General features: G+C 45.5%; 46 protein-coding genes and 1 pseudogene (1 of these 47 only partly in view). 6 read left to right on the top strand and 41 right to left on the bottom strand.

Annotation, left to right across the window (positions count from 1 at the left end; translation table 11 throughout):
* The 8 genes from MH117_RS22940 to MH117_RS22975 form a co-directional block, all read right to left on the bottom strand.
* Positions 1–1,031 carry the 5' portion of an ABC transporter substrate-binding protein gene (locus MH117_RS22940; RefSeq protein WP_239332878.1) on the bottom strand. The gene continues 4 nt to the left of window position 1, outside the view, so 1,031 of the gene's 1,035 nt are visible here — the first part of the coding sequence; its start codon is at positions 1,029–1,031; its stop codon lies off the left edge, out of view.
* A gap of 390 nt (positions 1,032–1,421) precedes the next feature.
* Positions 1,422–2,858, bottom strand: coding sequence for an NAD-dependent malic enzyme (locus tag MH117_RS22945; protein ID WP_239332880.1), 1,437 nt, complete (start codon positions 2,856–2,858; stop codon positions 1,422–1,424).
* 132 nt (positions 2,859–2,990) lie between these two features.
* Positions 2,991–3,443, bottom strand: coding sequence for a M20/M25/M40 family metallo-hydrolase (locus MH117_RS22950; protein WP_239332882.1), 453 nt, complete (start codon positions 3,441–3,443; stop codon positions 2,991–2,993).
* A 319-nt stretch (positions 3,444–3,762) separates the two neighbouring features.
* The gene (locus MH117_RS22955; RefSeq protein ID WP_239332884.1) at positions 3,763–5,301 is read right to left on the bottom strand and encodes a copper amine oxidase N-terminal domain-containing protein; all 1,539 of its coding nucleotides are present in this window, start codon (positions 5,299–5,301) and stop codon (positions 3,763–3,765) included.
* Between the two features lie 198 nt (positions 5,302–5,499).
* Positions 5,500–6,399 carry a DUF4380 domain-containing protein gene (locus MH117_RS22960; protein ID WP_239332886.1) on the bottom strand — a complete coding sequence of 300 codons (900 nt, stop codon included), beginning with the start codon at positions 6,397–6,399 and terminating at the stop codon, positions 5,500–5,502.
* Positions 6,400–6,492: 93 nt separating this feature from the next.
* A complete protein-coding gene (locus MH117_RS22965) occupies positions 6,493–8,112 on the bottom strand; it encodes a UDP-glucose--hexose-1-phosphate uridylyltransferase (RefSeq protein WP_239332888.1) in 1,620 nt (539 codons plus the stop codon).
* 49 nt (positions 8,113–8,161) lie between these two features.
* Positions 8,162–9,151 (bottom strand): UDP-glucose 4-epimerase GalE, encoded by a 990-nt coding sequence (gene galE / locus MH117_RS22970; protein ID WP_239332890.1) that lies wholly within the window; start codon positions 9,149–9,151, stop codon positions 8,162–8,164.
* A gap of 34 nt (positions 9,152–9,185) precedes the next feature.
* Positions 9,186–10,388: a galactokinase gene (locus MH117_RS22975; RefSeq protein ID WP_239332892.1), complete on the bottom strand. Its 1,203-nt coding sequence runs from the start codon at positions 10,386–10,388 to the stop codon at positions 9,186–9,188.
* 302 nt (positions 10,389–10,690) lie between these two features.
* Between MH117_RS22975 and MH117_RS22980 the strand changes: the two genes are divergently transcribed.
* Positions 10,691–11,665 carry an AraC family transcriptional regulator gene (locus tag MH117_RS22980; protein ID WP_239332894.1) on the top strand — a complete coding sequence of 325 codons (975 nt, stop codon included), beginning with the start codon at positions 10,691–10,693 and terminating at the stop codon, positions 11,663–11,665.
* A gap of 64 nt (positions 11,666–11,729) precedes the next feature.
* Here MH117_RS22980 and MH117_RS22985 read toward each other — a convergent pair whose 3' ends face one another.
* The 11 genes from MH117_RS22985 to MH117_RS23035 all read right to left on the bottom strand — a co-directional run bounded on the left by MH117_RS22985 (position 11,730) and on the right by MH117_RS23035 (position 25,087).
* Positions 11,730–12,968 (bottom strand): amidohydrolase family protein, encoded by a 1,239-nt coding sequence (locus tag MH117_RS22985; RefSeq protein WP_239332896.1) that lies wholly within the window; start codon positions 12,966–12,968, stop codon positions 11,730–11,732.
* A 243-nt stretch (positions 12,969–13,211) separates the two neighbouring features.
* Positions 13,212–14,693 (bottom strand): FGGY-family carbohydrate kinase, encoded by a 1,482-nt coding sequence (locus MH117_RS22990; protein ID WP_239332898.1) that lies wholly within the window; start codon positions 14,691–14,693, stop codon positions 13,212–13,214.
* A gap of 138 nt (positions 14,694–14,831) precedes the next feature.
* Complete coding sequence (locus MH117_RS22995) at positions 14,832–15,620, bottom strand: NAD-dependent protein deacylase (protein WP_239332900.1); 789 nt, start codon at positions 15,618–15,620, stop codon at positions 14,832–14,834.
* Positions 15,621–15,798: 178 nt separating this feature from the next.
* Positions 15,799–15,978: a hypothetical protein gene (locus MH117_RS23000; RefSeq protein WP_239332902.1), complete on the bottom strand. Its 180-nt coding sequence runs from the start codon at positions 15,976–15,978 to the stop codon at positions 15,799–15,801.
* A gap of 1,328 nt (positions 15,979–17,306) precedes the next feature.
* Positions 17,307–19,613 carry a thiamine pyrophosphate-dependent enzyme gene (locus MH117_RS23005; RefSeq protein WP_239332904.1) on the bottom strand — a complete coding sequence of 769 codons (2,307 nt, stop codon included), beginning with the start codon at positions 19,611–19,613 and terminating at the stop codon, positions 17,307–17,309.
* Positions 19,614–19,814: 201 nt separating this feature from the next.
* Positions 19,815–20,816, bottom strand: coding sequence for a 2-oxoacid:acceptor oxidoreductase family protein (locus MH117_RS23010; protein WP_239332905.1), 1,002 nt, complete (start codon positions 20,814–20,816; stop codon positions 19,815–19,817).
* 628 nt (positions 20,817–21,444) lie between these two features.
* Complete coding sequence (locus MH117_RS23015) at positions 21,445–21,645, bottom strand: hypothetical protein (protein WP_239332907.1); 201 nt, start codon at positions 21,643–21,645, stop codon at positions 21,445–21,447.
* Between the two features lie 293 nt (positions 21,646–21,938).
* Positions 21,939–22,160: a hypothetical protein gene (locus tag MH117_RS23020; RefSeq protein WP_239332909.1), complete on the bottom strand. Its 222-nt coding sequence runs from the start codon at positions 22,158–22,160 to the stop codon at positions 21,939–21,941.
* 173 nt (positions 22,161–22,333) lie between these two features.
* Positions 22,334–23,029, bottom strand: a complete 696-nt coding sequence (locus MH117_RS23025) for a bifunctional 2-keto-4-hydroxyglutarate aldolase/2-keto-3-deoxy-6-phosphogluconate aldolase (RefSeq protein ID WP_239332911.1) — start codon at positions 23,027–23,029, stop codon at positions 22,334–22,336.
* A gap of 208 nt (positions 23,030–23,237) precedes the next feature.
* The gene (locus MH117_RS23030; protein WP_239332913.1) at positions 23,238–24,209 is read right to left on the bottom strand and encodes a sugar kinase; all 972 of its coding nucleotides are present in this window, start codon (positions 24,207–24,209) and stop codon (positions 23,238–23,240) included.
* 131 nt (positions 24,210–24,340) lie between these two features.
* Positions 24,341–25,087, bottom strand: a complete 747-nt coding sequence (locus tag MH117_RS23035) for a YwiC-like family protein (protein WP_239332915.1) — start codon at positions 25,085–25,087, stop codon at positions 24,341–24,343.
* Positions 25,088–25,348: 261 nt separating this feature from the next.
* Here MH117_RS23035 and MH117_RS23040 point away from each other — a divergent pair, with 261 nt between their 5' ends.
* Positions 25,349–26,440, top strand: coding sequence for an acyltransferase family protein (locus tag MH117_RS23040; RefSeq protein WP_239332917.1), 1,092 nt, complete (start codon positions 25,349–25,351; stop codon positions 26,438–26,440).
* A 378-nt stretch (positions 26,441–26,818) separates the two neighbouring features.
* On the top strand, positions 26,819–28,504 hold the full coding sequence (gene ilvD / locus MH117_RS23045; RefSeq protein ID WP_239332919.1) for a dihydroxy-acid dehydratase: 1,686 nt from the start codon (positions 26,819–26,821) through the stop codon (positions 28,502–28,504).
* A 317-nt stretch (positions 28,505–28,821) separates the two neighbouring features.
* Here ilvD and MH117_RS23050 read toward each other — a convergent pair whose 3' ends face one another.
* The 6 genes from MH117_RS23050 to MH117_RS23075 form a co-directional block, all read right to left on the bottom strand.
* Positions 28,822–29,796 (bottom strand): ABC transporter ATP-binding protein, encoded by a 975-nt coding sequence (locus MH117_RS23050; protein WP_239332921.1) that lies wholly within the window; start codon positions 29,794–29,796, stop codon positions 28,822–28,824.
* On the bottom strand, positions 29,796–30,776 hold the full coding sequence (locus MH117_RS23055; RefSeq protein WP_239332923.1) for an ABC transporter ATP-binding protein: 981 nt from the start codon (positions 30,774–30,776) through the stop codon (positions 29,796–29,798). Before MH117_RS23055 ends, MH117_RS23050 begins: the two co-directional genes overlap by 1 nt.
* A 9-nt stretch (positions 30,777–30,785) precedes the next feature.
* Positions 30,786–31,667 carry an oligopeptide ABC transporter permease gene (opp4C, locus tag MH117_RS23060; protein ID WP_239333095.1) on the bottom strand — a complete coding sequence of 294 codons (882 nt, stop codon included), beginning with the start codon at positions 31,665–31,667 and terminating at the stop codon, positions 30,786–30,788.
* Positions 31,668–31,721: 54 nt separating this feature from the next.
* The gene (locus tag MH117_RS23065) at positions 31,722–32,678 is read right to left on the bottom strand and encodes an ABC transporter permease (protein ID WP_239332925.1); all 957 of its coding nucleotides are present in this window, start codon (positions 32,676–32,678) and stop codon (positions 31,722–31,724) included.
* 82 nt (positions 32,679–32,760) lie between these two features.
* The gene (locus MH117_RS23070) at positions 32,761–34,503 is read right to left on the bottom strand and encodes an ABC transporter substrate-binding protein (RefSeq protein WP_239332927.1); all 1,743 of its coding nucleotides are present in this window, start codon (positions 34,501–34,503) and stop codon (positions 32,761–32,763) included.
* Positions 34,504–35,003: 500 nt separating this feature from the next.
* Entirely contained in the window at positions 35,004–36,368 is a 1,365-nt protein-coding gene (locus MH117_RS23075; protein ID WP_239332929.1) for a polysaccharide deacetylase family protein, read from the bottom strand.
* A gap of 155 nt (positions 36,369–36,523) precedes the next feature.
* Here MH117_RS23075 and ytvI point away from each other — a divergent pair, with 155 nt between their 5' ends.
* On the top strand, positions 36,524–37,648 hold the full coding sequence (gene ytvI, locus MH117_RS23080; RefSeq protein WP_239332931.1) for a sporulation integral membrane protein YtvI: 1,125 nt from the start codon (positions 36,524–36,526) through the stop codon (positions 37,646–37,648).
* 71 nt (positions 37,649–37,719) lie between these two features.
* On the opposite strand, the gene MH117_RS23085 is transcribed toward ytvI, so the two are convergent.
* The 11 genes from MH117_RS23085 to MH117_RS23135 all read right to left on the bottom strand — a co-directional run bounded on the left by MH117_RS23085 (position 37,720) and on the right by MH117_RS23135 (position 50,950).
* Positions 37,720–39,531: a peptidoglycan D,D-transpeptidase FtsI family protein gene (locus MH117_RS23085; protein ID WP_239332933.1), complete on the bottom strand. Its 1,812-nt coding sequence runs from the start codon at positions 39,529–39,531 to the stop codon at positions 37,720–37,722.
* Between the two features lie 214 nt (positions 39,532–39,745).
* Positions 39,746–41,866 (bottom strand): methyl-accepting chemotaxis protein, encoded by a 2,121-nt coding sequence (locus MH117_RS23090; RefSeq protein WP_239332935.1) that lies wholly within the window; start codon positions 41,864–41,866, stop codon positions 39,746–39,748.
* Between the two features lie 245 nt (positions 41,867–42,111).
* On the bottom strand, positions 42,112–43,455 hold the full coding sequence (locus MH117_RS23095) for a peptidase U32 family protein (RefSeq protein WP_239332937.1): 1,344 nt from the start codon (positions 43,453–43,455) through the stop codon (positions 42,112–42,114).
* An 18-nt stretch (positions 43,456–43,473) separates the two neighbouring features.
* Positions 43,474–44,409 carry a peptidase U32 family protein gene (locus MH117_RS23100; RefSeq protein ID WP_239333097.1) on the bottom strand — a complete coding sequence of 312 codons (936 nt, stop codon included), beginning with the start codon at positions 44,407–44,409 and terminating at the stop codon, positions 43,474–43,476.
* Between the two features lie 13 nt (positions 44,410–44,422).
* Positions 44,423–45,472, bottom strand: a complete 1,050-nt coding sequence (gene mltG / locus MH117_RS23105; protein WP_239332939.1) for an endolytic transglycosylase MltG — start codon at positions 45,470–45,472, stop codon at positions 44,423–44,425.
* Positions 45,473–45,552: 80 nt separating this feature from the next.
* Positions 45,553–45,855 (bottom strand): DUF1292 domain-containing protein, encoded by a 303-nt coding sequence (locus MH117_RS23110; RefSeq protein WP_239332941.1) that lies wholly within the window; start codon positions 45,853–45,855, stop codon positions 45,553–45,555.
* Positions 45,856–45,857: 2 nt separating this feature from the next.
* Positions 45,858–46,151: a DUF1292 domain-containing protein gene (locus tag MH117_RS23115; RefSeq protein ID WP_028544811.1), complete on the bottom strand. Its 294-nt coding sequence runs from the start codon at positions 46,149–46,151 to the stop codon at positions 45,858–45,860.
* Positions 46,152–46,163: 12 nt separating this feature from the next.
* The gene (gene ruvX, locus MH117_RS23120) at positions 46,164–46,580 is read right to left on the bottom strand and encodes a Holliday junction resolvase RuvX (RefSeq protein ID WP_239332943.1); all 417 of its coding nucleotides are present in this window, start codon (positions 46,578–46,580) and stop codon (positions 46,164–46,166) included.
* Between the two features lie 63 nt (positions 46,581–46,643).
* Positions 46,644–46,904 (bottom strand): IreB family regulatory phosphoprotein, encoded by a 261-nt coding sequence (locus MH117_RS23125; RefSeq protein WP_239332945.1) that lies wholly within the window; start codon positions 46,902–46,904, stop codon positions 46,644–46,646.
* 183 nt (positions 46,905–47,087) lie between these two features.
* A complete protein-coding gene (gene alaS, locus MH117_RS23130; RefSeq protein WP_239332947.1) occupies positions 47,088–49,718 on the bottom strand; it encodes an alanine--tRNA ligase in 2,631 nt (876 codons plus the stop codon).
* A 533-nt stretch (positions 49,719–50,251) separates the two neighbouring features.
* Positions 50,252–50,950 (bottom strand): class I SAM-dependent methyltransferase, encoded by a 699-nt coding sequence (locus MH117_RS23135; protein ID WP_239332949.1) that lies wholly within the window; start codon positions 50,948–50,950, stop codon positions 50,252–50,254.
* A gap of 406 nt (positions 50,951–51,356) precedes the next feature.
* Between MH117_RS23135 and MH117_RS26890 the strand changes: the two are divergent.
* A pseudogene (locus MH117_RS26890) lies at positions 51,357–51,563 on the top strand (transposase); the annotation flags it as partial.
* 84 nt (positions 51,564–51,647) lie between these two features.
* The gene (locus tag MH117_RS23140; RefSeq protein ID WP_239332951.1) at positions 51,648–52,283 is read left to right on the top strand and encodes a hypothetical protein; all 636 of its coding nucleotides are present in this window, start codon (positions 51,648–51,650) and stop codon (positions 52,281–52,283) included.
* 869 nt (positions 52,284–53,152) lie between these two features.
* Here the strand turns inward: MH117_RS23140 and MH117_RS23145 are convergent.
* The 5 genes from MH117_RS23145 to MH117_RS23165 form a co-directional block, all read right to left on the bottom strand.
* Entirely contained in the window at positions 53,153–54,223 is a 1,071-nt protein-coding gene (locus MH117_RS23145; protein WP_239333099.1) for an AI-2E family transporter, read from the bottom strand.
* Positions 54,224–54,275: 52 nt separating this feature from the next.
* On the bottom strand, positions 54,276–54,758 hold the full coding sequence (gene nrdG, locus MH117_RS23150) for an anaerobic ribonucleoside-triphosphate reductase activating protein (RefSeq protein WP_239332953.1): 483 nt from the start codon (positions 54,756–54,758) through the stop codon (positions 54,276–54,278).
* A complete protein-coding gene (locus MH117_RS23155; protein ID WP_239333101.1) occupies positions 54,755–56,605 on the bottom strand; it encodes an anaerobic ribonucleoside triphosphate reductase in 1,851 nt (616 codons plus the stop codon). Before MH117_RS23155 ends, nrdG begins: the two co-directional genes overlap by 4 nt.
* A 276-nt stretch (positions 56,606–56,881) precedes the next feature.
* Positions 56,882–57,097, bottom strand: a complete 216-nt coding sequence (locus MH117_RS23160; protein ID WP_239333103.1) for a hypothetical protein — start codon at positions 57,095–57,097, stop codon at positions 56,882–56,884.
* A 52-nt stretch (positions 57,098–57,149) separates the two neighbouring features.
* The gene (locus tag MH117_RS23165) at positions 57,150–57,662 is read right to left on the bottom strand and encodes a PRC-barrel domain-containing protein (RefSeq protein ID WP_239332963.1); all 513 of its coding nucleotides are present in this window, start codon (positions 57,660–57,662) and stop codon (positions 57,150–57,152) included.
* Positions 57,663–57,671: the final 9 nt, after the last annotated feature.

Raw genomic sequence — 57,671 nt, forward strand, 5'->3', positions numbered from 1 at the left:
TCGAATAAGTTCTCTTGTTTCACTTCCGCTTTCATCGCAGCGGTTACATCAAAGCCTTGAGATGCAGCAGCCTTCAAATTAAGCGCCAAGTCTAGCGTTTCAGGATATTTCACTGCCAAATCTGCTGGTTTCTTGCCTTCTTTCAAAATTTCAATAGCCATCTTGCCTGTTGAATAGCCCAGGTCAAAATATTCAAAACCGTAACTGGCAACACCGCCGTTCTTCACGGAATCCTTATCTGCTACAAAAGTCGGAATCTTAATGTCCGATGCCACACTTATAACCGTAGCTAACGCACTTACAACTGTATTGTCTGATGGCACATAAATCGCTTGTACTTTACCTGCCAGAGATTCAGTTGCCTGTTTGACCTCAGAACTATTCGCAACCGGGGCTTTTACAACCTCTACTCCGAGCTTGCTGAGTGCATCCACGGCTTGCTTCACATTGATATGCGTGTTTTGTTCTCCTTCGTTCGCAATGATTCCTACCGCTTTTATGTCTTTCACATTACTTGCTATAAATTCCATTAACTTAGAAATTGCATCAGGGTGCAGATCAGCTGTACCTGTAACATTCGCACCTGGTTTCTCGATACTTTGAACCAGACCTGCTCCTATCGGATCTGTTACTGCCGTAAACAGAATAGGCTTATTTTTAATGTTCTGGGCTGCGGCTTGAGCTGTGGGCGTAGCAATAGCCAAGACCAAATCCTTCTTGTCGCTTGCAAATTTCTGCGTGATTGTCGCCGCGTTGCTTAGATCTCCTTGTGCGTTCTGAAAGTCAATTTCAAGCGTCTCACCCTCTACATAACCAGCATCCTTAAGCGCTTGCACAAACCCTCTGCGTGCTTCATCAAGGGAAAGATGCTCTACAATTTGAGTAATTCCAATCTTAATCTTCTTGCTGCTCATTCCCTCTGTATTGCCCGTGCTTACAGGACCAGAATCCGTTCCCTCTGCACCGCATGCGCTTACAACTATCAAAGCAGCTAATAAAAAGATAAGTACAACTTGACGACTGAATTTCATACATCCAAATCCCCTTTCTCAGTTTAAAAACAAATATACTAACTTATGTTTTGAAACCTCTGTGGAATCATCGTGCTGTTTCATCTCTGCCAGTTGCTGAAAGCACATTTAAATGAACATTAAATTAACGCAATAACTTTTTAATGCATAAAAGCAATATATCAGCAGTGTGCTATAGCGATAATGCACTACCTCAGTTAAGTACGTCAATAATAACTGTTGATATTTTTGTTATAATATGGGAGTTTGTGTGTAAAATAAATTGTCGACAACTCTTTACTTTGTTACTCTATCGCATTAAACTGTTGCTATAGTAAAAAACCGAGCATGGGTCGGATAAACACAACACTATGCTCGGCAGTATAATCAACAATATGAATTAGTCACATATTACTTATTAGATTGCGATTTATCGCGGTAATCACGTCTGCGAGCGACACCAGCTTCAAACGCGGCATCCACTACGGCGTCTCTGACACGTGGGACAACCTTATCGTTAAATACCGATGGAATAATGTACACTTCGCTCAGTTCATCATCAGATACGACTTCTGCGATTGCTTTGGCTGCAGCAAGTTTCATACTTTCGGTCACATGGGAAGCACGGCAATCCAACAGGCCACGGAACAAGCCAGGGAAGCACAACACATTGTTAATCTGATTCGGATAATCCGAGCGTCCTGTCGCAATAATACGCGCAATGCCCTCTATCTCATCCGGATCAATTTCTGGTGTTGGGTTAGCCATTGCAAATACGATAGCATCATGTGCCATTGATTCAACGTCTGCTTTCTTAAGCACACCTGGGCCAGATACACCGATAAAGATATCGGCACCGCGGATAACTTCCGATAACGAGCCCGTTTCTTCATTCGGGTTCGTCTTGGCAGCATAAGTGTTCCAAGACTCATTCTCGTATGTGGTCGAACGTACCAGTGCCCCTTGGCGATCGACACCAATGACGTTTGCTGCACCTGCTGACTGCAGCATTTCTGTACATGCCATACCAGCGGCACCAATTCCACAGAGTACGATCTTGCAGTCTTCCAGCTTTTTCTCCACGATCCGCAGAGCGTTAAGGATACCGGCCAACAGTACAACAGACGTACCGTGCTGATCATCATGGAAGACAGGGATGTCGAGCTTTTCCGTTAATCTACGCTCAATGTCGAAGCAGCGTGGAGCAGATATATCCTCTAAGTTAATACCCCCGAATCCTGGCGCAATAGCAAGAATCGTCTGCACAATCTCATCCGGATCCTGCGTGTCGAGACAGATCGGGAACGCATCAACGCCTGCAAACTGCTTGAACAGCATCGCTTTGCCTTCCATAACAGGCATTGCCGCTCGTGGTCCAATATTGCCAAGTCCCAGTACGGCCGTGCCATCCGAAATAACAGCAACAGTATCACGCTTGATCGTCAACGTAAAGGCACGATTAGGGTCCTCATGAATCGCCATACATACACGTGCCACACCTGGCGTATACACACGTGACAAATCGTCACGGTTCCGAATCGGAACTTTAGGCTGCATCTCGATCTTGCCGCCCAAATGAAGCAAGAAAGTCTGGTCTGAGATATTTACAATACGTACACCTTCCAGCGGCTTCAGACGCTGAACGATTCGGTCTCCGACACTCCCATCGTACACATTTACCGTAATGTCCCTTACGGTTGTTGTGGCTGCGCTTCGAATGACGTCGATTGCGACGATATCTCCGCCGCCCTCGCCAATTGCCGCTGCCACCTGGGCAAAGGTACACTTGCTCTTGTCAATTTCCATTCGGATAATAATGTTAGTGCTTGAGCCTAACGATTTGGCCATTGGTGCTACACTCCTTTAAGCGGTTGTTTAGATGTCCGTACTGTTTTGCGTGTGTAACTTAGCGTGTTCCTGCTGCCGCCCTATGCAAGCCACATCTTACGCAGTCTAAGTTCTTCGGACTCGTAAACATCGTTATAAGCGTTCCATGATACCCGCGAGCAGCACTGCTCGTCTTTGCATTTCTTCCACACGAACATGTTCGTGTACAGCATGGGCACCGTCTCCTCGTGCGCCAAGCCCGTCCAGTGTTGGCGTGCCGCAAGCCGCTATGAAATTGCCGTCGCTGACTCCACCTGTGCCTGTCTCTTCAAGATGCAAGTCAAGCTCCTCATGCGCCACAAGCTGAGCCAAGTGATATAAGCTTCCGATAGCATCGGTTCTCTCCATCGGCGGACGATTCATATACCCTTTCATATGCAGGCGAATTTCGGGATGGAACGGTGTTACCTCTTTCATCTTCGTCATCATCCGTCCAAAATCCTCCATTGTTCGCACAGGAATATCAATTTCCACTTCCATTAGTTCGGGAACAACGTTAACTCCAATACCACCACTAATATTCCAACGATCACATACAGACCACATTCATCATCCGATCACCCATTCAGTCTTACAATCTGATGTGCAATTTCCTCAATTGCGGATATACCCGCTTTCAGATTAACACCTGCATGGACCGCTCATCTTTCGACGCATTTTAAGATATCGGTAAATGACACGCAAGAAACCCAGCCTCTAAGTAAAACTGCTTAGGGACTGGGTTTCATATGAATCAAGCACATATTCGTTAGTTTAAAAGTTATTCACGCCTATAAGTCCAGTACAACGTAATTCTGATCCTTTGTCCTTAAAGATGGCTTAATTTCATCTGTGGACTCAAGGTCACTAAACTTCAATAACCCGTCTATTCTCGGGTCACTGTCGCATAGTTCATGTATTCGCCCTTCTCGTACCCTACTTTTGCGCCAAGCAGAAGCGCGATATCGCGCAGCGGCACGTACACGGTGGAATCCTTCATGACAGGCGCGGCATCCAGCTTCTTAGCCACATTGCTGCCATCAACCGTCACTTGCTTGCTGTTTAGCTTTATTATAATCACTTTACCTGTGAGGTCCTCTACGATGCGAGCCTGCGACGCTTTGTTGTCCCACTTAACATCCGCATCCAAATGTTCAGCCACATAACGAAGCGGAACCATAGTAACCCCATTCTTAACGAAAGGAGCAGGGCCATCAATCAACCAATCGTCATACTTGCCTTGCGAAATCGGAAGGGTAACATACTTCCGTGAAATGCCTGCGTCCTTCAACAACTGATGAACCGCGGAATCCGGACTAAAATGGCGCAACCATTGACCTGGCGTCAACGTCTGTTCCAGTACGTTGACAGCATTTGTCGCATTGATTTTGTCGATTGTTATCGACTGATTATGGTTTTTGACTTCTGTAGATGCTTTAAACGTAATTCCTGAGAGAGGAACATCTTCAGATTTAGGCAGTGCCACGTTTAATTCGATATTGGTCTTGTTCAGGTTTAATGCTGCATCAGCATAAAGATCCAACTTCAGCTTCGTCTTATTGCCAAGGACGACCGCCATGTCAGCATCTTCTTTAACCACTTGAGTCCAAGCCTTATCCAGCTCATCAAGCGACTTCTCTCCATTTTCCTTCAACCATTTAAATGCTATGAGCGCAAATACTTCCCCATCTTTTACCATGTTCGTTGATTTATCGCTTACGCCGTATGCTTCCATCGACTGTCCAACCAACGGCCCATACAATTTGCCTACTTCAGTTAACCAAGCTTTGGTTCCTTGCTCATCTGCCAGTATTGACTTCAAGAAACTGCGTACCCAGCCAATCGTTTCGTCAGCTCCAAATTCCATATGTATTTGGCTCAAGGATTGGGATTGGCCAAAAATTTGCTCCGTAACTGGAGTAACCGTTGTTACTTTAGGGTTAGGGGCATGCTTAGTGAAGAATTTTACCATCGATTTGCGGAACTGCTTTAGTTGTTCCACATCCAATTGCGGGATGTCCAGTTCTTCCATTTCTTTTGTTGTTGCCGGGATAACAAGCGGCGTCTTGCCACCTTCTACATGGACCACTACCTGCTTGTCATCTACCGCAAGTTGAAACGGCACACTCTTGCCTGTAATCTTGATCGTACCGCTTGATGATACACGATCAGGCGATTCCATCTTCGTTGACAGATCGAGCTGAAGCCCGTTAATAATGTTAATGAACTGGCTTTCCTCCGTTGTTAGCTCGGCATCCTTACTGACGTCAAGCTTAATGCTTACCGTTTCCTTCGTCTCCGCCGACTTCAAATCAGAAGTTCTGTTTACGACTTCCCCAATATCTACACCGCCTACTGCCTGACAACCCGTAAGCACGATAAGTAATGCCGCCAGCATAGCAGCTAGGCTTGTTCGTATACGCATGTACTCATTCCTCCCCTTCAAATAGGTAAAACCATTAAAAAGATCATGATTCCACTCTATTATGTATTCATTTAGGGGGGTTGTAAAGAACCGATTACGGGCACGGGAAAGGCTTGTTCTCACGAGACAGTTAAGTTTAGAACAGAGAAATAGACTTCCAAATCGGAAGTCTATGCTCTCAGCTGCCTGGATCAGGCTTTATTGTTGTTTACTTGCCAAAAATGACTCTTTATCTAACGCTGCCGTGAGGCGCCAGCACTCCCGATGCGACGCAGTCTGTCCAGGCTCCAGCATGGACAAAGGGCCAAGTGTCTCCAGTTCCAGCATATGCTCATTGGTATAACATTCGAATGAACAGCCGCCATCTGGATATTCGGCATCTGATTGATGCTCATGGCTAATCTCAAATGCAGTTCCATTATTAAGATAAGCAGCCCATCCGGGTTCATTTCCCGTTCCCAGTTTAAATGCCCGATCCGCATCAGGGGACTGACGAATCGTAATATGATCTTCTCCCCAAACTACTCGGTCATCATTCATTCGCGAATATGGCCATAATACAACAGCCCGGTTCGGCAGCAGGCCGGTTTCTCGTTTTGTCTGCGGAATAATAGCGGTTCCACCCTGCGCCATGACATTAATCGACCAGGGCGCTACCTGTATCGGATAAGCCCCCTCATTTGTAATGCGATGGGTAAGGACAACCTGATCCTCTGTAAATACAATCTCAATCTGCTTCTTGATGAGCGACCATTGCTCAACTGGAGACGTCAGCACAACCCCCTGCCCTGTGGGGCTCCAGTCAATAGGCTGGTCGTCTGGAGAGTACGTGCGCGGATACGCTTCAGGGCTAACCCAGAGACGGTGTCCACCTCGGAGCAGCCAACCGTCGCTGCCCATTTTACGGAACGCCTCGCCTTGCTGAGCAACAACCCCCTCTGCATCGTGGAACAATACATTTTCGCCTCCACGCAGGCTAAAATGCATAATCCGAATACCATATTCCAACGGAATAATCATCGTGTAGCGTTCATTGTCCAGTCGAAGACTACGGCCGAATCGTGGATCCTCCACCCTATTTGTCATGATAAGCGTCATCTAATCGCCTCTTTTCCCGACCTGTCTACACTGCCTCTTCTACCGGCATTCAACGCGAACTGCCTTGCCTTGATCAGTGTATATGTGAATCAATCACGCCCTGCCAAGATGGTTGATAAATCGCTCAAACGCGGCTTGCCCCTCTGCATTTCGTTTGAACACACCAGCTTGCCCTAAAATTTCGACAAATGTATGGCCAATCTCCTGCTTGATCAAACGCTGTGCACTCTCCAAACTGTTATCGATACCGTAACGTTCTATCAAGCTTTCAATCCATACACGGTGTACAGCCAGCGGATCATGAGCTTGCATGTTTGCCTTGTGCTGTTCCCACGATTGCTGACCCGTCAGGAACGTGGCAATCAGCATACTGGACTGCTGCAGCCGCGCTGGCAAAATCGCAAGTCCCATCACCTCGATTAATCCGACGTTCTCTTGCTTGATGTGATGCATCTCACGGTGCGGATGGAATATGCCTTCTGGATGTTCGCTGTTCGTGCGATTGTTGCGAAGCACCATATCCACTTCATATGCAGTCCCACGGCGTCTGACGATCGGAGTGACTGTATTATGAGGAATACAGCTGTCCCCCTCATCCGTAAACGCGATTATGCCAACTTCAGGATCGGTGTATACTTGCCAAGCTTTAAATATTGCGTATACAACTTCAATCAGCCTTTCCCGATCTTGACCAGAAACACGCAGCACCGACATCGGCCAACGCACAATACTGACCTGAATATCCTCATCCTGCGGATAAACAAATGTCCGATCAGCTGTAGCTCTTTCAATAGGAAACGTATGTTGCCCAGCTTGAAAGTGATCATGACTTAGGATCGAGCCGCCGACAATCGGCAAATCCGCATTGGTACCGATAAAATAGTGCGGAAACTGCTCTGTAAATTCCAGTAATCTATGGAAAGTGGATTTCGTCAGCTTCATCGGCACGTGATCGTGTCGAAGCACGATACTGTGCTCGTTGTAATATACATAAGGTGAGTATTGGAAATGCCACGCTTCTTCATGCAGCGTCAACGGGATGACCCGCAAGTTCTGGCGAGCCGGGTGATTGGCACGGCCTGCATATCCAACATTGTCCACACAGAGCAAACACTGCGGATAATGAGAGGCTGCTGTCTGCCTCGCCTCAGCAATCTCCTGCGGACTTTTCTCAGGCTTCGAGACATTAATCGTCATTTCGATTATGCCGTATTTGCTCTCATACAGCCAATGATCGTTGTGTTGCACACGATCCATTCGAATGTAATTGCTGTCTACGCTTAACTGATAGAACTCACGCGTAGCCTGCATGATGCCGTTCTCTTGTTCCGTTCTTCTGAAAGCTGCCACTGTCTCTGAAGGTCGGGGCATTAGTACTCCCATAATACGTGCATCGAGCAGGTCACGCTGTGTCGTTGTATGATCAGGAATCAAACCGATCACTTGACCATAATCCAGCAGCAGGTTCAAGATGTAATGAGGCGTATCCGCCGCTTCGACATCTGACGAATATGTCGCTTCGTAACCAGCCCACGGCTCTGCCAATTGGAACATATCCAGCAATATGTTGCGTACATACGGACAATCCATTTCACCAATTAATCGTTTGGATAGGGCATATCGGATTAACTCCTCGATGCCCCATTGCGCCTGCTCTGTTTGTGTCAATCTATTCGCCTCAATCGTCACCCGATCTAATTGCATAGCTCCCATAAAAGCAACCTCCCACGTTCCCCTAATTGGCGTTCCAACCCTTCCGCAATTACGATTCCACGTAACCATTCGGACGTGTGGTGTGCCAACGCCATGCACTGTCAACGATCTGCTCCAGCTTGTAACGGCTAGGCGACCATCCCAGCACTCGACGCGCCTTATCTGCCGAAGCGATCAGAATCGCCGGGTCGCCTGCGCGACGCTCACGAATCGCTGTTGGAATCGATCTGCCTGTCACTTGCTCCGCGGTACGTATCACCTCAAGCACTGAGAATCCCTGTCCATTGCCGAGGTTAAAAATATCGCTCTTGCCGCCGTCTCTCAAATAATGAAGCGCAAGCACATGCGCATCAGCCAAGTCGCTCACATGGATATAATCGCGAACACAAGTGCCATCGGCTGTCGGATAATCGCTGCCGAACACGGTGATCTCCTCCCGCTGGCCAAGTGCTGTCTGCAGCACAATCGGGACCAAATGGGATTCTGGCCGGTGATCTTCACCAATTTGGCCGCTCTCGTGAGCTCCAGCCGCATTAAAATAGCGTAATGAAACATATTGGATGCCGTGCGCCTGATCGAACCAGCGCATCATACGCTCCATCGTCAGCTTTGTTTCACCATATACACTTGTCGGCTCTGTACGATCTGTCTCCACAATTGGGACACGCTCTGGCTCGCCGTAGGTAGCCGCAGTGGAGGAAAATACAATTCGCTTAACTCCATGATCCTTCATGGCATCGAGTAGTACGCCAGTCCCGCTAACATTATTGTCATAATATTTGCCCGGCTTGATCATGCTCTCCCCTACAAGGGAATATGCCGCAAAATGAATCACCGCATCAATATTATGCTTTGCAAATACATCTTGTAGAAACGCCTTATCGCGTATATCTCCGATTTCAAGGGTGCCCGCTGTGACGGCCTCACGGTGACCTGTCTCCAAATTATCCACAATAACAACTTCTTCTCCACGAGCAATCAGTTCTGCAACGGTATGGGAACCAATGTATCCCGCTCCACCTGTAACTAATACTGCCATTTACATTACCTCCTGAGATATATAAGAGTTTCTATCAAATAGATTCATCTGTAGCAATAAATGCTGGCCATTCTAACTCTATCACGCCATCCCCTACGTCACACACGTAAAAATCAGGCTTAAGACCGGTATGTCTTTCATAGTTCGCACCAACTGTATTAACAAAGTCTTCTACTGCTGCTTGCGCCACCAGTGATACCGTACAGCCTCCAAATCCGGCTCCTGTCATCCGTGAGCCGATCGTGCCATTTACCGTGCGGGCTTCTTGAACCATTACGTCCAATTCCTCGCAACTGACTTCGTAGAGATCGCGTAACGACTCGTGGGATGCATTCATTAATTGTCCAAACGCAAGCAGGTCTCCCTCCCGCAGTGCCTTCATCGATTGTTTCACACGCTCATTTTCAAATACGACATGTTCTGCACGTTGACACACAACACGATCTGTCAATACATGCTTGGCTTGTTGGAATTGTTCACTGGTCAAATGCGCCAAATAGGTCAGATCCGGATACACCTGCTTCAGCTTCTCTACAGCTTCATCACATTGTGTACGACGCTCATTGTATTTGGAATCTACTAATCCACGACGCTTGTTCGTATTACCTATAATAAGCTTATATCCTTGGATTTGGAAAGGTACATGTTCATACTGCAATGAATCACAATCAAGTAATATCGCATGATCCTGCTTCCCGTGCGAAACGGCGAACTGGTCCATGATACCGCTGTTCACCCCAACAAATTGGTTCTCTGCTCGCTGTGACAGCCGCGCAAGCGCTGTGCGATCAATCGGATAGCCTTCCAATGTCAAAAGGGCGTAACCAATCACTACCTCCAATGAGGCCGACGAGGACAATCCCGCTCCATTTGGTATGTTGCCGGCTACCAAGAGGTCATACCCCTGCGTAATCGGATGGCCCGCCTTGTTCATCTCATGGACCACACCAAGAGGATAATCCGTCCACATGTCTGACTTAACGGTTGGCAGTTCATCGATCGAAAAGCTCGCTGCTTCTTCAAACTGGACACTGGCAAGCCGGAGCATACGATCAGCGTTGGATCTGATAAGCAGATAAGTACCAATCTGAAGGGCTGCCGGCAGTACGTACCCGCCGTTGTAATCAAGATGTTCACCAATCAGATTGACACGTCCAGGAGCATGGAACAATCGTACTTCCCCCTGATTGATACCATAATGCTGTTCAAATAAATGCAGTAATCTGTTCGTATCCATATCTGGCCAACCTCCTAAGATCATAAGCAGAAAGTATACTGTTTGTTACCATTAATCATACTTCGAACTTTCCTGTCTTGTAATAGCTGGATGTGAACTTCATATGGATAAATGTGATATAGTAACTAGAAATGGCGCATTAATTACGATCTACAAGTTGCACAAAGACCGCATCTATTATAGTTGGTGTGCTCCTGATCGCTTTGTTCATCCCTTTAAGCACGATGACATAATAGACCCTATAGACACAACTCGCATGTCTACTTCGCATACTCTGCACACTTTTTGAAGGGGGACTGGTAATGAGCACAACATCAGACGGACTAAATACTATTCCTTTGGATGAGAGCTTGAACGCGTCACTTGATGAAGACAGAGGTAGATCCACAGTTCTTGATACCTATGAAGTAGCCACAAATCCGACGGCATCGGAGCAGGACAGCCTTCACGTGCTGTTCGCCGGCGAAAGCCAGACAAAGCCCGGGCATAAGCTGGGGCCTAAGTTCTACGATTATTATTTGCTGCATCACGTTATAGAGGGCTGTGGTGAATTCTCAACAGAGTCACGGACCTATAGGCTGGGACCGGGAGATGCGTTTCTGATCACGCCCAATCAATTGGTCAGCTACATGTCCGATGCTGATAATCCATGGCGTTATCAGTGGATCGCCGTCAAGGGCAATCAAGCGGAAGCTCTCTTTCGGCAAGGCGGACTGACGACGGAACAGCCTGTCGTGCACTGCCCTGGCACTCAGGCTGCAGCTTGGATGCAGCCCATACGTGCTGCGTTTCAAGCTAGAGAGCATACATGCAACCTGACCGCTGCTGGGTGCATGCATCTTATGATCGCAGCCTATGCAAGCCAACAACAGCGCGTAGATGAGTCAGTCCCTCTCAAGCCGGAAAACGAAGCTCAGCAGATCGTACGACAGATGATACGCATGATGTCTACCCAATACGCTCATCCGTTCACAATGGAACAAATGGCTTCAAGCCTAGGATACAACAGAGCTTATTTGTCCAGATTATTTAAACAGGCTGCTGGAATGTCACCCGTGACGTTTCTTTTAAAGTTAAGGATTGACAAGGGCAGACTACTGCTTCGTGAACGTCCCGAGCTTACGATTGAGCAGATTGCAGCTTCTGTAGGCATACCAGACGCCTTATATTTCTCCAAACAATTTCGCAGGTTCTATCAGCAAGCTCCATCACAATACCGCAAGCAAGCTTTGTTTCATAAGCAGGATCGTTCAAATGAATTGCCCTCTAATAGATAAAACAAGTTCAGGCGGCAGTTGGGAAGATGACTAGTGCACACTAGTAAGAAACAACCAGACAGCTTCATTTTAGTGGTTCTCTAGTGTGCCTTTTGCTTTCCTCAATCAGCAATCTACCTGCATCCACTTTGTTCAATTTTTTGAGATCGTATTGTTTACCGGTCCGACTCTCCAACTGCCGAAGCGCAGCCAACTGTGTTTGTGTCGCGGGCTGCTTCCGAATTAACCTTTCCATGTTGCCTGCTGTAATTTGGAGTGCTAATTCACGATTGTCCAACATGTCGATGAGGATGTAAATCGCTTCAATGGCTTTTTTTTCGCTGACAAGTCCATAGCCTGAATCCGTACTTAACAGAAATCGCTCCGGAAATTCCTTCATCAGCGGTACAAAGTCCTCCAATTTATATGTGCTGCTCGGATCAAATACCGTATACCCTGCGTAGAAATCCGCATACACATTCGAGTGCTTTTTCATTAGCGCCCTTATCTTGCTGGGAGAATTATAGGCATTTATATGCGCAAAAATAAATATCGTTTCTGGATTTTGCTTCACAGCATCTTCTAGCTTCAGCATAGGCATACCTTCAGGTGGATCAATGTGCATTAGAATTGGAACCTTATACTGCGCACACAAGGCGTAAATATCGGGTAGTACACCATCCATCGGATGTTTCGTTTTCCAGATAGATCCACCTAACACCTCCGAATATGTAGAGGCTATCGCTAACTCTCCTATACCAAAGTAACCTTGCTCCAAATTATGTTTGACAGTTTTCAAACCCGAACGAGCTAACAGATTGATGCCAGATGAAAAAGGAATAAACCGATCTGGATATTGTTCATACGCTTCCCACGCGTATTTATCGGTCTGCACAGCGCTAGGCTTGGACACATCACCAAATATGACAACCTTATCAACGCCATAAGGATCCCACATCATTTCCAAGTTCCACTTATAAGCTTGGTTTGTAGCACTATGATTATGAGCATCAATTAGGGGCATGTTCTTATAAAGCTTTGTCCATTCCACTAACGTCCTAGAGGCTTTCTGCATCACTGGCTTGCTTTTATGGCTTTCGGCAGCAGTTGCTGTGGTTGATGTCCGCATGGGCTGCGTGGTGCGCATAGGCTGCATGAGCTGCGTGGTACGCATGGGCTGCATGAGCTGCATGAGCTGCATGGGCTGCACATGCTGTTCTGTGGAAACAGTCGGCCGGTACAGGATACAAGCCATTGTTACAATACCTAATGAAATTGTAAGAACAGTCCTCACACATAAGCTGCGCTTTTTTATAAGATTCACCTTCTAATAACCTCATGTTCATTTACTCATTATAATGGTATCGACCAACCTTGCCTCTGCTAAACCTTGTAGTTGAACAGCTTAGTTCCTTCTCCAGTTCAGCCTCTCCTGAATTCGACCAATGAACAAAATGTATTTATCCTTCTAATTTCTTCGCCAATTGCTTACCTGCTGCAAATCGGATTGTATCACGCAAAAAAAGGGGCTGACCGCTGACTTGAAGGCGCCCTGCCCCATATCCTCTTACAGTTCCATCTCTCTGAGTGCAGCGGCCATTGGAGCGTATACCTGCTCGTACCTGGCTGCATACAGCATATGACGTGCTGCATCAGGGTCAATCCGCGCAACTCCTCGTTGCTCGATCAAGCCCTGAAGCTCTGTCGCGCTGCCAATATACCCCGTGCCGATTAACGCGGCATAAGCTGCCCCTAAAAGGGTCGCTTCATCAACTGGAGGAACAATGAGTGTAGCGTTCCCTACGTCAGCCTTCATTTGCAGCCAAGATCGGATCCGCGTTCCACCCCCAACAGCACGAATTTCCCGAATCGTCTCGCCGGATACCTGTTCTGCACTTCTGCGAATCATTTCTAGCTGATACGCCGTGCCCTCACATACGGCCCGTACCAGTTCTGCCTTGCCGCTAGCATAGGACAATCCAATAAAAGCAGCACGTGTCTTAGAGTTCGGATAAGGCGCTCCACTGCCTGAAAGATAAGGGAAAAACAAGGCTTGACCAGGTCCATCAGGCACGTCAGCCATCAGGGCTTTCATTTGATCATATGTCAATGCATCGTCAGCCAACTGCTTGCGAATCCACTCCAGAGCCCCACCAGAAGCCGCATTCCCTCCCATCCAAAACTGATAACCGGGTACGACATGGAAACCGTAGGATAACCCAGTATCAAATTCCGCTTGCCCCAGATGACGGGGCTTCATTAAGCCCACCAAAGTCTCAGCCGTTCCCATGGAAGCAAATACGTCACCTGGATGCACCGCGCCTACTGCCAAAGATGCGCACACATGATCGTGGCCGCCAATCGCCACTGTCGTTCCTTCCCCTAGCCCAAACACGTTTGCCAGCTCAGTCGTAACTGTGCCAAGCGGGCTGCCACTTGGCAGCACTTGAGGGAACAGGCCCTCTGGTAGACCAAACTCTTTCAGCCATTCCATATCCCAGCATTCATGACGGATATCATAGGCAAAAGTACGTGTTGCCAATGTTGGATCACATGCCATTACACCACTGAGTCGATAAGCGATAAAGCCAGACATCGTCAGCCATACCGCGTCGTTGAACATGCTTGCGTCTTGATCATGCAGCCACATCAGTTTAGGCAGGCCATGCTTAAATGATAAATGCAACCCTGAACGCTGGAATAATGCAAGTGGGGCATCTGACTGCCGGATTCGTTCCGCTTGTGGTGTCGAGCATGTCTCGAACCATGGCAGACAAGGTGATTGAACTTTTCCAGTTGACCGATTGACAAGTAATCCGCTCTCCGCCATACTGGCGATGCCGATCGCCGCCACCTGGGAAACACCCGTCTGTGCAAGTACTTCCTTTATCATCGCTGCGACGTCATTCCACAATTGCTCCGGATCATAGACAGAATATCCTTGCCCAGTCTCGATGACAGTCGTTGGACGGCTGGAGATTGCCAGTACACGTCCTTCCTCATCAAATAATCCTACTTTGCGATTGCTTGTTCCTAAGTCTATTCCCATCATGTGCACCACTTGCCAACTCCTCCGTTTCATAAATCCACTTGAAATTAAGTATTGGTTACACTATTCATTAATTTGATAAAGAAATAATCCTTCTATAAGAACTGTTGTCGGTTCACTATGGCCTGAAATTACCCCTTAAGATTTGCTCATGTAAGCATATGCATCTTCAAGCAGTTGTCCCATCGGATCGCGAAATATAGCGACTGCCTCGTGATCCATAGCTGTAGGAGTTCGATTCATAAGTACGATCCCTGCACGTCTCCCCATCTGCGCAAAGCTTGCAGCCGGTTGGACCGACAACGACGTTCCTCCGATTATCAGCAGGTCCGCTTGCTGTACATGATGGATAGCACGTTCAACGACAGCATCATTTAACGTTTCCCCATAGAGAACAACATCCGGCTTTAAGACGCCGCCGCAATCCGGGCAATTCGGTATAACTGAGGTGGAGTCCAATACGACAGATAGATCAAATCGTCTATGGCAGCTTAAGCAGTCGTTCCGGTGGACGGAACCGTGCAGTTCGAGCACTTCAGTGCTGCCAGCAGCCTGATGCAGACCATCGATATTTTGCGTTATAATCGCCTTTAGCTTGCCAGCTTGCTCTAACCGAGCCAGTGTACGATGTGCTCCGTTAGGCTTGGCATGCGGATGGAGCAGCTTTACGCGATAGAATGTATAGAACATCTGGAGGTCCCGCTCAAAAAATGGACGGCTCACCATCACTTCCGGAGGATGAGGAAAGTCTGATTTCTCTTCAAATACGCCTCCTGCAGAGCGGAAATCCGGTATACCGCTCTCCGTAGAAGTTCCAGCTCCCCCGAAAAAAACGATCCGCTTGCTTCCACTTATCAAGTCAGCCAGCTTGCGGACCTGCGCTTCGTAAGTTCGCGCTTGGTTGGAAGAATGATCCTGTTGGGTCACATCATGACCTCCTTATGACAAATATACTCCTCTAAGTATACATGGGATTATTATATTGCGAAAATAGCGGGGCAGCTTATCGGAGGCCTGGGGATAGACTTAATACGCAACAGTATCTACGTGTTTTGACTGGTGTTCTTACATCGAATCGCGGACAAAATACAACAAAAATGTTAGATCAAGTGTTAATGGTGATAATAGTTTCCATTTGTTCGAACACGGGTGAAGCTTGCCATGTCAGCTGATCGGTAAACTCCGATACACACGCAGCTCTTACCTTGCTCACCTTTCCTGCACTTCTTGCACTTCTCACTTTACTTACTTTGCTGACTTTACTTACTTCGCTTACCTTGCTCACTCTTTTTACCGTTCTCCCTTCTCATCGCACGCCCGCATCTGTTAAGCTTGTTTTGCCTGCTTATATTGGCGATTCGAACTCTCTTTCTACTCGTTAAGGCTGATTTTGAGACTTATTCGCTTACATGCTGCACACGCATTTACTTCCCATTCCTCCCGTTCTTACCGTTCTTCCCCTTCTTGCCCTCCTCACCTTGCTCAACTTGCTCATTTTTCTAACCTTTCTCATCCCTCATCGCATGCACTCCATCTGTTAATCCCGTTTTGCATGCTTATATTGGCGTTTCGAACTCTCTTTCTACTCGTTAAGGCTGATTTAGCGGCTTATTTGCTTATACGCTGCACACGCATTTACTTCCCATTCCTCCCGCTCTTACCGCTCTTGCCCTTCCCACTTTCCTCACTTCTCATCGCGCGCCCCCCATCTGTTAAGCTCGTTTTGCATGCTTATATTGGCGATCCGAGCTCTCTTTCTACTCTTTAAGGCTCTTTTTGCTGCTTATTTGCTTACATGCCGCACATGCATTTACTTCCTGTGCCTACCCGCACTTACTATTTCTTGCCCATCTTGCCCTTCTCACCTTGCTCAACTTCCTCACTTCTCATCGCACGCACCCCATCTGTTAAGCCCGTTTTTCCTGCTTATATTGGCGTTTCGAACTCTCTTTCTACTCTTTAAGGCTGATTTTGCGGCTTATTCGTTTACACGTCCATACGCATTTACTCCTGTGCTTATCCGCGCTTACCATTTCCAGTACTTCTTGCACTTCTCACCTTGCTCAATCTCATCACACACTCCCAATCTGTTAAACCCGTTTTACCTGCTTATATCGGCGATTCGAACTCTCTTTCTACTCGTTAAGACTGTTTTTACGGCTTATTCGTTTATATGCCAATCGTATTTACCTCCTGCGCTTACACATATTTATCATTTCTGATGTTTATTTCATCAACCTGCTGACCTCTATTACTTTTTCTTTCTCTTATTTTTCTACTTTTATTACCTTTCTCGCCTCCCCCACCTTGCTTACCTTTCTCATTTTTCTTACCTTTTTTAACTTTTCCTATCTTGATTACCTTTTTAACTTTACTTACTTTTCATACTTCACTTACCATGCTCACCAATTTTTCTTACCTTGCTCAATCTCATCACACACTCCCAATCTGTTAAACCCGTTTTGCCTGCTTATATAGGCGTTTCCAACTCTCTTTTTGCTCTTTAAGGCTGATTTTGCGGCTTATTCACCTACCCCTGTACGCAAAATAACCTCATCCCAATCAGCAAAGTAATACTGCTGTCGTAACGAGGTTATTTCTGTAGTTTATCGACTACAAGTTAGGGTTGTCATGTTTAGCTTTAAGTGCATTCCAGCGTCGCTCCACTTCCTGCTCAAACGACAGCAGTGCTGCGGCATTTTCAGACTTGGCCATGTGGCGAGTCTTGCCCATCTTATTTAACCACTCCAAAAGAGGCACTTTCTTATTCTTATCTTCAGGATTGTACGTAATATTAGTAATACCGTGCTCCACTTCATACAATGGGAAGAAGCAAGAATCTACGGCTGAATTGACAATATCTGTGCCAAGCTTGTCATCAGAAAGCCAGTTTAACGGACAAGCAATTAGAATCTTGCCATAGACAAGCCCTTCATGCTGCGCGTACCACTGCGCCTTTGCTGCCTTTTTCACCAAGTCCTGCGGAAACGATTCGCTTCCCGTAAACACGTATGGAATATGAGTCGCAGCCATAATTTGCGCTGTATCCTTATGATGGAACAGCTTGCCTTTCTGAACCGAGCCGACGTTGGACGTAGACGTCCGATGTCCAAGCGGAGTCGAGTACGACTGCTGCGCGCCCGTGTTCATATAACCTTCGTTATCATACTCTAAAATAATCATCTTATGATTACGCAGCGCAGCACCTATTGCAGGCCCCATCCCGATGTCCATACCACCATCGCCAGTTACCATAACAAATGTAAAATCGTCAGCCAAATTGAGATGATCCAGTTCACCACGCCGTTTCCGCTCCCAGAACATCTCGACTACACCAGACAACGTGGCCGCCCCATTCTGGAACAAATTGTGGATATAAGTAGCTTTGTGAGCTGAATACGGATAGCCTGTCGTTACAACCATTGCACACCCAGTATGGAATAAAGTTACGATATCGCCTTCAATTCCCTTAAAGAACAATTCCAAACCAGAGAATATGCCACAGCCAGGGCAAGCGCCATGTCCAGGGGCAATACGTTTTGGCTTCCGTGTAAGATTACGCAGCGGCGGAATACGAACGTTAAGCTTGCCGCTGGTCTCGTCCGGCGTGACCTTAATCAGCCCTGTGTTCAGATCCTCATATTTCATCGGCTCCAGCACGCGCTGTGGTGCTTTGGATGCCTCACCCGGTGTATGGCCGTGATAGTCAAATGGTTTTTCCACCACGCCAGTGTCCGCCGCAGCAATAGCCGCTTCAAACAATGCATGCCCATCCTCGGCATAAAAGTCCTTGCCCCCGAGGCCATAAATACGTCCCACTACGAGCGTATCGCGGTTATTATACGTCATCAGGGCTGACTTAATCTCCAGCAGCATATTGCCCCCATGTCCGCCGTAAGCGTCAGCACGATCCCCTACAGTGATCGCCTTAACATGCTTCAGTGCCTCAGCAATCTCTTTGGCAGGAAACGGCCGGATCATGTTCGGCGAGATGGAGCCTGCCTTAATTCCGCGTCCACGCAATTCATCCACGACATCCTTGATGATTTCTGCGGATGAGTTCAGCAGGAACACAGCAACTTCGGCGTCCTCCATCCGGTATAGATCAAGCATAGGGTAATCGCGCCCTGTTAATGCGTAGTATTCCTTGCGAATACGTTCAAATACTTCACCTGCTTTATACATTGCCATCGACTGCTGATAGCAGTTATTAATATAATCAGGTTCGTTCATGTACGGTCCAACCGTAATCGGATTGTTGCGATCCAATGTATCAGCAAAGCCAGCCATCGGCTTCTCGCCTACAAACGTAGCCACATCCTCGCGTTTCGCAAACGTCTGCACTCGACGCTTCTGGTGCGACGTAAAGTATCCGTCGAATGCCACCAGCACAGGCAAGCGAACCTCTGGGTCCTCCGCTAGCTTCAACGCCATAATGTTCATATCATATACGGCTTGTGGATCTCTGCACAATAAAGTAGGCCAGCCTGTATTAAGGGAGAAGTACAAGTCGGAATGATCTCCGTGAATATTAAGCGGGCCTGACACCGAGCGGCATACCAAGTTCATCACCATCGGGAACCGGGTACCTGACTGGACGGGCATCTGCTCTAACATGTACATGTACCCGTTCGCACTTGTTGCATTAAAGACTCTTCCACCTGCCGTGGAAGCGCCATAGCATATACCAGCTGAGCCATGTTCGCCGTCAGCAGGAATTAACTTGATGTCATGCTGTCCGTTAGCCTTCATCAGATCCAGAAATTGCGCCACCTCGGTTGATGGCGAAATTGGATAGTAACCCATGATGTGATAATTGATTTGATGTGCTGCATAAGCCGCCATCTCGTTACCGGATTCGTACACCATCCGTTGTTCCACGGTCCCTATCTTAACTTCTTTATCATATTCGATTGCCATGGGTCCTTATCCCCCTTTAATCGTTCTGCTGTATGCTTCTATTTCCAATTCATATCGTCCAATCATCATCCTGAGTAGTTGTCCGCTACATAAAATAGGTGCCGTCTGTTCACCTAAAAGATCTTCATCGTTCTGTTCTTTGTTCTGTTCTTTGTTCTGTTAATCTATATGTGTAATATATTCATCAATATGTGAAATCGTCTAGATTAGCGTAAAATGGTGCGGCATCCGATGCTCGTCAGCGTAACCGTCCTCTTCACGCGCATCTGAAAGCGCTTCCGTAGGACAAGCATATACACATTTCAAGCAGCCCTTGCAGTATTGATAGTCGATGCCTTGCAGAAACATCTGTGGGCGCCCTTTCTTGTCTGGCTTCTCTTCCCATACAAAGCAGAAATCAGGACATACATTGTCACAAGCTGCACAGTGAATACATTTATCATCTGCAAAATGCGGCATCATGCCCGCGCGAGAAATGCTCAAGTCTTTTAATATCGAGTTACCCGGGTTCACAACCACACCGCCGATCGGCTGCGTCTCGTATCCCAATACAGGCGTATCCCAGCGCACGGCCTTTGGCAGCACAATACCTGCTGCTATAGGAAAAGCACTGAACTTTACTTCATCATAGCCGCGTTGGAAGGTGTTCAATGCTGGTTGGACCGACTGAGGATACTTCTTCTCCAGCGACTTGCGGATTACACTTTTCATCTGTTCCGCATCCAAAAAGTCACACAAGCGGAACATGGCGCCTAGCATCGCCATATTGGCCCGATTCTTCTCCTCAAGTGCAATGCCAGTTGCATCAATAACGGCGATATTGCCCCCAGGCAAGCGCAGCATTTCCAATAATCGTTCTGGTGTTTTTGCAGAGTTGACCAGTACAAGACTGTCCTCTGTTACGCCGCTTGTTACGTTTACCGTCTTGTAAAGCGCTTCATGAAATATACCTACAATATGCGGGCGTTCAACCGGCGTCGTATCTCGAATAAGTGTGTCTGGCATACAAAAACGAATGTGTGCTTTCACCGGGGAGCCCTTCTTCTCCGAACCATATGACGAGAAGCTGACACCATTTAATCCGCTGCCGGTAACCCCTGCCTCCGCCAGCATCTTGCCAGCCAGATTGGCACCTAACCCTCCTATGGATTCAAGTCGAATCTCGAAGAAGCCAAGCTCATTCACTTTGGGCAATGTGATCATGTGGTGGATCTCCTTTCCGATCTCCTATGCCTAAATAGGCCAGGAATATTAATATCTTATATCATTATCTGTCTGCTGCATGAGTTTCCGAACTTCTGCACACGTGCCAGGAGACGCTCCGCAACGAGGACAGGTCAAACCAAATTGTAATAGACTGACAAAATGGTAACCCAAATACGCATTTGGTAGTGTGATTCAAGTCACGTGTTGACGATTACACTATGTCGGTAATGTGAAAATGAAGAAGTCAAATTTTGAAATTCCTAATTGAAGAAGACTGGGACGATGCTATTTTGCGTTAACATAGAGGCTTTAGATGGGGTGGAGGACTACGTGCTCATGCCTAATATTCAAAAAAACGCTCAAATTTCCACCTGTGTTGGATCATCGAAGCGTCTTGCAATGTAGTAGAACGATAGATGGACTGCTACATTCCTTATAATTATTAGTTATTACTCTTATGCATTATTCGACGTAGTGAATCGAATTCCTGCTCCGTTTCTCTTTATATTACCGAGTTCAGCTTCCTCACCAAATCTACCGCGAAGCGCTTCAGCTCATCTGGCGGGTAATGGCGGGTCACTGTTTCATGCAGCAGTTGATATAAGCAGTTGATATACCTCTGCCATTACAACAACCCATTGCGACTGCCTCTCACATTACAGCATACGCGAATAAACCTTTGATCTGGACATGCCATTCCACACCGCTTACTGGATGCTCCCGTAATCATGGATCCGACGCACACAAGTCGTGTAAGCTCGCTTGACGTGTCCTTATGACCCAAACTGTCCAGCGTATGATCCATGCCTGATACATTACCATCCATATAAAAGCTCATGTCTGCCACTTAGCTGCCCCTTTGGAACAATGGGCTTAAGTCCTATAGCCTATGATATGCTTTGCTATATACGATGGTCACTAGTATATTTAAATACACGCTTAAAGTCCGTAAAATACACTTTGGCCAAAAAAGGATACGGAAAGTATGGAGGGTACACCCGTATCTATAGAATGCAGCTGGATTATAAACTCTTTCTTGCTCATCTGGGCCTATCGTGGCATTTATCATCCCAAATCAGATCACCAGCCATAATTCGAATAGAAAAGGCAAGCAGCTGCTTATCTAATTTTCTCGCTTTGCATCATTTTCTCATAACGATCTACCGTCATCACCAGCGTTGCACGCTCTATATCGTCATGATTAATCCCGAGCCGCTGTCTGCATCCATATCTACAACGCAGCCGCTCGCAGAACGTGATCGTCCTACAGCACTCCTGCCGCAACTCATTGCGCTCAAGCATTCGCTGCGTTTTCAAGACTAGTCGCAATTTGACGTTCACGTTTCTGTGCCCGCAGTATCTGAATGCTATTGTTAACTTTATGGAGCAGTATTGGGCATAGTTGAAGACACCTACGATCACATAAGTAAGGACAATAAAGCTGACCCCCCGATAATCGAAGAGTCAGCTTATGGACATTGCAGTCTAATTATAGAAGAGACTGATCCCTGATCCTATCCAGAGATCGTTCCGGCAAGTGGGGCTTCAACGCCGATCGCTTGGCGATAAGCTTCCATATAACGTTCAGCTTGACGTCGGACATGAGACATGTCGCCAGTAGCTACGGCGTCTTTGGTCAGATCTGAGCCAATTCCTACCGCAACCGCTCCCGCACGAATCCAGTCTGCCAAGTTCTTCACATTTACGCCGCCAGTCGGCATAAAGTTGGCTTGCGGCAAAGGTCCTTTCATCGTCTTAATGATGGACGGCTCGTACAGATTACCCGGGAACAGCTTCACAATATCAACTCCCAGTTCCAAAGCTTGCTGAACATCAGAGATTGTCATAACACCAGGGAGGACTGGCACACGATACAGATTGCATATTTTCACTGTGTCTGCTTGCAGGGAGGGACCAACCACGAATTCCGCACCTGCCAATATGCTAGCACGGGCCGTAGATGCATCAAGTACAGTGCCTGCTCCTATGATGGCAAATGAAAGTTGGCTATTCGGATCGCTCGAATATCGGGTGCGTAATTGCTCGATCGCTTGTAATGCACGAGGAACCGTCAGTGTGATTTCAATGACTTTGATCCCCCCCGCAATCGCCTCCTCTGCCATCTCTACAACTTGCTCTGCCGAATCCGCACGTAACACCGCAACTACACCACATGCTTGAATTTGCTGCAGCAAACGAATTTTGTTCATCTCTGACACTCCTCTTCCCATGAGTTATTAGTCTGTCTGTATAACCGGTATACGCTTAACCAAACCGTGTAAATCCCATGATGATCTTGTGTGACGAATATGAGCCCACGCATTCGTCACACAATTATTCTAGTTGTAGTGTACAAATGACCATACACGAACGTGTAGCAGCAAAGTCTGCAGTAGAAAGCCATTCCTCAGTGATTGCTTAACGCTCGATATGTACAGCGTGGTTCAGCTTATCCTGCACTTGCGCCCATGTAGGCAGCGCTTCCCAGTCGCCAAATGCCTGCACGACCATCGCACCCATGACATTGCCTAATTGAACTGCCTCCACAATGTCATAACCCCGAACGATTCCTGACAGCAGCCCTGAGCAGAACGCATCACCCGCTCCGACCGTATCCACCACGTGCTGCACAGGTGTATAGGGAACACGGCTCACTTGTGAGCCACGTACGACATAGTTCGTGCCGAGTCCGCCCTTCACAATACAAGTCGCAGATAACTGACCCAAACGATTAAAAATCGCTTGCTCATCCTCAGTGCCGTAGAGCAGTTTCAGTTCATCCAGGCCGGGCAGAAAATAATCCACCTCATCCGCCAGCGGAAGCAATTCCGCCCGTGCCTGCTCAATCGGCCACAATTTCAAGCGCAGGTTCGGGTCAAAGCTTACTTTAACACCTGTGTCCTTGGCGATTCGAACTGCCGCTTGGACCGTGTCAGCACAACTGCTGCTCAGCGCGCACGTAATGCCTGTCACGTGAAGCAGCTTAGCCGAACGAATGTAGTCCTGATCCAAATCATCAGGCTTCATACGGCTTGCAGCCGAATGCTTGCGGTAATAGTATACCGAGGAATGTCCGGCTACCGCCTCACGCATCATGACACCTGTTGCTTCATCCATGCATAATTGAACACGGGACACGTCCACACCTTCTCCGCGTACCGCTTTCATAATATAGCGCCCTAGCGGATCGAGCCCTAGCCGACTAAACCATCCAACGCGGTGGCCAAGCCTTGACAAGCCGATCGCCACATTGCTTTCTGCTCCACCAAAAGACTTCATAACCGTCTGCGCATATTCCAGACCCCGCGTATCTGCGGAACTGAACAATGCCATCGATTCCCCAAACGTAACGACGTCAGGCGTTACGACTTGATCTGACAACGCTTCCATCCCGATGTGCCCTCCCCACAGCCGTTGTTATGCCCTCTAGTTTAAACGTGCTTCCAAATATCGTCAATCCAGATCTTCTACAACATTCTGACAATTTGCTGCTTATCCCCAGTTCTCCTGAACCTCGTTCCTTATATACATAAGGCAAGCGAGAATGCAGTCATCACACTAAATGCAATCTCCGAGATGCCAACCTGCTTAATCGTTACACGCTGATTGGGCATCCATACGGCTCTGAAAAATAGAAGCCCAAAGGGAAGCGCCAGCCATGGCGACAATAACAATCCAACGGTAGCACCTGCCACAATATGTACCGTAACAGACCCTACATAGTAGTTCTTGTTTCCCTTTTCACGTATCATCGTTTTAACATAAAATATAGTCCCCACAAAATAAAGTACACAAGCCGCACACAAACGCCATGCCAAGCTCCATGCTGTACCTCCACCAACTTCAAAAGCTATGATCAGCATCCAGCAAAATTGCAATACGGCAACTGCATCATTTAGAAAGTGACGTTCATTTTTGCGTTTCGCAAACCAGATATGAACCAAATAACACGGCAGCATAACTGCTCCCATCCACCAAATGTCCAAACGGCAGCTTAACAAGATGACGCCGGACACAAGCAGCACAGTGCCCCATACGAGATATGCTCTCTTATACGCTGCATATTTACTAGTCTTTACTCCTTGCAGGAAAGCAAATGAACCACAATAAGCCGAGAACCAGGCTGCAGCAAGCCAGAGATGCGTCCAATTCGGCTTTGCTGCAAGCATCCCCAGTAGGAATGGAATGATCAACATCGCCCATGCACCATGCTGGTTTGGAATGATAGGCATAGAACCCCGTTTGTTTTTCTTTGCTTGTAATGCCATTTCGTCTCCCCTTGCACCATATTTTTCCGATGGATAACTATATATTAATAGAAGTACCCGCTTCTGTCTAAGTGAATAAGGGAACGTTCAAACTTCTGTCAACTGTCATTTGTCAAACTCGCATTTTCTTGTGATGAATATCACAATCCATCACAAGAACATATGCTATCTTTTGGGTAGATAAAATATACCTCAAATGAGGAACGAAAAAATAGAGAAATCCTGCGCGTGGCCTGGGCTCATCATGAGGAGGATACGAACATGTGGGAACGCAAGTTGCAGCATCCCATGCTTAGCAACGCGTCGATAAAGTCCCCTTGGAGTGGAGAGACTTTCGGCTTGAACTTAAGATTCTTGCTTATCGTTACTGTATTTGTAGCTAACGCAATTGAACCTTTAATCCATGCAATGCCTGAAATGAAAGCTTTGTTTCTGTGGATTTTTACGTTCCACATGCCTTTATTTGTAGGTGTTACCGGTTATTTCGCACGGTCCAATTTGTTTAGCGAGAAGGGTAATCGGATTTTGCGGCAGATCGCTTTGCAATATGTAGTGTTTCAATCGATCTACTCGCTATTGGATTATTTGCTGTTCCGTGTGCCTGGTGTTACACACTCCTTCTTTGTCCCTTATTTGCTCTTATGGTTTCTAATCGGACATTTAGTCTGGAGAATAGTACTAAGAGTATTTATTCACAAAGGTGTCAAGCACCCTGTGTTGTGGTCGATTGCACTTGGCGTTTTGGTTGGCTTTATTCCTTTTGGCGGTGCTTGGTTTGCGATTTCTCGAACCTTCGTGTATTTGCCATTTTTCGTTATCGGTTACTCTTGCAGCTTGGAGTCCCTTCGCAAACGTGTGACCATACCTATTCGAATTATTGGAGCCCTTGTTTCTGCTGGACTGCTGGTAGGCTTATACTTATTAGCACCACAGATTGAACCAATTTGGCTCATGAACAATATGACCTTTAATGAACTAGGCTGGATTCATGATGGCTTGTCGGCAATTATGCTTCGATTTGCAATATATTTGATTGAATTTATCGCCTCAATCGCCTTTCTTGCTTGGGTGCCGCAGCGTATTTGCGCCATCACAGACTTGGGCCGACGGACATTGTACGTCTTTCTACTGCATGGCCTAATCGTGAGGTTTGCAGAATATTTTGGCCTTTATCAACATGTCACAAGCGGAATTGCAGTATCTTTGCTCATTATATTTTCGATCGGTTGCACTGTTCTTCTCGCACAGCCTATCGTACGTAATATCGCTCACCCGTTGATCGAACCTAACGGAGAAGCTGTATTCGGCTGGGTACGACGCGACGCTTGGCGTCGGCGCATGAAGCATAGTTAGCTCCCCCGCTAACACTTCACCCTCGATGCGTGACTCAGACGAATGCTTCACATACACCATACGCTTCACTCCTGCACAAGAGGCACAGCACACGCTGTGCCTCTTGTGTCATTTACATTTGAAGTATGCATTCGTAATCAGCGCAACCTTACCGGTACAAGACTCCCGTCGTAATTATTAAATAATCATCTGTAGTTCAATCCTCTCTAGAAATACAGCAGCAACCCTGCGTGAAAAATGTGAGGTTATAGCTATGAGAATTTCTTTCTATTTTACATGTGCAAGTCGCTAGAAAAAGCCCGTTAGTTATGATAGACTCATCATAATATACACAATTCATACGTTAATGCTATGAAGTAGAGAAGTGGAGGAATAACAATGTCAGCCCCTAAGATGCGTTCAGACATGATTAAGAAAGGCTTCGACCGTGCACCACACCGCAGCCTGCTCCGTGCAGCTGGTGTAAAGGAAGAAGACTTTGATAAGCCGTTTATTGCCGTATGCAACTCTTATATCGATATCGTTCCTGGGCATGTCCACCTTCAAGAATTCGGCAAGATCGTTAAAGATGCGATTCGCGAAGCTGGCGGTGTTCCGTTTGAATTTAACACAATCGGTGTAGACGACGGCATCGCCATGGGTCACATTGGCATGCGTTATTCACTTCCAAGCCGTGATATTATTGCAGATTCAGTAGAAACAGTCGTATCTGCGCATTGGTTCGACGGTATGGTCTGCATCCCGAACTGCGACAAGATTACTCCGGGTATGATTATGGGCGCACTGCGCTGCAACATTCCGACTGTATTTGTAAGTGGCGGCCCAATGAAAGCCGGTAAAGACTCCAATGGCCGTTCCATCTCCTTGTCAAGCGTATTTGAAGGGGTGGGCGCTTATCAAGCCGGCAAGATCGATGACAAAGGTCTGCTCGAGCTGGAGCAATATGGATGTCCAACATGTGGCTCTTGTTCCGGCATGTTTACAGCAAATTCGATGAACTGCTTGGCAGAAGCGCTCGGTATCGCACTCCCTGGAAATGGTACCATTTTAGCTGTCTCCGCGGAACGTCGAGAGTTTGTAAAACGTTCTGCAAAACAGTTAATGGAAATCATCAAACTGGACATCAAGCCGCGTGATATCGTCACCCTTGAAGCGATCGACAATGCATTTGCACTAGATATGGCAATGGGTGGGTCCACGAATACAGTGCTGCATACACTAGCAATCGCACATGAAGCAGGCTTTGAATATCCTGTTGCCCGTATCAATGAGGTTGCTTCGCGCGTTCCTCATCTGTCCAAAGTAGCACCAGCATCCGATTATCATATTGAGGATATTCACGAAGCTGGCGGCGTTAGCGCTGTCCTGAATGAGCTGTTTAATAAAGAAGGGGCTCTGCATGGTGATTGTATTACTGTAACAGGCAAGACACTGCGTGAGAACGTAGCTGGCTGTGAGATTCAAAATACGGAAGTAATCCATAGACTCGACAACCCACATTCCGAGCAAGGCGGACTTGCCGTATTGTTTGGTAATTTGGCACCTGAAGGCGCCATTATTAAAGTGGGTGCGGTTGATAAAGCTGTTGGAGGTCGCCACGTAGGTCCTGCAATCTGCTTTGATTCACAAGATGAGGCTCTTGAAGGCATTGCAAATGGCAAGGTTAAAGAAGGTCATGTCGTCGTTATCCGCTACGAAGGTCCTAAAGGTGGCCCAGGCATGCCAGAAATGCTTGCCCCGACATCACAGATTGTCGGCATGGGGCTAGGTGCCAAGGTAGGACTAATTACAGACGGACGCTTCTCCGGCGCGTCTCGCGGCATTAGCATTGGCCATATTTCACCCGAAGCAGCTGAAGGGGGTCCTATCGCCTTTGTTGAGGATGGAGACATCATCGATCTAGACTTGATTAACCGTAAGATTGAGCTGCAAGTATCGGATGAAGTTCTGGAACAACGTAGAGCGAACTGGAAAGGTTTTGAGCCTAAGGTTAAGACTGGTTTGTTGGCCCGCTATTCCAAGCTAGTAACAAACGCCAGCCAAGGCGGTGTGTTAAAGGTATAAGACGGAGTAACGCAGTTCGAGCCAGCTAAATATCGTTCTTCGGCATCATTATCATAATATTATCGTTTGTATATAGAGTGTCCTTGATTACTCCAACCGTGAGTGAATCAAGGGCATTTTTATATTCGTTCTGGTTCAGTCTCCTGTTCAACAGTAGCGCTGCGGCATCTTAATTCGTCTTACAGCCGCTATCCATTATAGGTGTGTAATTGTAATCTAGTCGAGGGATTCTTGTGACAATATACCTTAAAGCTGTAAAAAAACACTCCTCTTCGTCATCAATAACGAAAAGGAGTGTTCATTAATAAGCATTAGTATTAAAATTCACCAGCAAAGTGACAAGCTACGAAATGGTTTGACGCCATTTCCTCATACTTTGGTACCTGCTGCTTGCAGATTTCTTTAGCAAACGGACACCGTGTATGGAACTTACAGCCGCTAGGCGGGTTCGCCGGGCTTGGAATGTCTCCTTGAAGTACAATACGTTCAGACTTACGTGTCGGGTCCGGTACTGGGATTGCAGAGAGCAGCGCCTTCGTATAAGGATGAAGAGGTCTAGCAAACAACTCTTCACGCGGTGCCATCTCTACCATTGAGCCTAAGTACATAACACCAATCCGATTGCATAAGTGCTCAACGACCGACAGGTCATGAGAGATAAACAAATAAGTCAGGTTTTTTTGTTCTTGCAAATCACTCAACAAGTTGATGATCTGTGCCTGAATCGAAACGTCCAACGCAGATACAGGTTCATCAGCCACAATAAACTCTGGATTCATAATAAGTGCACGTGCAATACCAATCCGCTGACGCTGTCCCCCTGAGAATTCATGAGGATAACGATCAATATGATAAGGAGCAAGACCACAAATCGACAATATTTCTTTTACACGATCACGAATTTCATGTTTGGACACAAGACCGTGATCAACAAGAGCCTCGCCGATTGCTGTACCAACGTTAATTCGAGGGTTCAAGGAACTGTAAGGATCCTGGAAAACCAATTGCATCTTAGGTCGCATCGCACGAAGTTCCTTGCGAGATAATTCATGCAGGTCGGTACCTTTGAACTTAACCGTGCCTTCCGTCTTTTCAAGCAGACGTAAGATGGTACGACCAGTGGTCGATTTTCCACAACCAGACTCGCCTACTAACCCAAGGGCTTCCCCTTTGTTCAGCGTAAACGAGATGTCGTCTACTGCACGGACGTGGCCCACTGTACGCTGCATAATACCGCCTTGAATAGGGAAGTATTTCTTAAGATGATTAACTTCTAATAATGGCTCTGTCATTAAGCTTCCCCACCTTTCTCATAAAGCCAACAAGCAGCTTTGTGGCGATTCTCATACGTGTTAAGTGGTGGCTGTTTGTCCACACAGATCGACATGCAGTGTTCGCAGCGATCATTAAAGTAACAGTTGTTTCCTAAAGATACTGGGTTAGGAACTTGACCCGGAATGGTGTACAACCGGGATTGGCGTTGATTAATAATCGGCTTAGCCCGAAGCAAGCCCTGTGTATAAGGATGCTTAGGATTTTTGAACAGCTCATGAACGGGAGCTTCTTCAATCACCTTGCCCGCATACATAACGACTACATGGTCAGCCATTTCCGCTACGACACCCAGGTCATGCGTAATCAGCATAATTGCCGTCTTAAATTCGCTCTTAATATTACGCATCAAGTCAAGAATCTGAGCTTGAATCGTTACATCAAGCGCTGTAGTTGGCTCATCCGCGATCAACAGCTTCGGATCACAGCTTAGTGCAATCGCGATCATGATCCGCTGACGCATACCGCCCGACAATTCATGCGGATAAGAATTGAAGATTTCAGCGGCACGTGGAATGCCTACCAATTCGATCAGCTCGATAGAACGTTTCTTCGCTTCTTTTTTCGACATACCTTTATGAATAATAAGCGGTTCTGAAATTTGTTCACCGATCTTGAACACCGGGTTAAGCGATGTCATCGGCTCTTGGAAAATCATCGCAATCTCATTACCACGAATATTACGCATCTGACGTTCTTTTAATTGCAGTAAGTCTTCACCATTATATAAAATCTGCCCGCCTTCTGTCTTACCTGGAGGCGATACAAGGCGCATGAGGGACATCGCGGTAACACTTTTACCGCAGCCGGACTCGCCGACTACACAAAGTGTTTCCCCTTCTTTAATCGCGAAGCTGACATCATTTACGGCCTTGACCACACCACCACTCGTGTAGAAGTTCGTACGCAGATTACGGAATTCAACTAAGTTGTTAGCCATAACGTCCTCCTACTTCTTCATTTTCGGATCGAGTGCGTCACGCAAGCCGTCACCAATAACGTTTATTGCTATAACCGTCATAAAGATACACACACCAGGTGGAATCCATAACCAAGGTCTTTTCTTAAAGTCTATCAAGTTGTTGGCTGCAGAGATCATATTCCCCCATGATGGTGTAGGTGGCACAACCCCAATACCGAGGTAGCTAAGAACCGACTCCATCAAAATCGCACCGGCAACAGATAATGTCGCTACAACTATTATAATCGGAATTGTATTTGGAATCAGGTGACGGAAAATTTTACGTTTATCACGTAACCCAAGAACTTCTGCTGCCTGCATAAACTCTTGCTCCCGAAGGGTCAGTATTTGTCCCCTTACAAGGCGGGCCAAGCCTGGCCAGCTCATAAATCCGAGCAAGAACATAACTAAATATATCCGTTGGTCTGGCGGAACCTGAATATCCGACAATACAGCTCCAAGTATAATCAGGAGCGGCAAAGCAGGAATAGACAACATAATATCCGCAAACCGCATTATGATCGTATCGACCCACCCGCGGTAATACCCCGCCAATGCTCCAAGTGTACTGCCGATAGCCACCGATACCATCATTGCCACAAGGCCCACTAACAATGAAATCCGACCTGCAAGCATTACACGAAGTAAGATATCGCGTCCTAGCTTATCTGTACCTAACCAATGCGAAGCGGAAGGCCCCTTGTTGCTAGCCCCTGACATCGTCTCCAAAGAATACGGAGAAAAAAACGGACCGATAAAACAAATTAAGAACATCAATATAATAACGATGAGTCCAGACATTGCAGTCTTATTTCTGCGCAGCTGCCGAAATGCTAGCGTCCACGGGGAAGCTGGTTTTGTCTTTGGCATTTCTGCGTTAGTCGATGTTGAATCTACTGCTTGAGCCACTATTCATTCCCCTTTCTATTTCATGCGGACACGCGGGTCAGCAATACGGTACAGCATATCGGACACGAAGTTGCCGACAAGCGTCAACGCTGCCAAGAACATCGTAAAGCCCATCAACAAGAAGTAATCACGTGACTGAAGTGCGGCTAAGTTAATCTTACCAATACCAGGCCAGTTAAATACTTGTTCCGTAATCATCGCACCCGAGAATAGAGCAGGAATCTCCATCCCAAGAAGAGTGATCGCTGGAAGCAACGCGTTTCGAAGCGCATGCTTAAATATTACTGTACTTGGCTTAACACCTTTGGCACGAGCAGTACGAATGTAATCCTGACGTACAACCTCCAGCATGCTTGTCCGGAAGTAACGTGTCAGACCACCAACGCTAAGGGCAGTAAGCACGGAGATAGGCAGCCACATATGCTGAACCAAATCCCATACCTTAGCTAATCCTGTTGCATTGCTACCTGTTGTATACATTCCACCTACTGGCGCCCACTTCATATCAACGGCAAAGAACTTGATCGCTAATAGTCCGATAAAGAAGGAAGGTAAGGACATCAAGGCAAAGACAAGAAACGTAATGATACCATCAAAGAATGAATATTGCCTGATCGCTGAGTACACGCCGACAAATATGGCAATCGTCCAGCTTAGCACGAGTACAATTGCAGCGATAATAAAGGAATTCCACATATAACGATTCATAACCGTTGTTACCGGCTGTTGATGCTGAGTGGACATCCCCAAGTCACCTTGGATCGTATTTTTAGCCCAAATAAAATATCTTTCATGAACCGGCTTATCCAAGCCGAACTTTTCTTTTAGCTCTGCTTTACGCGCGTCTGAAATGGTCTGTTTGGAGTCAATGAAGTTACCTGGCGCCATAGCAAACACACCAAACAATACGATTGATACGCCGATGATCGTCGGAATAATCTGCAAAATGCGCCGTATTGCGTACTGTTTCATAAATATTCCTCCTTGCTTTATATAAACCCAAATGCCCAGCCGCGACAGGGCTGAGCATTAGGTATCCTAACTTGTACCAATTTTATTGAATTTGGATAGTCGCCAAATCGTTAGTAAAGCGACGGTAAGGAGAAATATCGAAACCTTGGATACGGTGGTTAATTGTGTGCAAGTCACGACGTTGGTACACGAACATCATCGGCAGATCTTCGTTAATTTGTTGATAAATTTCTTTAAAGATGCCTTTACGTTCTTCAACGTTTAAAGTAGAGCCTGATTTTTTGAGCAGCTCGTCAACTTTAGGGTTGCTGTAACCTGTTTTGTTTTGGGAACCGCCTGTACGGAACGTTCCTTCGCTATCTTGCGGATCAGGTGTTAAGCCAGCTGCCAAGAACAACATGTCGTAGTTGCCTTTGTTGTACTTGTCGAGCATTGCGTTAAAGTCCATTTGGTCAGCTACAAATTCGATGCCCAAATCTTTGTAGTTCTTTTGAGCGATTGGAATGATCGCTTCGTTTACTACGTTAGGTGTAGTAGCGGAGAAGTTGATTTTGAACTTCTTACCGTCTTTTTCACGGATGCCGTCAGCGCCAACTTTCCAGCCAGCTTCGTCAAGCAACGTTTTTGCTTTATCAAGACTAAATTCATACTTTTCAACTTCGTCTGTGTAAGCCCATGACACTTTAGATTGTGGAATGTTAACCACATCTGCATATCCTTGGTATACAGTGTCAACGATTTGCTTACGATCCAATCCGAAAGTCAATGCCTGACGAACTTTTTTGTCAGCAAATTTAGGGTCTTTATTGTTAAATGCGATATAACCATAACCGTTTGTTGGGTTCAACACGGAATCCAAGAATCCGATGTTTTTGATTTCTTCCATTTGATCTTTGGATACGGAAGGATCATCATAGTCTGTTTCACCTGTTTGCAGCAATTGCATTCTTGTTTCTTCTGTCGTTGTTTTGTAGATCAAGTTTTTGATCTTAGGTGCGCCCATGAAGTAGTTCTCATTGGCTACCAAACGAACTTCTTGACCTGGGAGATACTTGTCAAGCTTGTACGCACCAGCGCCTACAGGTTTCGCGAACAGATCTTTCATTCCGCTCATGTTACCTTGTTTGTAAGCTGCGCCATATACGTGCTTAGGCAAAATACCTGTAGCACCGAATACGTTCAAAGCAAGTACTCTAACTTCTGTATTTGTGAATTCAATTGTCTTCGGATCGATGACTTTGATACCAGCAATCGAAGTCGCTTTGCCTTCTTTATATTCTTTCGCCCCAACCAATGGTGCGTACTGCATAACATCGGATGGACCGTCGTAGTCTTTGTCATACAATGCTGTAATTGTAAACGCTACGTCTTCAGCAGTAACTGGTTTGCCATCGCTGAATTTCGCATCTTTTAATGTAAAAGTAAATGTTTTGTTGTCGTCAGATACTTTATAATCCGCCAAGAATGGTGAGAATGTACCATCCTTATTAATAGTAAGCAACTGAGCAAAAATGGATTCTACAAGGTATACATCATAAGTTGATTCAGCGTACAACGGGTTGAAGATACCAGATGGATCTGTAATACCAAGAATAGCTGTATCCTTACGGTTCACAGCAGCTTCTGGGTTCAAGCTTGCGTCTGGAGCAGGAATAACGCCTTCTGTTACCAATTCGCCTTCGCCTGTTGTTTCTTTTCCGGAATCAGTCGTTTGACCGGAATCAGGAGTCTTGTTGCCCTCAGCAGAATCGCCGCCGCCGCATGCAGTCAATACGAGCGAGAATGCCAGTACAAGGCTCAATACAGTGAGTAATCTTTTCTTCACAACAATTGCCCCCTAATCGCTTTATTTATATTTACTTACAAACATGCATACCTATAATCTCTAACAAGATTAAAGGGATCGTTCGTTTATTACTTATAGAACACTGGTCAAAACGAGATATTCGACAGGTGGGACATAAGTAGGAAACGAATATTTTTCATAATACTACTTTATAATTATGTATTTGTAAATCCCTTTGTCAGCTTTATATTAAAATAAATTCATAATGATTCGATAAGTTTTTTTTATCATCGACAATATTAACATATCCAGATCCAACCAAATTATGATGGCAATATCTAACTTTTCCTTACTTAGACGGACATTTGTCCTCCATACAAGTACATAGTTACAATGTTGTCCTCATTGTATGTGCATATGAAAACTACTCATTCGCTTGCATACTTTTTGCATATCGACATTTAAAAATAAAAACAGCCCCACAATTCCTTTAATTTACAGAATGCAGGACTGTATGAAAATAATTATATAAACTCTTTTCACATAACATGAGGTGCTTTGTTTACTGCATGCTCACCCCGATGAATTCCTGATTCACTCGTTTCATATGCAAAACAATGTCCATATCGGGTCAATAAAGTTTCTTTTGACATAATAATGGTCTTTGGTACTAGTTGATTGGATTGCTGCTTTAATCTACTTTGACCAAGAGGATGAATAACTCTCATCAGTACCCTTAGATATTTCTGCGTAATCCATGAGAACAAGCCTCTTGGCAGTTCTCTTATCGTAAATCCGAATTGTTCAGGTCCACGGTGCATAAAGCTCACTCCATACAGAGCCTTGACCTCGTGACAGAGTTCTTCTCTAGCTTGCAAATACTCCGCAATCTCCGGCAAAGTACGTTCAACATCTCGAATCATATGAATAGCGAGCTGCATCGAACTTCGTGAACGCTTCCCGATGTCGTACAAACGCTTGTTATCAAAGTGAAGTTCCAAAATCATGTCGTCATGGTTCAAAACTACGCCGTCATCCAATTGCAGCGCTTCGCCATGGTAAGGACGTGTTCGGAAATGAAACACAGGACTTTTCTCATTGGTTGTCTTAAGACCAAAGAATATGTGAAACAATTTCTCGTATCCTAACCACAACTTCACAACCATTTGTTTCATCCAAGATGGATTCCTCGTCTTTTCTATATCAGTGGCACGCATTAATTCATCTACGCGTACGCAACGAAGTTCCTTTGCCTTAGCATCTTCTAAGAAGCGTTGCAGTGCAATCAGCATCTCGGCAGGAGCTTCCCGATCCGCTCCAAAAGTCAGTCCACAATCGTGCAGCAGTAGTACTTCTCCACCGCGACAGCGCTTGGACATCCGCTTGTACAGACGTTCTGCCCCCAACTTCTTCCGCCAATCTCCAAATAATACAGACCATAATATAATCTGAATATGGCCGAGGTTACCGAAGTCAAATAAATTAACAATGCCCCATGGGGGGCGATAATAAATGGCGGGTTTCCCTGTGATTGCCTCGATAATATCCGATGTCTTCTTGATGTGACGTTTTACCGTTGCGGGTCGCATCAGCCAATTGGTCTTATGAATATAATTATGAATACCGATAAGATGCCCTTCATCATGCATACGCTTAATGAGCTCGGGTTGCTGCTCTGCATGGATACCAACGACAAAAAAAGTGGCTTTCGCCTGGTATTCCTTCAGCAGATCGAGTAACTTTGCCGTATACACGGGATCAGGACCATCGTCAAAAGTGAGAGCTAAATCTCGATCCGACTTCCCTTTCTGAAATACACGGAATCCAAAAAGACGGCTGAACACGCCTGGGAGAAACGCATAAAACGTCAGGATATAAAATGTCCATAACAATAAGACTTCCATCCGTATTTCCCCGTTTCGTGATAACGTTTTGTTTATTTATATTGTAACATATCCCCCAAAAGAATAGGCATATGATTTCGATATCGTGTACAATGATGAATAAACTGTGCCTGTCTTTTACAGAAAATTCCCATAAGGAAAAGGAGTCACCCACTATGCTCGCCTTTTATCGCAAATACTGGCGCACTGCTTTTGACATCGGGCTTATTGTGCTAACAGTATACTTGATCATGCTCGCCTTCAGTAATCTGTACGCCATTGCGGCTCCCATCTTTCTCGCTTTTGTAATCTATTTGATCATTGAGCCGTTTGCAGCTTTTCTACATCGGCGCGGAATGAAGAAATCGATTGCATCTGCTCTATCGGTTATGTTATTTGTCCTTGTTATTCTAGGGACAATGCTCGGAGCCGGAATTATATTTACACAGCAGATCAGCGACCTGATCGGTCAATTGCCTAAGTACCGCGACATGATTATTAAAGAGTCAGGCAAGTTGATCATTTTCCTACAACATAAATATGAATCATTGCCACCAGATGTGAGTGCGCGTATAAGTACCTATATATCCGACTTTGCCAAGACGGGTGAAGAATGGGCAACTTCATTCTTAAGCTGGGTTGTCCGCCATGTTGCGTCGTTGTCTACATTTATTGTTAATTTCGGCATTGCTATCGTGCTTGCCTACTTCCTCAGTACCGAAATCGACTCATGGAAACGTTTGGCTAGTGATAAGACACCTCGAACGTTTAAAGAAGCTTTTAATTTTTTAAAGGACAATGTGTTTCACGGGATCGGCAGCTACCTTAAATCACAGTTCAAGTTGATCTCGATCTCGTTCTGCACGATTTTTATTTCATTAATTCTGCTGAATGTCAGCAATGCATTCTCCATTTCCCTGTTATCGGCATTCTTTGATATCTTGCCTATACTTGGTGTGCCTGTCATATTTGTACCTTGGATCGTCTACTTGTTTGTGATTGGCAACACGTCACTTGCGATCTGGCTCACAGTAGTCTTAGGCATCGTTCTGCTGACGCGTCAAATTCTAGAGCCTAAGATCACAGGAGATTCATTGGGTGTCTCGGCCTTTACGATGCTGTCGTTTATGATTATTTCCTTATCTTTGTTTGGCGTAGCTGGTTTAATTTTGTCACCAGTGCTGTTGATTTTAATCAAAGCTTTGATGGATCAAGGATACTTAACACGCTGGATCCGCTTTCCAGCCGAAGAAATTCAAACACACCCATTAGCCCCAACAGTTGATGAGGATAAATCCTGATCTGCACAAAGGCGTATTCTGATATGTAGACAAACTTAAAGGGCGATTACCTCTCACAAGTAAATCGCCCTTTATTTCTCTTTTCTCGCGAGTTCGTCCATAATATCGCCAAAAATTTGAGTTGCACGATGCCCTTCCTGCTTTTTCTCTCCGATAGATACAACTGCAACAGCAAATTTAGGATTATCTGCTGGCCCATACCCTACAAACCATGAATTCAATTCATTCAGCCCGTATGCAGTTGCCTGCGCCGTCCCACTTTTCCCAGCCAGTACCCAACTGTGTTGCTGCAGAGCTTTTCCTGTTCCAGTTGCAACCGTCTGTTTCATCCATTGCAGCAGCCTATAGGCTGTTGAGGATTGAATGGTTCGTTCCAGCCGCGCTTCACTCGCAAAAGATACAAGCGCACTGCCCTTGGCATCTTCAACCCGCTCCACGAGGCGGGGATGCCCGTATATCCCACCTTTCAGCAAGGTGACCATCATGTTAGCGGCAGCCAACGGCGTTATTCTAACATCACGCTGACCGATTCCTGTCTGCGCCCGAATGCCGCCATCTGTCTTATATACACCTCCCGCTTGTTTCACAAATACGCGACCAGGCTGCTCACCTTCAAATTGCTTCAACGGTTCGTGTCCCAAGACGTCACTCGACCGCATTCCAACGGGGTCTATCAAGCCTAGCTTCTCTGCATATCGTTGAATCTGTTTGCCTTGTAATCTTTCGCCTAATTCGGCAAAGACAACGTTGCACGAATCTGCAACAGCTTCCGCCAGCGTAAGTGTGCCATGCCCCTCATGTTTCCAGCATGACAGCCCGTATTTAGGATAAGTACCATCACAATGAAATTGTTCATGCAGATCCGTTATACCTTCTTCAAGTGCTGCTGCCGCTACGACAAGTTTGAACACAGAACCTGGTGAAATGGCCTGGATCGCTTGATTGTTCCATTGCTCTCCTGCGGGATATATATGGTTTGGATCATAACTGGGCAAGGACACCATTGCCACTACATCTCGCGTCTTAACATCAAGCACCACTGCCGCGCCTTTTGTGATTCCTCGCTGCAGCATGATGTTCTGTATGGATCGCTGAAGCCCCATCTCGACTGTTGTCACCACTTGCAACGGATAGTAAGGATTGCTTGGTTTGCGGACCCTTATATCCAGTCCATGCAGCGGCCTGCTTGCAGCATCCATATAATGGACGTACGTTACAGGTCCGAGACCAGCTAGCAGCGGCTCTAACGATCGTTCGAGACCAGCCGTGCCCTTCCGCTTTACATAGTCCCATGCAGGTTGCGAACCTTTAGTAAATGTTGCTCCACTTGGACGCGCTGCTTCGCTTGTATATCCTATCCAATGCGGTGTTTGCTCATGCCAAGGATAGGGCTCTACGTAAGGAAGAACACGCACTCCGTTCCAATTTTGTCGGGTAATCATTTTTTGTTCCTCTGCGCTTATTGGATAGGGGTGTTTGGTGTCTTTAGGATCTTTCCATATAATAGGTTCAGTTGTATTCGACCACCGTTCAGCAAAATCTGATTCTTCTATTTTTAACATTTGGGCAAGCGTATGTACTGCACCTATGGACAAAGACTCTGCCTTGAGCGGGAACAAGATTAGTGCATGTGTAGGGCGCCCCGTAATTATCACCCCATTACGGTCTACAATGCGCCCTCTGCCATCATCAAGCACTATTCCCCTCTCACGCTGAATAACAGACTGGGTCATAAGAGTATGTGGGTCATGTGGTAGTGGCCTATTGGGACCGATAAATTGCAGCCAAGCTAATCGCAGACTATAAAGAAGTAATACGCCAGAAATCAGCAGGGTGACCACACTGATTCGTTTCCATCTCTGTGATTCTGCCTTAAGCCGCATATCTATCACATCCCTGCTCTATTATTGGAAACAATTACTCACTTAGTAGTATCGTCGCCTTGATTCGCTTTTAATCATCTTTATGTTAATCATCTAGACTCGCCCCCACCATTTGCAGGATAAAAATCTACTGCGCTCCAACAAAAAAAGCACTCCCCACATGGAGGAATGCTTTTACCAGATTATTATATTTATTAATAGTAAATATATCGTCTCATGATTCCATCGTAAACTGATCCAATTGCCGCTTCAATTGATCGGACACCTGCTCCAGCTCAGTTGAAAGATCCACCAGTCTTGCAGAGACGGTCATCTGCTCATTGCTTAACGATGCCACCTCTTCTGAGGTTGCAGATGCTTCTTCCGCTACTGCACTTACATTAGACATCGCTTCTGTCAGCACACGCTGGGATTCATCCAGTTCATTCACGCCGGCAGTTGCATAATCGAGCTTCGTAAATAACTGAACCATCTGATCCTCCACTGTATGGAAAATATGGTCTGCTTCCTTCACGGCTTCTAATTGCTCCTTAAATATTGGATATGCATCACCAAGCATCACCACAGTCTCATTCACTTCCTTCTGGATGCTCTCCAGAATCTGTCCGACCACCTCTATCGACTGTTTAGATTGGTCCGCGAGACTGCGTATTTCGTCTGCTACCACCATAAAGCCCTTACCTGCCGCACCGGCACGCGCCGCTTCAATGGCTGCATTTAGTGACAGGATGTTCGTCTGTTTGGTCATTTGTGTTAACAACTCAAGAATTTTACGGACCGAGAGTGTGCTTTCCTTCAACGCATCCACTTTAGAAACAAGCGAGCGAATCATCGTCTCGGTCGTCCCCGTCTTATGGTTAAGTTCAACCATATAGTGTGTACCGCGTTGGCTCGCGGCTTGAACCTCTGTTGCGGCAGAATACATATCCACGTTCATTTCAATAACGTTCAACATTTTCTGTGAAGTACTCTCTGTCCAATGGTTGCTGCGCTCAGCTTCAACTGCTAGGCTTGTCGCGCCGTTCGCAATCTCTTCGGTTGCAACTGCGATCTCCTTCGCCGAGCTCGCAGTCAAGCGCGAGGCTTCCCCTAAACGCGAAGCTGTGACCAACACTGCTTGTGCAGATTCTTCTGTACGCTGCACAAGCTCCGAAATACGTGACATCATTGTATTAAAACTGATCGATAATTGTCCGATCTCGTCCTTTGAGCGATGAGTCATCTGAAGGCCCAACTTACCCTGAGCCCCTTCTTCCATCAGATCACGCAGCTGTTGCAGCGGCTTGCCAATACGCCTCATTACGTACCAACCCAGTAATAGGGCCACAATGATTGCAATAACGATTGAGATTATCGTCACATTACGAATAGAGGCCGTACCCTTAAGCAGTTCCCCCATAGGTGTAAATCCATTTATCGTCCACCCCGTAACAGAGGAGACATAATAGGTGCCAAGCTGCTCTTCCCCTGAGGTGTTAGACACAATCCGGTAATCAACCTTCTTGTCTCCCGCGACATCTAGACGAAGTTGCGGCTCTTGACCGATTAACTTGAGATCGTTAGCAAGAACAACTTTTCCTGCCCTATCCACAATCTGAGCAAATCCTCCACTACCATTATCCCATTTCAACTGTTCTTGCAAAGTCTGTACATATACTTCCATGACCATCACATACATGGACTGACTCGTATTAATATTCTTAACCACTCTGGTCAGTGCATATGTTTCTTTCGGACTTTGGCCAGATAATCCGCGCTCAGACGACGGAATCCAGTTGACGTTGCCTGCGAGTTTAAGAGTTGCATCAAACCATGGCTTGTTGCGTTCATCTGCCATTGCTGTAGTGGATACACCTGAAGAATAGATCGTAGCATGTTCCTTATCAATTGGAATCAAATAAATACCAAATAATGCATTGTTCGCAAAAACGTAAGAACGCAGCTTATTTTCGATTTCTTTCGAGATTTGAAATAATTCATACTGATTACTCTCTTTGGTGTTATACGCTTCTGTTAGCAATTTCTGCGTATCCTGGTCAAATAAAATCTGATTGGTTAACTCCATGTTGTTCTGGAATACGAGATCCAACTTTTCCCCTGCTTGCTGCACCGTTTGAACTTGAGATAAGGATACCTGCTCTTGAATCGTTGCTTGCGAGCGGTCATAGGAGAATCCCCCAATTCCCCCTACAAGAACCGTTATACTGACGAGGAACAGTGCAAATAACTTCATTCCCACCGAATGGAACGGACTTCTTGCAGCTTGCGCTGGCGGTTGCTGCGGGACACCGTTAGATGGAGTTACAGTTGTCTCTTTTCTCTTTCTCCAATTCATTGCCACACACCACCCTATATGTATAAATATTTAAAAACTTATGTCATTAGGCCTAGGTATATAGTTCGACAAACCTTATTTTAAATCCTTTTATACGCTTATACTTTCTTTTCAGCAATTAAAAATCATATTTTGGAAAAAGGTATGACTTTATACTAAAAACCCCTCGCCTATAAGGCAAGGGGAAAAACATCTATACGATGTGCAAATATCTATGCTACGTTGGTCAGCGCTGACTTCTTTGTTTATCTGTTTTTCTTACGCATCATGTCAAAATAATGAACAGGCTGTTCCACTTTCATGCGAATAAGCTGCAATGGATGTCTGGCTGCATCAAGCTCGTTGCCATCCGTATCCCAGATATGTCCCACCGTCTGTTTAAAGAAAGTTCCGTTAGGACCAAAAAATTCAATCTCTGCCCCTGGCTTAAAATGATTGCGCTGCTGAATGGTAGCCATTCCAGTATCGGCATCATAATCAACTACTAATCCAGCAAAATCATACGGTGCAGCCTTTTCTTCTGGTTCGTAAATATGGTCTTCATGATCCGGTTCTTCATAGAAAAATCCTGTATTGACAGGCCGGTTTGCTGCCTTGTTCATTTCATCAATCCACTCAGGCTTCAATTGATAATGATCAGGGTCTGCCATATACGAATCAATCGCTTGTCTGTACACATTTACAACAGTAGCCACGTAATGAATAGACTTCATGCGACCTTCTACCTTGAAGCTGTCCACCCCTACGTCAACCAAATCCGGAAGATGCCCAATCATACATAAATCTTTCGAGCTCATTGTAAATTGGTTCTGTTCTTCCTGGAACAACGGAAGTTGCGTAACTCCTAGCTTAAATGGCTGCAAGGCAGGCTCCTGAGCTGCCTCCTCTTCACTGACTAACTGTGTCAGGTCAGGTCGATCATCCTCGAACAGATCATACTTCCAACGGCAGGACTGACAGCATCCGCCTCGATTCGAGTCACGGTCCGTGAAGTGGTTAGACAGTGTACAGCGGCCTGAATACGACGAACACATCGCACCATGAATAAAGGCTTCGATCTCGACATCTACGTGCGCCTTCATCTCTGCGATCTCGTCCATACTCGTCTCACGTGCCAGCACGACACGTGGCGCGCCTTCTTCTTTCCAGAACTGCACTGTCTGCCAGTTCGCAATTGATTGCTGCGTACTGACGTGAACTTCAAGGAGCGGGGCGACACGCTGTGCTGTCTCAATGATGACAGGGTCCGCTACGATAATCGCAGCAATACCGGCTTCTTGCAGTTGAAGCAAGTAAGCTTCAATACCTTCGATATCTTCATTATGAGCATAGATGTTCGTGGCTACGAATACTTTAGCTCCATATTTTTTAGCAAATTCTACGCCTTCACGCATTTCCTCAAACGTAAAGTTATCTGCATTTGAACGCAGGCCATATTTCTGGCCGCCGATATATACGGCATCTGCTCCGTAGTGAACCGCAAATTTCAGTTTTTCCAAGTTACCGGCGGGTGCGAGCAGCTCAGGCTTGTCAAGACGATTTCGTTTGCCGTTATATTTACGTATTCTAGTGTTGGTTGTGGTTGTCATCTGCTTCACGCCCCCCTCTTAATACATCTGTTCTTTATAGAAAAAGCCAAACGACAGCTCCCGCTCAGGATCTTGTACAAGACGAATACGCTCCATCCATTCTGGACGGAACTCATATCCTGTTGGGTCTGCCGCGTATGCATCAATTGCTTCGCGGTACACACGAATGACCTCTTCATTGTAAGCAGCCGATTTAAATAAGCCTTCGATTTTGAAGCTGTCCAGTCCTGCATCCAACAGCAGCTTCAGATCCTCAAGGATGCACATATCATCAGAACTCATAATATGAGTCCCGTTCTCATCCTCATAGACAGGGAATTTCTCCTCCTGACGCTCTTGCTCAATAAGGAACAATTTACGATCCCGTCCAACTTTTGCTGTCTCTTCTTCCTGACCGATATGGCGTAAATAGTGCTGAACAAGATGGCGTTTCGAATGATAAATATTGGTCATGCCGTGCACCTGAACTTCTACTTCCATGTCTGGAAGATACCGTTTCATTTCCTGCACTTGTTCCATATTCAGTTCGCGAGCCAATACGATACGGCTGGAACCACGTTTTTGCCAATAACGGGCCGTCGCATAATTCGTAGATGTCATCTCTGCATTCCAGTGCAGCCTTAAGCTTGGTGCTGAGCTCCTTATCGTCATCAATACGGCAGGATCACCATAAATAACCGCATCAACTCCAATACGTTCAATGGCTGTCAGGTATGCGGGAAGGTCTTTTAAGGCATCATTATGCAAAATATTGTTCACAGCAACGTACAATTTGGCATGATACTTACGTACGATTGGCATAGCCAATTCAATATCAGCAAGTGTCATCTGACCTGGCATACGCATGCCATATATCGATTCACCAACAATAACCGCCGTTGCGCCAGCCTTAAGAAATCGTTCAACTTCCTCCAGCGAGCCTGCAGTTATCAGCAGTTCAGGTTTTGTTGTCATCATACTCACCACTTTACTGTTTACTTTTCTCGATGTTACGCAGATGTTCTGCATAAGTCTTTGCAAATAAATGAGACTGCGTTCCGTCCTTTTTCGTTACATAATAGAGAAAATCAGTTGTCTCTGGATGAAGCGCCGCTTCAATCGAAGCGATGCTCGGACTTGCAATAGGACCTGGCGGCAGCCCATCTATTTTATAGGTGTTATAGGGACTGTCAATTTCTAAATCCTTATAAAACAGCCGCTCCTTTGGCTTGTCCAGCGCGTATTGAACGGTAGCATCAATCTGGAGAGGCATTTTCTCCGTGAAAATGCGATTATAAATAACACCCGCAACGATCGGCCTTTCTTCATCCACGACGACCTCACGTTCCACGAGAGAAGCCACAGTGAGCAATTCATGAAGCGTTAACCCTTTCTTCTTCAGATCAGCTTCCCAGTTGGCCAGTTGCGCAATCTTTTTCTCCGTCTCCTGAAGCATACGGTCTACAATTTCTTGAGCAGAGCTTCCTTTTTTCATCTCGTAAGTTTCCGGGAACAAATAGCCTTCAAGTGAATGCTTGATATTTGTATCCTTTGGGAGCTTGATTTGGAAAGGCAGTCCCTCAACGTCAGCTGCCGCATCATCTATTGCCTTCATAAAAGCAGACTGTTCAACGATTCCTTTGCTGCTTAGCTCCGAAGCAATCTGTTCTACTGTGTAGCCCTCTGGAATCGTAAAACGAACCATTTCTTCTTTAACGACGTCACCACTATTTAAGCTTGCGATGATAGCATCATAGTCAACACCTGGCCGAAATACATATTTCCCTGCCATAAACTTTGAGCCTTCACCGTTCATTTTCAAATACACTTTAAATAATGCAGCGTTCTTAATGATTCCGTTTTTCTCTAACTGTTCAGCAATGGCACCCGTGCCTGATCCGCGTTCAATCAAAACCTGAACATCTGTATCCTGCTTAGCAGTTGGCTGCATGCCGTTCCAAACGTACCATACGCCTCCTCCTGCAAGAAGCATTAACAAAATGAAGACCACAAGTGTAACTTTAATCCCTTTCCTCATGACATCACTCTCCCACATGGAAAAAAGAGCGGTTGCTGCCGCTCTCTTTTGTAAGTTATTGAATTGTACAGAGACAGCTGTTATCCGTCAAGCTCTTCGGAATAGGCAAGCTCGTCAAATTGCTCCATAGCATCTTCCCATTCCTCGTCGCTCTCGATCGTTTCCAGCTGCCAACCGCCTGCTGCATCTTCTGTAATACGAAGTACATCAGCATCCTCGTCGCCGTCCACTGCTTGAACAACAGCGTACGCTTTATCGCTCATCTCAAATTCTGCTAACAAATCAAATACACGGCTCTTGCCGGATTCATCTGTCATCTCTAACGAATTTCCGTATGTTTGCGACAAACGATCAATAAGTGTAACCTCATGCTGTTCGCTCACCGTTAATTCTCCTCTTCGTTGTCCACTAACGTATTAAATGTCTCTTCTACGATATTCCACTCTTCTTCATCTTCGATAATGAAGAGCTTCAAATCTTCGCCGTCTTCTTCGTAACGGAAAGCGTATACTTCATCCGCCTCTTCGTCCGCAGCGTCCACGGGCACAACCATCATGTACTTATTGTCAGAACCATCAACCTCAAATTTCATGATGACTTCAAATTCTTCTTCATTTCCCTCATCATCCGGGATATAAATGATTTCTGGTTCTTCATGTTCATGTTTGTCCTGTGTCATGTTCTAAACCCCTCACCTTCTAGATTGATAGTCGAGATATGTTTGTAAAATGATTGTAGCTGCCATCTTATCGACAACTTGTCTGCGCTTCTTGCGACTTACATCAGCTTCAATTAATGTTCGTTCCGCTGACACGGTGCTTAAGCGCTCATCCCATAGGTGAACGGGCAAGCCAAACGACTGCTTTAACGTCTCGGCGAATGACATACTGATCTCGCCACGCGGGCCGATCGAGCCATTCATATTTTTCGGCAGGCCAAGGACAATTTCCTCTACCTCATGTTCCTTCACAAGGGTTTCCAGACGACGCATATCATCTTCGTCATTCCGACGTACGATAACTTCTAGTCCTTGTGCAGTCCAACCGAAGGCATCGCTTACGGCTACACCGATTTTGCGATCCCCATAATCCAAACCAAGAATCCTCATCTTTGTCTCCTACAACTCATGTTTGCCAGTGAATACCAGCATTCCGGCAAACAACCAGCCGGTCTAGCGATGATGGTTCAAATAAAAACGAACCAATTCCTCAATCAACTCATCCCGCTCTTTCTTGCGCACAAGACTTCGAGCGTTATTATGACGTGGAATATAAGCGGGATCTCCAGACAGCAGGTAACCGACGATTTGGTTGATGGGGTTGTATTCCTTCTCTTGCAGCGCATCATACACTGACAACAAGATGTCTTGACTAGATACTTCCTGCTCATCCGCTTTGACATTAAACTTCATCGTCTTATCCATTGAATTCATCGTCGACACCTCGCTTTACTCTTATCATAACACATACCCCAATAAACAAGAAAATATTCCATCTAAACCTTGTTTCTTTAAAAACAGTTTGTGGCAAATTGATGAAACCTGGACTACACCTGCGTCCATCAACATATGTCAGGTATAGTCCATCGCCGCAGCTTTAGGTAATCAATTTCGGACTTAAACGCCCGCTTGACTGCTGACAAGCTGTTCCACAAGCGCTAATGCATCCTGCAGCTTATCAGCGTTCTTGCCACCAGCTTGCGCCATGTCCGGTCGACCGCCCCCGCCTCCGCCAGCGACTGCAGCAATTTCTTTAATCATTTTGCCAGCGTGAAACCCTTGCTTCACTAACTCAGGCGCTACTGACACAACAAAGTTAACTTTGTCTTCATGAACTGCGCCTAATACCACGATTGCACTAGGAAGCTTGGACTTTAATTCATCTGCTGTTGTCCGCAGCGCATCCATGCTATTAGCATTAACAGCTGCTGTCAATACAGAGACACCAGCAATTGTGCGAATCTGATCCGTCAATTGGCCTGCTTCAATACTTGACAGTTTGGCATTCAAAGATTCATTCTCGCGTGCCAATTCTTTCTCGCGTGCAAACATCGCTTCCACGCGTTTAGGTACATCATTGATGTTGGATTTCAATAGTCCTGCCGCTTGCTTGAGCACATCTAATTGCTGCTCCATATATTCATACGCATGACGACCGGTAACGGCTTCAATTCTTCTTACGCCAGAACCGATTCCGCTTTCGCTAATCAATTTGAACAGTCCAATCTCGGATGTATTGGACACATGACATCCGCCGCAAAGTTCAATACTATATCGACCTACTTGCACGACACGCACCACATCGCCGTATTTCTCGCCGAAGAGAGCCATCGCTCCCATCGCCTTAGCATCGTCAATAGACTTTTGCTCAATAACGACAGGCGTACCTTTCCAGATCTGCTCATTTACACGGCGCTCAATCTCCGCCAATTCCTCTGGTTGTATGCTGCCAAGCTGTGTAAAGTCAAAACGCAAGCGCTCAGACTCTACGAGAGAACCCGCTTGGTTAACATGTTCTCCCAGGACGTCTTTCAACGCACGGTGCAGCAAATGAGTTGCCGTATGGTTCTTGATGAGTTCCTCGCGCTCAGAACGATCTACAGCAGCTTCAAGGGTGCTGCCCGAACGGAGCGTCCCTGCTTCTACTTTAACCATGTGAACATGCTGCCCATGAGGCGCTTTCTTCACACCCGTCACGACCGTCTTTAAATCGGACGCCGTTAATGTGCCGTTGTCACTTACTTGTCCACCGCTTTCCGCATAAAAAGGAGTGCGGTCTAGAATGACCTGAACCGTTGCACCAGCAGCAGCTTCCTCAACTAACTCATCATCCAAAATGATGGCCAATACATTGGCATTGGTCACCAACTCATTGTATCCAACAAACTCACTTTTAGTCGTAAATTCTGCCAACGGTCCGCCTTGCACCTTCATGCTCTCCGACTCTTGTCGAGCTGCACGAGCACGGTCACGCTGCTCCTGCATCGAAGCATCAAAACCCTCACGGTCTACGGTCAGGCCATGCTCACTTGCATAGTCTTCCGTCAGATCAAATGGGAAACCATACGTATCATACAATTTAAACGCTTCCGGTCCACTAATTTGGGAGCGGCCTTCTTTCTTCGCCGCAGCAGCCATCTCTGACAAAATCGCTAGACCATCTGTTAACGTCTCATGAAAACGTTCTTCTTCATTTTTAATCACTTTCTCGATAAATTCACGTTTTTCAACGACTTCAGGGTAGTATACACCCATCACATCGCCAACCGTTTTTACGAGTTCTACCATAAATGGACGCTCTACGCCAAGCATTTTACCATATCGCACTGCGCGGCGAAGTAAACGGCGAATAACATACCCACGTCCTTCATTAGACGGCAGCACGCCATCTCCTACTGCAAATACAACCGTACGAACATGATCCGCGATAACTTTAAACGCAACGTCCAGTTCTGGATTTGATTTGTATGGAATACCTGCAATTCGGCTTGTTTCTTCAATTATCGGCATAAAAAGATCGGTATCAAAGTTCGATTCTACATTTTGCAAAATCGAGGCGAAGCGCTCCAAGCCCGCACCTGTATCTATATTTTTGTTCGGAAGCGGTGTATAACTTCCATCTTTATTATGATTATATTGCGAGAATACTAAATTCCACACTTCCAGATAGCGTTCGTTCTCACCGCTCGGATAATTCTCAGGGTCGTTAGGATCACCATACGACTCTCCACGATCATAGAAAATTTCTGTACAAGGTCCACATGGGCCTTCACCGATATCCCAGAAATTATCCTCTGTTTTTACGATATGATCAGCGGGAACGCCAATCTTCTCATTCCAAAGGCGGTATGCTTCTTCATCATCAGGATGTACAGTTACATACAACAGACTTGGATCAAATCCGATCCATTCTTTGCTCGTTAAAAATTCCCATGCCCATGTAATAACCTCTTCTTTAAAGTAATCACCAATTGAGAAATTTCCCAGCATCTCGAAAAATGTATGGTGACGTCTTGTCTTGCCCACATTTTCGATATCATTGGTACGGATGCACTTCTGTGAATTCGCAATCCGAGGATTATCCGGTTTAACACGTCCGTCAAAATAAGGCTTCAACGGAGCCATTCCGGCATTAATCCAGAGCAAGGAAGGATCATTATGGGGAACAAGCGACGCACTTGGTTCAACATGATGTCCCTTACTTTCAAAAAACGCTAACCATTTAGCACGAATTTCACTAGCTTTCATTTGGGATTCCTCCTATGTGAGCAAAAAATAAAAAACGCCCCTGTATATACAGGGACGATGTGTAATCGCGGTACCACCCTGGTTATCGCTGCAACTCACCATGAACGGTGTGTCTCTTCCTGTCAATGCAGTAAGGTCCCCCACATCGAATCTGACAGGAGAATAATTAGCGATCGCCTCAGCGTTAATAACGGAACGACCCGGTGAAGTCCATTCACTCTCCGAAACTAGCCTTCGGCTGCTCTTCATGGCAAGGATTCTCTCAGCCTGGCAGTTGAAGACGTTCCACTTGCTCGCACGCCTAGATACGTATTGATACGTATTTACTGCTTAGGAATCCTCTCTCTGATCTCAGGGCTGCTGCCTACTCGGTTTCTTCAACGATTTTGCATGTTGTATTCAAAATAATAGTATATCCAATCACATTAGCTTGTCAAATATTCTGTGCACTTTTCGAGTACTTTCACGCCATGTTGTTAGCAGCATATGTAAGCCATTACAATATACATATATTTAACAGCATATGAGTATTGTCAATTAGGAAGGGTCAACCACCAAATGCCCGCGCATTCGGGCACTTGTTTTAATTGTTTCTTCGCAATCTCATCTGCCAATGCATCCCCAAAAAACCATCGTACAAGCTGCTCTGCCTGTACCGCATTCTCAAATTCATAGTCTAATCGTATCCATTTATGGGAGAAACCATACTTCCCTACTAACTGCTCATAATAAGCTGTCAAAAATGTAGGCGGAGAAGGTACTTCTTTGCCTGTACCCATCGTTTCCATAATTATTACCGTACCTCCTGGACGCACGACACGCCGTAGTTCTTTCATCACCTGCTGCAGGCTGTCCTCCCAAGGACTCGTTAAACAGCTAGAATTCACAATATAACATAGACTCCAACCTGCTACGACAAGATCAGCGCTATTAGCCTCAAGTGGGATCGATAAGTAATCCGATTGTACAACACGCCAGTTGGACAATCCTGATTCGCTCAGTTTAGCTGATGTAATTTGCAGCATGGCTTCAGAAGCATCAAGCGCCACAATTGACTTCGCTTCAGGTGCCAACACCGTCGTCAATCTTCCTGTACCTGCTCCTACATCAATCACATCAAGACCTGCATATGATCTAATTTCACGAATAAACGAACCTACCTCTGGCTGCTTAGAAATCATTTCGTCATATTGAGCTGCATCAAATTTATAAATATAATCATGCTCTGCCACTTCCTCTTCCCCCTCATCATGATCACGGTTTGAACATAATGAGCATAAAGGTTTACGCTGTGTAAAGGTCAAGTGATGAATATAAAATAATTACTATTGATGTTTTATATATCAGTATCATTATTTACTTATTAAGTATTATGTATATATGTATTAGTACAAGTATTGTGCAAAATGTATATTTTATTTCTTCTCAACATCAACAGACCTTCTCTTTTGTATTCCTTAGCAGCACTATCCCGTTGACTCAGAAAATCCCACTAGGACTTATACACTCTGTTTTTCATCATTAAAGATTCCATCGGGCATGTTCTGTTTCCCCACCAAACAGTGCCTGCTATTGGAGAGTTGATTGGCAAGACATCTTATTAGGAATAATCTAACTTATCACTGGACAAAAGAACGTATGTTCTCTATAATAAAAGGGAACACTAGTTCCTATTATTATTTCTTTTTTTGGCAAGGAGGCGGCATTCAGTTGAAGGCACTTCATACATATGCTTCATTAGAGCATTTCCAACAGCACTTTCATAGTGAAGATACTTGCATTCAGTACTTATTTCATCAGAAATGGCCTGATGGTTATTCTTGTCCGAATTGTCAGCATACACGTTGTTACACCATTCGCTCGCGGCGAATCCCTCTTTATGAATGTCAATTATGTTCTCATCAGACTTCTCTCACCGTATCAACAGTTATGGAGCGCAGCAGAACAACCTTGCGCAAGTGGTTTACTGCTATCTGGTTCGTTTCCCGCAACGATAAAGGCATTAATGCTGTACAGTTAAGCTCACTCATCCAAGTGACTTACAAAACCGCGTGGTCTATATTACACAAGATTAGACGTGTGATTTCCAATTATGACGCCCAATCTACTCTGGACGGACACATAGATGCTGCGCTCACCTTATATGGCCATTCACATCGGTATTTATCCAGCACTACCATTTCCTCTGAGCAGCATCCCTTTATTACTGCCATCAGTCATCCATCAGATCAGCATAGCCGCATGGTCAAAATGAAGTTAGTGTATCGCGAATTGATCACAGGGAGGCGGTTACAGCCCTTTGCTTATGAGCAGTTCAACACTCAGCACTCTTCACCCAATAAGAGCCGATTGATTCCATTTACATCTTACGATCAGCGCGCTCAAGCCGTTCCCATTCAGAACTTAGCTAAGCAGATGTCAACTTGGCTTAACAACACTTTTCATGGTGTTGGTGTATTACATCTGCAAATGTACCTAGATGAGTATTGCTACCGTTTGAACATCGAAGCTCAGAATATTTCCACCTGGAGACACCTTTCTAATCTGTGTTGCCAAGTTTATTAAGTCAGATTTTAACAGCATTTCAATATAATCTATAGCTAGCCCGAACAGTTAGTTTTGTGCTTACACGTTTTCAGATATTCTCTGTTGGATCCGTGGTTAGAGTAACTCCTATAAGCAGTTCTGTCAGCAGTTCTTTTGAGTAACTTAGTTCATTCAATTTTGTTTGATCAGTTGTTGTATGATTCGACCCTGTTGGATCAATTTTCATTCAGATTTGTTTGATCTGTTCTGTTAGTTCAGCTCTTTTAGCTCAGTTTGTTCGTTCAGTTCTGTTAGTTCAGTTCATTTAGCTCAGTTCTGGTAGAGCAGTTTTGGTAGTTCAACTCTGTACCTCAACTCTGCTGGTTCAGCTTTGTTAGTGCAGTTTTGTTAGTTCAACTCTGTACTTCAACTCTGTTGGTTCAGCTTTGTTAGTGCAGTTCTGCTAGTTCAACTCTGTACCTCAACTCTGTTGGTTCAGCTTTGTTAGAGCTTTTCCGCTAGTTCAACTCTGTACTTCAATTCTGTTGGTTCAGCTTTGTTAGTGCAGTTCTGCTAGTTCAACTCTGTACCTCAACTCTGCTGGTTCAGCTTTGTTAGTGCAGTTCTGTTAGTTCAATCTGTGTTTACCTTGGTTAGAACATCATTTTATAGCTCTATTGTAGCATTCGCTATCATAGATATACTCCCTGATCTAGAAGTGAAGCCGTCAATAAATTCCTGAGCAACTGGGATAGTGGAACTAAGAACACTAAACGAAACACTTCTATCTGGAAAATGCACGAAAGAGTACGATTCGGGTATCCAATCCTAGTAAATAACTTGTTGCCCTTATGAAGATCACAACAGAAAAAGCCCTGATTGTAATCATCAGAGCTTCTTCCATAACTCTATGTCGTCTTTCGCCTCACATAATAAGTAAACACATGTTGGAGCACTACCTTCAAAGCAGCAAAGAACGGAACCGCCAATATTAATCCTGCTACTCCCGCTACCTCACCCCCCACCAGCAACGCAAATATAATAGCCAATGGGTGCATATGCAGTGTACGTCCAACAACCTGTGGTGAAATAATATTTCCTTCAAGGATTTGACATATGGTGTTTACAACAGCAACCATAATCATCATCTTGATAGATATCGTGGATGCCGCAATTAGCGCTGGAGCAGCGCCAAAATATGGCCCTAAATATGGAATAATGTTAAATATCGCAACAAATAGCGCCAACAGCAGAGCGTACGGCATTCCTATAATCAGATAACCGATATATGCTAGCACACCAATAATGACACATACGATAAATTGTCCTCGTATATAGTTTCCAAGCGCTGTATCAATATCCTTAAACATCATTACCATGTGCTTCCGATGGCTTTTTGGTACATAAGCGATAACTGTTCGCTCAAACACATCAAAATCCTTTAATATATAAAAAATTAGGAAAGGTACAATCAGCGCTATAAAAAGCATGTTTAGCGTAGCGCCAATGTTATCCATAAATTCAGATATCCCCTTAGCCAATCTCTCCTCCAGTGCGTACATCCAAGTGTTAACTCCCGAACGCACGGACGGTGGAAGAAGCGATGAACGATTCAAGCCGTTCATTAAGTTTTCAGCCTTGGCATTAATATGAGGCATCTGGGTATTTAATTCTTCCAGCTGCTTCAACAGCATCGGAATAACATTCATGAGAATAACGGTCACTGAAATAATAAACACCGCATATATAAGCAGTACAGCCATCGTACGTGGCACTTTGCGTTCATTTAACAGTGTAACAACCGGATTTAACACATATGCTATAATCATCGCCAGAAAGAAAGGCGCAAGTATCGCCTTCAGAAAGTCATAAACTTCCCCGATCATTGGTCTTAACAAATAGAGCATATATAAGATGATAAGACCAAGTAGCACATATATACCGCTGACAAACAATTTATTTTTCCATAATCGCTCCACTGCGCTTTCACACCCCGCTTCGGACATGCTCATACAGTAGAGTATATGTAGACTAGGGAAAAATTAACCCGATTGGTTCCCCATTCTTCATCTGCCAGATGCGTTGGTTGTCGCTGCCTCTATACATAAGTCCTGGCCGCTTATTCTCAAGTTCAAACGGGCCATCCACAAGCACATCAATCTCACGAAGCAATTCAATTTTATCACGGCTTGATACTTGCAGCTGTTCAAGGGTATACCCAGTATACGCCCAAATATGCTTACCTGCCGCCCGCAGCTTCCGTGCCAACAGCTTCACTTCCTTAGCCTGTACAAACAGCTCTCCTCCAGATAAAGTTACGTCTGTAATAGGGTTAGAAAGTAATTCATCGGCTATTTCGTCAACAGACATAGGGGTCCCTCCCCTTAAGGCCCATGATTGAGGATTATGACATCCTAGACATTGGTGGGGACAGCCACTAAAAAATACTACAGACCTTAATCCTTCTCCGTCCACGACACTGTCATGAATAATATTCATCACATATAAGCTCATCTGTGCTTCACCCGCTCCGATTCCTCAGCACGTTTGGCAGAATTCCATTTATTCATATCTCCAACCAAATACCCAGTAATACGGCGTATTCGTTCAATATCATAATCTGGCGCACCACATACTGGGCAATCCATTTCAATGATGGCTTGATGACCACAGGATCGGCAACGGTCAATTGGGTGGTTAATTGAACCATACCCTACACCGTTTTCAGCCATTGCTCGTACCAGCTTATCTAAGGCTTTCGGATTTGCACGTGCACTTCCGTCGAGTTCAACGTAAGTGATATGGCCTGCATTACACAACTCGTGAAAAGGCCCTTCAATAGCGATCTTGTCATACGCCTTCATTGCATAATAAACAGGAACATGAAACGAGTTCGTATAATAATCACGATCTGTAATTCCAGGAATTAGACCGTAATCTAGACGATCTTTGCGTGTAAATTTCCCAGACAGACCTTCAGCAGGTGTGGCTATCAATGAAAAATTGTATCCCGTGCGCAGAATAGCCTCATCCATACGTTGCCGCATATGATGAACAATGCGCATTCCCAACTGACGTGATTCCTCTGATTCACCATGATGTGTACCCGTTAATTGGACGAGGGCTTCAGCAAGTCCGATAAAACCGATGCTAAGCGTCCCTTGTTTTAATATTTCATGAAGCTTGTCACGTGGAGCAAGTTCATCACTTCCTCGCCACACCCCTTGTTGCATCAAGAAGGTAAAGTCTTCTGCCAGCTTTTCACCTTGGTAGTGTAGACGATCCAAAAGCTGTCGTTCAGCAATATCAATCAACTCGTCCAAGTGATTCATAAATTCAGTTATACTATTCGACATCAAGCTTATACGCACAAGATTAATAGATGTAAAAGAAAGGTTACCTCTGCCTATAGCTGTTTCTTGACCATTTACATTCCCCATCACACGTGTGCGGCATCCCATATAGCAAGCCTCACTCTCGGGAGTACCATCCTGATACTGGGCGTTAAACGGCGCGTCTAAGAACGCAAAGTTGGGAAATAAGCGTTGAGCTGTCGTTTCCAATGCAAGCTCATACAGATCATAGTTCGGATCATTCGGTTGGAAATTAACACCCGACTTCACTTTAAAAATTTGAATCGGGAATATCGGCGTTTCTCCCCTCCCTAAACCTGCTTGCGTAGCAAGCAGCAGTTGCCGTACTAGCATCCTGCCTGCACGACTTGTATCAGTCCCGTAATTAATCGAAATAAAAGGAACTTGCCCGCCACCACGAGAATGCATGGAGTTGGCGTTATGAATAAATGCCTCACAAGCTTGATACGTATCTCGTTCCGTTAACTGCCACGCCTCCTGATCAATATCAAACCCCGTTTGGAACGGAAGCGTATTTAAATACTTTATATGTCTAACGTGTGTTCGCATAATGTATGGAGCAAGGTCGTAATCAAATAAAGGATACGCTTGACCTCCATGCTGCTGATTCTGATTGGCTTGAAGTATGATAGAAGCCAGTGCCAAGGCACTCTTAATGTCTTGAGGTTCCCGCATATGCCCGTGCCCAGTATTAAAACCACCTTTAAGCAGCTTCCCTAAAGGCACCTGGCAGCACGTTGTTGTACCTGTCGAATAAAAATCCAGATCATGGGGATACAATAGATTGGCTGCGATTGCTTCTTTTGTCTCGTCACTCAGAAGATGCTGCATGACGTACCATCTCGAGCTTTCACTTGCCATTTTCCCCATAACCCCCATTGGAGAACGACCATCCACATTTGCATTTTCCTGCATCAAGTCTCGGTCTGAGCCTTCCAATATACGATCAATCGAAGATACAAGATCCAGCTCAGTCTCTGTAAACATTGCCATGTTCTGATTACGTTGTCTGGAATTTGATTGTATATGTACGGTTCTTTGTTTGTCATGTGAAGTTTTAATAGGAGCTAATGTCATGTTTTTCGCCATCCTTTCGTTATAAACACAATATATAGTATGCATAATATTTAAAACATACAATATGTGCAATGTCACACTTTTATTTTAAACCTCATCACAACAAAAAAAGCGCCTTATCCGGGCAAAAACACCCCAGATAGACGCTAAAACAATCTTACTATTAATCGACAATAATGTGACCGTTTATGATGATGCCTGTGTCTCCGGATAAGCAGAAACACCCCATTCATCACCAAAAAACAAATCATCCAGTGAGCTTAATGTACCATCTTCTTCTACCTGATACACATTCATCTTATCACCGTTCACCGTTAATTCAATAAAACAACCCCAACAATAAAATTGATGGGAGCCGATCTTGCCTATATCCTTGGAATTGCAGTTCGGGCATCGCAACATATTATTCACCATTCCGTCCATTAACAGATTTGATATACCGATCCAAGTAACCTTAAAGGTGACTTCCTGTGGGGTTAACCAGATCAGACACTACAACTGTGTCTTGTCCTAATCGCATATGACGGTTTGCCTCGTCCAACTGCCGTCTGCCTTCAAGCAGGTCTGCAAGCAATCCGTCTGAAATTTCCAGTCCTGTTATTGTATTGCCCAAATTTGGCTGAAAATAAACATCTGCTACCCATCCAAGTTGATTTCCTTCTTGTGTTACGACCGGCAAATCTTTAACCCGTTCTGGACCCGTAAGAAAAGCGCGTGCCCGTTCTATATGGACAGCTTCCGCTTCGCGGACCGCAAGACTATTCTCAATCATAATCGCGTCTTCACCGCATGCCTTGATATCATGCCAAGGAATAATGTGTCTAACACGTGTAAAACGCGTGGGTTCTTCTAGTTCCACATGTGTCATGAGCCAATCATCTGTAATCCAAACATCTTTGATCTTCGATACACGCTTGCCTGTGGCGATGTCATAAACAGGTAGTCCTATCAATTCAAGCACTTTCATGAAAGAGCC

Origin of the sequence: Paenibacillus sp. ACRRX (genome assembly GCF_022346885.1) — a bacterium.
Classification (GTDB): domain Bacteria; phylum Bacillota; class Bacilli; order Paenibacillales; family Paenibacillaceae; genus Paenibacillus_B.

What these genes read in the sequence shown, in the direction of transcription:
- MH117_RS22945 (WP_239332880.1), bottom strand. Translation starts at nt 2,858, where the DNA reads ATGGCCAAATCGTTAGGCTCAAGCACTAACATTATTATCCGAATGGAA.
- MH117_RS22950 (WP_239332882.1), bottom strand. Translation starts at nt 3,443, where the DNA reads ATGTGGTCTGTATGTGATCGTTGGAATATTAGTGGTGGTATTGGAGTT.
- MH117_RS22955 (WP_239332884.1), bottom strand. Translation starts at nt 5,301, where the DNA reads ATGCGTATACGAACAAGCCTAGCTGCTATGCTGGCGGCATTACTTATC.
- MH117_RS22960 (WP_239332886.1), bottom strand. Translation starts at nt 6,399, where the DNA reads ATGACGCTTATCATGACAAATAGGGTGGAGGATCCACGATTCGGCCGT.
- MH117_RS22965 (WP_239332888.1), bottom strand. Translation starts at nt 8,112, where the DNA reads ATGGGAGCTATGCAATTAGATCGGGTGACGATTGAGGCGAATAGATTG.
- galE (WP_239332890.1), bottom strand. Translation starts at nt 9,151, where the DNA reads ATGGCAGTATTAGTTACAGGTGGAGCGGGATACATTGGTTCCCATACC.
- MH117_RS22975 (WP_239332892.1), bottom strand. Translation starts at nt 10,388, where the DNA reads ATGGATACGAACAGATTACTGCATTTATTTGAACAGCATTATGGTATC.
- MH117_RS22980 (WP_239332894.1), top strand. Translation starts at nt 10,691, where the DNA reads ATGAGCACAACATCAGACGGACTAAATACTATTCCTTTGGATGAGAGC.
- MH117_RS22990 (WP_239332898.1), bottom strand. Translation starts at nt 14,693, where the DNA reads ATGGGAATAGACTTAGGAACAAGCAATCGCAAAGTAGGATTATTTGAT.
- MH117_RS23005 (WP_239332904.1), bottom strand. Translation starts at nt 19,613, where the DNA reads ATGGCAATCGAATATGATAAAGAAGTTAAGATAGGGACCGTGGAACAA.
- MH117_RS23010 (WP_239332905.1), bottom strand. Translation starts at nt 20,816, where the DNA reads ATGATCACATTGCCCAAAGTGAATGAGCTTGGCTTCTTCGAGATTCGA.
- MH117_RS23015 (WP_239332907.1), bottom strand. Translation starts at nt 21,645, where the DNA reads ATGGATGGTAATGTATCAGGCATGGATCATACGCTGGACAGTTTGGGT.
- MH117_RS23025 (WP_239332911.1), bottom strand. Translation starts at nt 23,029, where the DNA reads ATGAACAAAATTCGTTTGCTGCAGCAAATTCAAGCATGTGGTGTAGTT.
- MH117_RS23030 (WP_239332913.1), bottom strand. Translation starts at nt 24,209, where the DNA reads ATGGAAGCGTTGTCAGATCAAGTCGTAACGCCTGACGTCGTTACGTTT.
- MH117_RS23035 (WP_239332915.1), bottom strand. Translation starts at nt 25,087, where the DNA reads ATGGCATTACAAGCAAAGAAAAACAAACGGGGTTCTATGCCTATCATT.
- MH117_RS23040 (WP_239332917.1), top strand. Translation starts at nt 25,349, where the DNA reads ATGTGGGAACGCAAGTTGCAGCATCCCATGCTTAGCAACGCGTCGATA.
- ilvD (WP_239332919.1), top strand. Translation starts at nt 26,819, where the DNA reads ATGTCAGCCCCTAAGATGCGTTCAGACATGATTAAGAAAGGCTTCGAC.
- MH117_RS23050 (WP_239332921.1), bottom strand. Translation starts at nt 29,796, where the DNA reads ATGACAGAGCCATTATTAGAAGTTAATCATCTTAAGAAATACTTCCCT.
- MH117_RS23055 (WP_239332923.1), bottom strand. Translation starts at nt 30,776, where the DNA reads ATGGCTAACAACTTAGTTGAATTCCGTAATCTGCGTACGAACTTCTAC.
- opp4C (WP_239333095.1), bottom strand. Translation starts at nt 31,667, where the DNA reads ATGCCAAAGACAAAACCAGCTTCCCCGTGGACGCTAGCATTTCGGCAG.
- MH117_RS23065 (WP_239332925.1), bottom strand. Translation starts at nt 32,678, where the DNA reads ATGAAACAGTACGCAATACGGCGCATTTTGCAGATTATTCCGACGATC.
- MH117_RS23075 (WP_239332929.1), bottom strand. Translation starts at nt 36,368, where the DNA reads ATGGAAGTCTTATTGTTATGGACATTTTATATCCTGACGTTTTATGCG.
- ytvI (WP_239332931.1), top strand. Translation starts at nt 36,524, where the DNA reads ATGCTCGCCTTTTATCGCAAATACTGGCGCACTGCTTTTGACATCGGG.
- MH117_RS23085 (WP_239332933.1), bottom strand. Translation starts at nt 39,531, where the DNA reads ATGCGGCTTAAGGCAGAATCACAGAGATGGAAACGAATCAGTGTGGTC.
- MH117_RS23090 (WP_239332935.1), bottom strand. Translation starts at nt 41,866, where the DNA reads ATGAATTGGAGAAAGAGAAAAGAGACAACTGTAACTCCATCTAACGGT.
- MH117_RS23095 (WP_239332937.1), bottom strand. Translation starts at nt 43,455, where the DNA reads ATGACAACCACAACCAACACTAGAATACGTAAATATAACGGCAAACGA.
- MH117_RS23100 (WP_239333097.1), bottom strand. Translation starts at nt 44,409, where the DNA reads ATGACAACAAAACCTGAACTGCTGATAACTGCAGGCTCGCTGGAGGAA.
- mltG (WP_239332939.1), bottom strand. Translation starts at nt 45,472, where the DNA reads ATGAGGAAAGGGATTAAAGTTACACTTGTGGTCTTCATTTTGTTAATG.
- MH117_RS23115 (WP_028544811.1), bottom strand. Translation starts at nt 46,151, where the DNA reads ATGACACAGGACAAACATGAACATGAAGAACCAGAAATCATTTATATC.
- ruvX (WP_239332943.1), bottom strand. Translation starts at nt 46,580, where the DNA reads ATGAGGATTCTTGGTTTGGATTATGGGGATCGCAAAATCGGTGTAGCC.
- MH117_RS23125 (WP_239332945.1), bottom strand. Translation starts at nt 46,904, where the DNA reads ATGAATTCAATGGATAAGACGATGAAGTTTAATGTCAAAGCGGATGAG.
- alaS (WP_239332947.1), bottom strand. Translation starts at nt 49,718, where the DNA reads ATGAAAGCTAGTGAAATTCGTGCTAAATGGTTAGCGTTTTTTGAAAGT.
- MH117_RS23140 (WP_239332951.1), top strand. Translation starts at nt 51,648, where the DNA reads ATGGAGCGCAGCAGAACAACCTTGCGCAAGTGGTTTACTGCTATCTGG.
- nrdG (WP_239332953.1), bottom strand. Translation starts at nt 54,758, where the DNA reads ATGAGCTTATATGTGATGAATATTATTCATGACAGTGTCGTGGACGGA.
- MH117_RS23155 (WP_239333101.1), bottom strand. Translation starts at nt 56,605, where the DNA reads ATGTTTACAGAGACTGAGCTGGATCTTGTATCTTCGATTGATCGTATA.
- MH117_RS23160 (WP_239333103.1), bottom strand. Translation starts at nt 57,097, where the DNA reads ATGTTGCGATGCCCGAACTGCAATTCCAAGGATATAGGCAAGATCGGC.
- MH117_RS23165 (WP_239332963.1), bottom strand. Translation starts at nt 57,662, where the DNA reads ATGAAAGTGCTTGAATTGATAGGACTACCTGTTTATGACATCGCCACA.